Origin of the sequence: Dyella agri, assembly GCF_044904705.1 — a bacterium.
In the GTDB taxonomy this organism is placed as follows: domain Bacteria; phylum Pseudomonadota; class Gammaproteobacteria; order Xanthomonadales; family Rhodanobacteraceae; genus Rhodanobacter_A; species Rhodanobacter_A agri.
The window spans coordinates 1-57,160 of sequence record NZ_JADIKL010000001.1 but is presented as its reverse complement, the minus strand read 5'-3'; the positions used below and the strand labels follow the sequence as shown (position 1 = coordinate 57,160).

Annotated in this window: 48 protein-coding genes and 1 pseudogene (1 of these 49 cut by a window edge); 24 read left to right on the top strand and 25 right to left on the bottom strand. The window is 66.2% G+C overall.

What is annotated here, in order from left to right; translation table 11 throughout:
* The 5 genes from ISP14_RS00245 to ISP14_RS00225 all read right to left on the bottom strand — a co-directional run.
* Positions 1-276: the start of a peptidylprolyl isomerase gene (locus ISP14_RS00245; RefSeq protein WP_404534942.1), read on the bottom strand. The gene continues 657 nt to the left of window position 1, outside the view; 276 of the gene's 933 nt are visible here — the first part of the coding sequence; the start codon lies at positions 274-276; its stop codon lies off the left edge, out of view.
* 64 nt (positions 277-340) lie between these two features.
* Positions 341-1,267, bottom strand: coding sequence for a 2OG-Fe(II) oxygenase (locus ISP14_RS00240; protein WP_404534940.1), 927 nt, complete (start codon positions 1,265-1,267; stop codon positions 341-343).
* Positions 1,268-1,327: 60 nt separating this feature from the next.
* Entirely contained in the window at positions 1,328-2,722 is a 1,395-nt protein-coding gene (gene cycA / locus ISP14_RS00235) for a D-serine/D-alanine/glycine transporter (RefSeq protein WP_404534938.1), read from the bottom strand.
* Positions 2,723-2,961: 239 nt separating this feature from the next.
* Entirely contained in the window at positions 2,962-5,004 is a 2,043-nt protein-coding gene (locus tag ISP14_RS00230) for a choice-of-anchor tandem repeat GloVer-containing protein (RefSeq protein ID WP_404534935.1), read from the bottom strand.
* A gap of 357 nt (positions 5,005-5,361) precedes the next feature.
* Positions 5,362-5,544, bottom strand: coding sequence for a MazG-like family protein (locus ISP14_RS00225; RefSeq protein WP_404536088.1), 183 nt, complete (start codon positions 5,542-5,544; stop codon positions 5,362-5,364).
* An 85-nt stretch (positions 5,545-5,629) separates the two neighbouring features.
* Between ISP14_RS00225 and ISP14_RS00220 the strand changes: the two genes are divergently transcribed.
* From ISP14_RS00220 to ISP14_RS00210, 3 genes are read left to right on the top strand one after another with little or no spacing between them, the layout of a single operon-like run.
* Positions 5,630-6,034, top strand: a complete 405-nt coding sequence (locus tag ISP14_RS00220) for a PadR family transcriptional regulator (RefSeq protein WP_404534933.1) — start codon at positions 5,630-5,632, stop codon at positions 6,032-6,034.
* Entirely contained in the window at positions 6,031-6,978 is a 948-nt protein-coding gene (locus ISP14_RS00215) for a sensor domain-containing protein (protein ID WP_404534930.1), read from the top strand. The genes ISP14_RS00220 and ISP14_RS00215 overlap by 4 nt, the downstream gene beginning before the upstream one ends.
* A gap of 3 nt (positions 6,979-6,981) precedes the next feature.
* Positions 6,982-7,422 carry a DUF1579 family protein gene (locus ISP14_RS00210; protein WP_404534928.1) on the top strand — a complete coding sequence of 147 codons (441 nt, stop codon included), beginning with the start codon at positions 6,982-6,984 and terminating at the stop codon, positions 7,420-7,422.
* Positions 7,423-7,589: 167 nt separating this feature from the next.
* Here the strand turns inward: ISP14_RS00210 and ISP14_RS00205 are convergent, their stop codons facing one another.
* Entirely contained in the window at positions 7,590-8,492 is a 903-nt protein-coding gene (locus tag ISP14_RS00205; protein ID WP_404534926.1) for a LysR family transcriptional regulator, read from the bottom strand.
* A 146-nt stretch (positions 8,493-8,638) separates the two neighbouring features.
* On the opposite strand from ISP14_RS00205, the gene ISP14_RS00200 reads away from it, so the two are divergent.
* Positions 8,639-10,066, top strand: coding sequence for an aldehyde dehydrogenase family protein (locus tag ISP14_RS00200; RefSeq protein WP_404534924.1), 1,428 nt, complete (start codon positions 8,639-8,641; stop codon positions 10,064-10,066).
* 157 nt (positions 10,067-10,223) lie between these two features.
* On the opposite strand, the gene ISP14_RS00195 is transcribed toward ISP14_RS00200, so the two are convergent.
* Positions 10,224-11,264, bottom strand: coding sequence for a S1C family serine protease (locus ISP14_RS00195; protein ID WP_404534922.1), 1,041 nt, complete (start codon positions 11,262-11,264; stop codon positions 10,224-10,226).
* Positions 11,265-11,422: 158 nt separating this feature from the next.
* Here ISP14_RS00195 and ISP14_RS00190 point away from each other — a divergent pair, with 158 nt between their 5' ends.
* Together ISP14_RS00190 and ISP14_RS00185 are read left to right on the top strand one after the other, a co-directional pair.
* A complete protein-coding gene (locus tag ISP14_RS00190; protein WP_404534920.1) occupies positions 11,423-13,225 on the top strand; it encodes an amidohydrolase in 1,803 nt (600 codons plus the stop codon).
* Between the two features lie 54 nt (positions 13,226-13,279).
* Positions 13,280-14,134 carry a hypothetical protein gene (locus ISP14_RS00185; protein WP_404534917.1) on the top strand — a complete coding sequence of 285 codons (855 nt, stop codon included), beginning with the start codon at positions 13,280-13,282 and terminating at the stop codon, positions 14,132-14,134.
* Between the two features lie 74 nt (positions 14,135-14,208).
* Here the strand turns inward: ISP14_RS00185 and ISP14_RS00180 are convergent, their stop codons facing one another.
* The 5 genes from ISP14_RS00180 to ISP14_RS00160 all read right to left on the bottom strand — a co-directional run bounded on the left by ISP14_RS00180 (position 14,209) and on the right by ISP14_RS00160 (position 20,118).
* A complete protein-coding gene (locus ISP14_RS00180) occupies positions 14,209-15,795 on the bottom strand; it encodes a DUF1800 domain-containing protein (RefSeq protein ID WP_404534914.1) in 1,587 nt (528 codons plus the stop codon).
* Positions 15,796-16,005: 210 nt separating this feature from the next.
* Complete coding sequence (locus ISP14_RS00175; RefSeq protein WP_404534911.1) at positions 16,006-16,656, bottom strand: DUF6348 family protein; 651 nt, start codon at positions 16,654-16,656, stop codon at positions 16,006-16,008.
* A gap of 2 nt (positions 16,657-16,658) precedes the next feature.
* A complete protein-coding gene (locus ISP14_RS00170; RefSeq protein WP_404534909.1) occupies positions 16,659-17,177 on the bottom strand; it encodes a M48 metallopeptidase family protein in 519 nt (172 codons plus the stop codon).
* A 115-nt stretch (positions 17,178-17,292) separates the two neighbouring features.
* On the bottom strand, positions 17,293-18,492 hold the full coding sequence (locus ISP14_RS00165; RefSeq protein ID WP_404534907.1) for a DUF1501 domain-containing protein: 1,200 nt from the start codon (positions 18,490-18,492) through the stop codon (positions 17,293-17,295).
* Between the two features lie 9 nt (positions 18,493-18,501).
* Positions 18,502-20,118 carry a DUF1800 domain-containing protein gene (locus tag ISP14_RS00160; protein WP_404534904.1) on the bottom strand — a complete coding sequence of 539 codons (1,617 nt, stop codon included), beginning with the start codon at positions 20,116-20,118 and terminating at the stop codon, positions 18,502-18,504.
* 173 nt (positions 20,119-20,291) lie between these two features.
* Between ISP14_RS00160 and ISP14_RS00155 the strand changes: the two genes are divergently transcribed.
* Positions 20,292-20,900: a class I SAM-dependent DNA methyltransferase gene (locus ISP14_RS00155; protein WP_404534902.1), complete on the top strand. Its 609-nt coding sequence runs from the start codon at positions 20,292-20,294 to the stop codon at positions 20,898-20,900.
* A 38-nt stretch (positions 20,901-20,938) separates the two neighbouring features.
* Here the strand turns inward: ISP14_RS00155 and ISP14_RS00150 are convergent, their stop codons facing one another.
* The 8 genes from ISP14_RS00150 to typA form a co-directional block, all read right to left on the bottom strand.
* Positions 20,939-22,267 carry a carbohydrate porin gene (locus ISP14_RS00150; RefSeq protein ID WP_404534900.1) on the bottom strand — a complete coding sequence of 443 codons (1,329 nt, stop codon included), beginning with the start codon at positions 22,265-22,267 and terminating at the stop codon, positions 20,939-20,941.
* Positions 22,268-22,291: 24 nt separating this feature from the next.
* Entirely contained in the window at positions 22,292-23,764 is a 1,473-nt protein-coding gene (locus ISP14_RS00145; RefSeq protein ID WP_404534898.1) for an efflux transporter outer membrane subunit, read from the bottom strand.
* A 69-nt stretch (positions 23,765-23,833) separates the two neighbouring features.
* On the bottom strand, positions 23,834-26,947 hold the full coding sequence (locus ISP14_RS00140) for an efflux RND transporter permease subunit (protein WP_404534896.1): 3,114 nt from the start codon (positions 26,945-26,947) through the stop codon (positions 23,834-23,836).
* Positions 26,940-28,076, bottom strand: coding sequence for an efflux RND transporter periplasmic adaptor subunit (locus ISP14_RS00135; protein WP_404534894.1), 1,137 nt, complete (start codon positions 28,074-28,076; stop codon positions 26,940-26,942). The genes ISP14_RS00140 and ISP14_RS00135 overlap by 8 nt, the downstream gene beginning before the upstream one ends.
* Positions 28,077-28,840: 764 nt before the next feature.
* On the bottom strand, positions 28,841-29,611 hold the full coding sequence (locus ISP14_RS00130; protein ID WP_404534891.1) for a TIGR00266 family protein: 771 nt from the start codon (positions 29,609-29,611) through the stop codon (positions 28,841-28,843).
* Positions 29,612-29,795: 184 nt separating this feature from the next.
* Complete coding sequence (locus ISP14_RS00125; RefSeq protein ID WP_404534889.1) at positions 29,796-30,065, bottom strand: BrnA antitoxin family protein; 270 nt, start codon at positions 30,063-30,065, stop codon at positions 29,796-29,798.
* Positions 30,043-30,303 (bottom strand): BrnT family toxin, encoded by a 261-nt coding sequence (locus tag ISP14_RS00120; protein WP_404534887.1) that lies wholly within the window; start codon positions 30,301-30,303, stop codon positions 30,043-30,045. Before ISP14_RS00120 ends, ISP14_RS00125 begins: the two co-directional genes overlap by 23 nt.
* A 116-nt stretch (positions 30,304-30,419) precedes the next feature.
* A complete protein-coding gene (gene typA, locus ISP14_RS00115; RefSeq protein WP_404534885.1) occupies positions 30,420-32,264 on the bottom strand; it encodes a translational GTPase TypA in 1,845 nt (614 codons plus the stop codon).
* 184 nt (positions 32,265-32,448) lie between these two features.
* On the opposite strand from typA, the gene ISP14_RS00110 reads away from it, so the two are divergent.
* Positions 32,449-32,958: a peptidylprolyl isomerase gene (locus ISP14_RS00110; protein WP_404534882.1), complete on the top strand. Its 510-nt coding sequence runs from the start codon at positions 32,449-32,451 to the stop codon at positions 32,956-32,958.
* Between the two features lie 150 nt (positions 32,959-33,108).
* Positions 33,109-33,522, top strand: a complete 414-nt coding sequence (locus ISP14_RS00105) for a YidB family protein (RefSeq protein WP_404534880.1) — start codon at positions 33,109-33,111, stop codon at positions 33,520-33,522.
* 67 nt (positions 33,523-33,589) lie between these two features.
* Here ISP14_RS00105 and ISP14_RS00100 read toward each other — a convergent pair whose 3' ends face one another.
* Positions 33,590-33,844, bottom strand: a complete 255-nt coding sequence (locus tag ISP14_RS00100) for a GlsB/YeaQ/YmgE family stress response membrane protein (RefSeq protein ID WP_404534878.1) — start codon at positions 33,842-33,844, stop codon at positions 33,590-33,592.
* A gap of 246 nt (positions 33,845-34,090) precedes the next feature.
* Here ISP14_RS00100 and ISP14_RS00095 point away from each other — a divergent pair, with 246 nt between their 5' ends.
* The 3 genes from ISP14_RS00095 to prpE all read left to right on the top strand — a co-directional run bounded on the left by ISP14_RS00095 (position 34,091) and on the right by prpE (position 38,351).
* The gene (locus ISP14_RS00095; protein WP_404534876.1) at positions 34,091-35,290 is read left to right on the top strand and encodes an aminotransferase class I/II-fold pyridoxal phosphate-dependent enzyme; all 1,200 of its coding nucleotides are present in this window, start codon (positions 34,091-34,093) and stop codon (positions 35,288-35,290) included.
* Positions 35,291-35,340: 50 nt separating this feature from the next.
* Positions 35,341-36,324, top strand: coding sequence for a malate dehydrogenase (locus ISP14_RS00090; RefSeq protein WP_404534873.1), 984 nt, complete (start codon positions 35,341-35,343; stop codon positions 36,322-36,324).
* A 131-nt stretch (positions 36,325-36,455) separates the two neighbouring features.
* Positions 36,456-38,351, top strand: a complete 1,896-nt coding sequence (gene prpE / locus ISP14_RS00085; protein ID WP_404534871.1) for a propionate--CoA ligase — start codon at positions 36,456-36,458, stop codon at positions 38,349-38,351.
* Between the two features lie 154 nt (positions 38,352-38,505).
* Here the strand turns inward: prpE and ahpF are convergent, their stop codons facing one another.
* From ahpF to ISP14_RS00070, 3 genes are all read right to left on the bottom strand, one after another.
* A complete protein-coding gene (gene ahpF, locus ISP14_RS00080) occupies positions 38,506-40,092 on the bottom strand; it encodes an alkyl hydroperoxide reductase subunit F (RefSeq protein ID WP_404534868.1) in 1,587 nt (528 codons plus the stop codon).
* A gap of 174 nt (positions 40,093-40,266) precedes the next feature.
* Positions 40,267-40,830 (bottom strand): alkyl hydroperoxide reductase subunit C, encoded by a 564-nt coding sequence (ahpC, locus tag ISP14_RS00075; protein WP_404534865.1) that lies wholly within the window; start codon positions 40,828-40,830, stop codon positions 40,267-40,269.
* Between the two features lie 221 nt (positions 40,831-41,051).
* Positions 41,052-42,269: a citrate synthase family protein gene (locus ISP14_RS00070; protein ID WP_404534863.1), complete on the bottom strand. Its 1,218-nt coding sequence runs from the start codon at positions 42,267-42,269 to the stop codon at positions 41,052-41,054.
* Between the two features lie 175 nt (positions 42,270-42,444).
* Here ISP14_RS00070 and prpB point away from each other — a divergent pair, with 175 nt between their 5' ends.
* The 7 genes from prpB (at position 42,445) to ISP14_RS00035 (ending at position 49,460) form a co-directional block, all read left to right on the top strand.
* Positions 42,445-43,332, top strand: coding sequence for a methylisocitrate lyase (prpB, locus tag ISP14_RS00065; protein WP_404534861.1), 888 nt, complete (start codon positions 42,445-42,447; stop codon positions 43,330-43,332).
* 64 nt (positions 43,333-43,396) lie between these two features.
* The gene (prpC, locus tag ISP14_RS00060) at positions 43,397-44,542 is read left to right on the top strand and encodes a bifunctional 2-methylcitrate synthase/citrate synthase (RefSeq protein ID WP_404534859.1); all 1,146 of its coding nucleotides are present in this window, start codon (positions 43,397-43,399) and stop codon (positions 44,540-44,542) included.
* Between the two features lie 511 nt (positions 44,543-45,053).
* The gene (locus tag ISP14_RS00055) at positions 45,054-45,950 is read left to right on the top strand and encodes a hypothetical protein (protein WP_404534857.1); all 897 of its coding nucleotides are present in this window, start codon (positions 45,054-45,056) and stop codon (positions 45,948-45,950) included.
* A 161-nt stretch (positions 45,951-46,111) separates the two neighbouring features.
* On the top strand, positions 46,112-46,486 hold the full coding sequence (locus ISP14_RS00050) for a hypothetical protein (protein ID WP_404534855.1): 375 nt from the start codon (positions 46,112-46,114) through the stop codon (positions 46,484-46,486).
* Positions 46,483-47,172, top strand: a complete 690-nt coding sequence (locus tag ISP14_RS00045) for a C39 family peptidase (RefSeq protein ID WP_404534852.1) — start codon at positions 46,483-46,485, stop codon at positions 47,170-47,172. Before ISP14_RS00050 ends, ISP14_RS00045 begins: the two co-directional genes overlap by 4 nt.
* Before the next feature lie 4 nt (positions 47,173-47,176).
* Positions 47,177-47,971 (top strand): hypothetical protein, encoded by a 795-nt coding sequence (locus ISP14_RS00040; RefSeq protein ID WP_404534849.1) that lies wholly within the window; start codon positions 47,177-47,179, stop codon positions 47,969-47,971.
* Positions 47,972-48,047: 76 nt separating this feature from the next.
* The gene (locus tag ISP14_RS00035; protein WP_404534847.1) at positions 48,048-49,460 is read left to right on the top strand and encodes an acetate kinase; all 1,413 of its coding nucleotides are present in this window, start codon (positions 48,048-48,050) and stop codon (positions 49,458-49,460) included.
* Positions 49,461-49,478: 18 nt separating this feature from the next.
* Here the strand turns inward: ISP14_RS00035 and ISP14_RS00030 are convergent, their stop codons facing one another.
* Positions 49,479-50,156, bottom strand: coding sequence for a YjbE family putative metal transport protein (locus ISP14_RS00030; protein WP_404534845.1), 678 nt, complete (start codon positions 50,154-50,156; stop codon positions 49,479-49,481).
* Positions 50,157-50,468: 312 nt separating this feature from the next.
* Between ISP14_RS00030 and acnD the strand changes: the two genes are divergently transcribed.
* From acnD to ISP14_RS00005, 5 genes and pseudogenes are all read left to right on the top strand, one after another.
* A complete protein-coding gene (acnD, locus tag ISP14_RS00025; RefSeq protein ID WP_404534843.1) occupies positions 50,469-53,063 on the top strand; it encodes a Fe/S-dependent 2-methylisocitrate dehydratase AcnD in 2,595 nt (864 codons plus the stop codon).
* The gene (locus tag ISP14_RS00020) at positions 53,060-53,644 is read left to right on the top strand and encodes a 2'-5' RNA ligase family protein (RefSeq protein ID WP_404534841.1); all 585 of its coding nucleotides are present in this window, start codon (positions 53,060-53,062) and stop codon (positions 53,642-53,644) included. The genes acnD and ISP14_RS00020 overlap by 4 nt, the downstream gene beginning before the upstream one ends.
* A gap of 29 nt (positions 53,645-53,673) precedes the next feature.
* Complete coding sequence (gene prpF / locus ISP14_RS00015) at positions 53,674-54,858, top strand: 2-methylaconitate cis-trans isomerase PrpF (protein ID WP_404534839.1); 1,185 nt, start codon at positions 53,674-53,676, stop codon at positions 54,856-54,858.
* 133 nt (positions 54,859-54,991) lie between these two features.
* Positions 54,992-56,443: a bifunctional 2-methylcitrate dehydratase/aconitate hydratase gene (locus ISP14_RS00010; RefSeq protein ID WP_404534835.1), complete on the top strand. Its 1,452-nt coding sequence runs from the start codon at positions 54,992-54,994 to the stop codon at positions 56,441-56,443.
* A 190-nt stretch (positions 56,444-56,633) separates the two neighbouring features.
* Positions 56,634-57,160, top strand: a pseudogene (locus ISP14_RS00005) (OmpA family protein); the annotation flags it as partial.

The following is a 57,160-nucleotide window of genomic DNA, read 5'->3' as shown; positions in this document are numbered from 1 at the left end:
CACCACGGCGAGGCCGTCGAAATAGCCTTGGCGCACCAGGGTGCGGATGTTCTGCGCATGCAGCGGGGTGAAGTCCGGCGCCAGCTCGATCACTACGCGGCCGGCGGGCAGCTGCATGTAGAGCAGGTTGGCCGGGTCGGGTGTGCGCCATTCGGCGGGCCTCGAGGCCGCCAGCAGCTCCTGCGCGGTGGGCGTGGGCTTGTCCTGCGCAGCGAAGGCTGGTGCCGCGGCGAGAGCGAGCGCCATCGCGATGGCAGCGGCAGGATGAAGGCGCATGGTGATTTCCCCGGATGGTTGGCGTTGCGGCACGTTAGCAGGAGCCGGAGCCCTGCGTCGGATGCTATTTGCGGAAGCGCACGAAGGCGCGCTTGGCGAGGTACAGCAGATGCCCGGTGAAGCCGGCATCCTGGGCCTGGCGCAGCGCGGTGTTCTCGGCGTAGAGCATGCGGATGTGCCCGTCGCGCTGTTCGATCAATTGCTTGATCTCGGCCACGTCGCCGCGCGTCAGCGTGTGCCCTTCGTCCAGGTGCGTCGGCAGCTGGCGATTCACGTAATAAGTGGTGTGGCGCGGCGCCGTCTCCGCGGCGGGGCGATCCTTGGTGTAGAAGTACAACGCAACCGAACGGCGCGTGAGGCCGGCATGTTCCGGCGGCAGCCCGATCCGGTTGAAAGCGTGCCAGGAGCGTTCGGAGGTCTCGAAGATCACGCAACGGTTGAACGCTGGCGCGACCGAGCGCGCCGGGCGCGCATCGGCATGCGGGTCGCGGAACAACTCCAGGCAGCCGCCCCACGATGCGTCCCATTGCGGGTTGAGGTAGACGATGAGGTTGAGTCGCCGGTGCCAGCGTTCGCTGGGGTGGTAGTTGAAATCCACGTGCGGGTCGAGGCTCATCCCGTCGCGGTTCTCGTGAGTGCCGCCGCCGAGATACCACGGGTCGTAGATCAGGCCGTCGATGCCGGTGAGCTTGCCTACCGCTTCCAGGAACTCGGGGCTCTGGATCGCATCGTCGAGCTGCTGCCATACCGGGCCGAGCTGGCGAATTTTCGCCAGCGTGGACTTGCCGCCCGGCTTGCCGTCGTCACCCACCGCGTTGCCGCGTTCGAACGCGGGGAAGTGGTCCAGCAGCGCCGCGGCGAAGTCAGGCGCGAAGAAGTCGTCGATCACCACGTGGGGAAACGGCGCTGCCGAGGTGAACTCGGCCCTGCAGGTGTCCGCAGATTCCAATACGCGCGGATCGATGATTGAAGCTCCTGGCGAACCCTGCATGTGTCTTCCCGGCGGCGAATGGCGCGCCATTCTACTTGGCTTGCGGCGGCATGCCGGACGTCAGCTGCCCGCCTGGTCGGGTTTGCCGGCGCGCCGGCTCTTCAAGGCGTAGCCGATCCCCAGCAGCACGAACCACACCGGGCTGGCCAGCAGGGCAGCGCGGGTATCGGCTTGCAGGCAGAGCAGCACCAGCACGAACGCGAAGAACGCCAGGCACACCCAGCACATGAAGACGCCGCCGGGCATCTTGTAGGTCGAGTCCGCGTGCTGCTGCGGACGCTTGCGCCGGTAGGCCATATAGGCGCACAGGATCAGCGACCACACGAACATGAAGAGCACGGCGGACAGCGTGGTGACGAGGGTAAACGCAGTGAGCAGGTTGGGCACGAGGTAGATCAGCGCCGCGCCCAGCAGCAGGCAGAAGCAGGAGAACAGCAGCCCCAGCGAGGGCACCGCCGCCTTGGAGAGGCGCGCGAACGGCTTCGGCGCATGGTCTTCGTCGGCCAGGCCGTAGAGCATGCGGCTGGTGGAGAACATGCCACTGTTGGCCGAGGAGGTGGCCGAGGTCAGCACCACGAAGTTGATCAGGCTGGCCGCCGCCGGCACGCCGGCCAGCACGAACAGCTCGACGAACGGGCTCTTGTCCGCCTCGACCAGCCGCCACGGCGTCACCGCCATGATCGCCGCCAGCGCCAGCACGTAGAAGATGATGATGCGCACCGGGATCGAGTTGATCGCCTTCGGCAGATTGCGCCGCGGGTCCGCCGTCTCGGCGGCGGTGGTGCCGACCAGCTCGATGCCGACGAAGGCGAACACCGCGATCTGGAAGCCGGCGAAGAAACCCGACAGTCCGTGCGGGAAGAGGCCGCCGTCGTTCCACAGATTGGCCAGCGTGGCCTTGTTACCGGCCGGCGAATGGAAGCCCCATGCCACCAGCGCGAAGCCGACCACTACCAGCGCGACGATGGCGACGATCTTGATCAGCGCGAACCAGAACTCCAGCTCGCCGAACATCTTCACCGTCGCAAGGTTCAGGCTGAGCAGCAGCAGCACGCACAGCAGCGCCGGTATCCACGGAGCGAGATGCGGCAGCCAGAACTGCACGTAGGCGGCGATCGCGATCACCTCGGCGATTGCGGTGACGATCCAGCAGAACCAGTACGTCCAGCCGCAGAAGAAGCCGGCCCACGGCCCCAGCAGGTCGGTGGAGAAGTCGATGAACGACTTGTACTGCAGGTTCGACAGCAGCAGCTCGCCCATCGCGCGCATCACGAAGAACAGCATCACGCCGATGATGAGATACACCAGCAGGATCGACGGCCCGGCCAGGCTGATCGTCTTGCCCGAGCCCATGAACAGACCGGTGCCGATGGCGCCGCCCAGTGCGATCAATTGCAGGTGGCGGTTGGAGAGGCTGCGCCTCAGGTGCTCCGGTTGCTCGGTGGATGCGGACATGTGGGCGCCATGGTCGGAGACGGGCCGCCACGATAGAAGAAACCGCCGATCCGCTGGAAGTGCCGGCGAGGCCCGCGCAGCGTCCTCGTTTCTTCGAGCCATTCAGAAGTAGAGGTCAGGGTTGAGGATGCCCTGGCATAGCGGATGGGCGGTAGCCCATCCAGCGCGTAGTGCACATGCCCGGAACCCACCCTACGTGCGAGCACGTTATTGCGTAAGGGCAGCGTTGCCATGAACGCTTATGGGTGTGCGACATCCGTGTTCAGGAGCGTCTGACCCGCCGGCACAGTCATCGGCACGCTTGAGGTTATCCACGTGCAACCCGCCGCATTGCCGCAGTTGCCGGCGTTCTCTGACATCGACAGCTGCGAGCCATGCTGCCAGAGGATGTCTGCTCGCCCATCGCCGTTATAGTCCGCCGCGGCTACGAGTGAGTAACCTGTCACGGCGGCAGGTATTGCCAGCGACACGGCCGTGGGGGCCGTATTCGGATGCATCAGCCAGTAACCCCACTGAGATCCATCAGTGGTGCTCCAGACGAGGTCGTCCACCCCATCACCGTCAATGTCGGCAACAGCGGAGATCTTCCAGTTCGCCGGATAGGACGCGATGTAGCGGGAACTGAATCCACTGCCGGTACTCGACCATAGCCACAGGTCGTGACTGGCGCTCGTCCACAGTATATCGGCCCTTCCGTCACCATCGAAATCACCAATCGCCACCGGATAGTAGCCCGCCGTATACGAAACCGTGTGCGAGCCGATGCGTGTGTCGTTGCTCATCAGCCAGTAGGCAAATTGATGCGTAGTAGCATTGATCCAGAAGATGTCTTCTACACCATCGCCATCCATGTCGCCGGCACCAACGATGCTCCAGCCCGCCGGATAGGTGCCTACGTAGTAGGGCGAGAAGCCGCCGCCGGCTCGGCCGTTCCAGATGTAGAGATCGTTGTTGGGACTAGTCCAGAGGATGTCTGCGACGCCATCGCCGTTGAAGTCGCCGGTAGTCGCGGGGTAATAGCCCGCCGCCACGGACCTGTCTGTCTCCTGTACAGAGCCGTCGCCCGCCGGCAGGCCGATGGTCAAGGCTCCCGCACCATAGGAAACGATGTTCGCATTGCCCGTGCCGGCCAGATCGTTCTTTTTCGCCGTCAGCACCATCTTGAATACGGTGCCGCCACTTTGGTCACCTTGTGGACCACCGAGCAAGGTCGTGCCATAGAACGTACGAGGCTGCGGGCCGGCGATCAGGCTGATCGGCGCGTTGGCCCATTCGTTGTCGAAGTTGTGCAAAGTCGTATAGACGCCAGCCGTGGACAAACGAAATGCCGTGCCGGCGCTGTTTGTGCCGCCGTGGAAGGTCACGCCGTAGAGGTAGCCGTCGTTGCCCATTTGCAGCGAACGGGTCTGATAACCGCCGTCGGTACTGTTGCTATAGCCGGGCAGGAAGTCGAATGTGTGCAACACAGCGAATTGACCACCGGGCGACACACGGAAAATCGTGCCACCACCGGTGCTGCCGCCGAGCACGGTAGATCCGTAGAAATTGCCATCGGCCGCGTAGATCAGGTCGTTGGGCATCGAACCATCGTTGTTGTGGCCATTGGAGTCGAGCGCGTCGAAGGCGTATACGACGGAGAAGACACCCGTGGGTGTGACCTTGAAGATCACATCCGGAAGCTGGTTGAACCCACCATTGCCATTGGACGTGAGGCCGCCCGCCGGAAGGATGCCGTAAAAATTGCCGTCACCCCCAAGGACCAATCCCGTAGGCGGCGTGCCAATAAAGGTATAGATCAAGCTTTCCTGGCCATCGGGCGTGAGCTTGAAGATCCCACCTGCGGCAGCCGAATCAGCGCCAAACGTACCGCCAGAATTGGCGAGCCCGTAGAAATTGCCGTCCGGAGCCATGAACACTTCCGCTGGCGCGGTGCCGGTCGAGGGCGTGAAGTGGTAGATCGTCGATGGTGTGCCCCCCAACGTCACACTGAAGAGGCTTCCGCCATCGGCAACCGCACTGCGGTTGCCGTCATGGAAACTCCACGCATAGATGTTCGCATTGCCATCCAGCAGCAGGGTCGGCGCGGACATGGGATGCCACGTGTGGCTGACCTGCGCCATCACGCCAAGGCTCGCAGTGAGCGAGAAAAGTTCTGAATACGTGCCTACGTCGCCCTTTGGTACCACCATGAAAAGGCCGCCGGTACCGTTCGTACCGCCGTCGGATGCTGTGCCGATCAACACCCCGGACGGATGCCACATCAGGCCGGTTGGCTGGGCCATGGGTCCATTGGACTGCGCCCAACTACCCGGCATGTTGGCCAGAACGGTAACGTGTCCCGACGTTGCCGAAGCTGTGCCCGGCATGCTTAGACAGGCCAACGCGAGTACCAAGACACCTACGCCCGACACGGACGCACGCTGCCACCGCGCCGACTTCGGCGTCACTACGGATCCGCTCATCTTTTTCCCCAGGTTGACTTTCTAGTGTGGCGTCATGGCGTCACAAGTCACGATCCTGCAGATAGTGGCGAGGCGCTGCGGTCAGCACAAGTACTTGAAGGGCATCATCCTGCTAGGGGCTTGCATCGACGGTCTGGCCACAGTGCTCAGTTTTCGGCGGAAATCAACAGTCATGCCCTATTTACGAGCATCGCCTTTGGCTCTCGTTGCCGGATATTTCGACGCATTTATATTGAGCTTGTTCCGGACAGCGCTGGCTAGGTCGATTTCGAGCTTGTCGGCGAGCCGTAAGAGATAGATGAGGACGTCAGCCATTTCATGCTGGATGTTCTCGAGCTTCTTCGGAGTCAGTTTGTACATCGCGGACACGCATTGGTTTCATGCCCACCTCGACCGGCAATGCCGCCATGACTTCCGGCGCATGTACTAGTGTGAAGTAAACACTATGCTTCACTCCAAGCTATGGCGCAGTACGGGTGAGCACGTGGACGACATCGCCGGCCAACTGAAGAAATTCCAGAAGGAGCTGTCCACCGGCACCGTGTCGCTGGTGCTGCTGGCGGTGCTGGGGCAGTCGCGCCAGCCGTTGTACGGCTATCAGATCGCCAGGCAGCTGGAGCAGGCGGGCGAGGGCGTGCTGGCCGGCAAGCAGAGTGCGCTTTATCCGGTGCTGCGCAACCTGGAGGGCGCTGGCCTGCTGGCCAGCGAGGTGGAACCCTCGGTGAGCGGTCCGCCGCGCCGTTACTACCGCATCACAAAATTCGGCCGCGAGGTACTGCGCGAGTGGACCGCCGCGTGGAACGCCAGTCGCGACAGCGTCGACAAGGTATTACAGGGAGAATTGCGATGAATGCACCGTCCAGTAGGCCGCCGCGCACGATCGCGGAATATCTCGAACAGTTGCGCGCTGCCTTGCGCGGCGCCGATCCCGCGCTGATCCAGGACGCGCTGTACGACGCCGAGGAACATCTGCGCGCCGAGTTGTACGAGCGTCCCGGCCGCGACGAAGCGGCGATGCTCGAGCACGTGGTGGAGAGTTACGGCGCGCCGGACGAAGTGGCCGAGATCTACCGCGACCAGGAGATCAAGATCCAGCGCGCGATCCGACCGCCGCCGCCGCCGAAGCGGCGCTCGGCCGCCGGCCGCTTCTTCGGCGTGATCGCCGATCCGCGTGCCTGGGGCGCGCTGTTCTATCTGCTGTTCGGCCTGGTCACCGGCATCGCCTATTTCACCTGGGTAGTCGCCGGCCTCTCGATGTCGCTGGGCTTTTCGGTGCTTATCATCGGCCTGCCGTTCATCGTGCTGTTCTTCGGCAGCGTGCGCGGGCTGGCCTTGCTGGAGGGGCGCCTGGTGGAAACCATGTTGGGCGTGCGCATGCCGCGCCGGCCGCCGTATCCGCCCAGGGACATGACGCTGTTCCAGCGCATCGGCGCGATGTTCACCGACCCGCGCAGCTGGAGCTCGATGCTGTACGCGCTGCTGCTGCTGCCGCTGGGTATCTTCTACTTCACGCTGATCGTGACCTGGCTCGCCGTCTCGCTGAGTTTCATCGCCGCACCCGTCCTGAAACTGGTCGCCGCGACGCAGCACTGGGACGTCGGCACCTGTACCGGCGGACCCGATTGGCTCTGCAACGGCGTCGAATGGATGAACGGCTGGGGTGGCGTGACCGTGCTGTGCCTGCTCGGACTGCTGTTGTTCTTCACGATGTTGCACGTGGTGCGCGGCCTGGGTTACCTGCACGGCCAGCTTGCCAAGCTCCTGCTGGTGCGTGGCGTCGAGCAGAGGGCATAAGCGATGGCAAGCGCACTGGAAATGCTCGCCGGCGAATGGGAAGGCGAGGAGAGCATCGCCACCACGCGCTGGGGCGAAGGCGGCCCGGCCCGCGGGTACCTGTCCGCGCGGATGGACCTTGGTGGCCGCGCGCTGTTGATGGATTACCGCGAGGAGCGCGACGGCCAGCCCGCGCTGCAGGCACATGCCGTGTTCACCGCCGGACCCGGGCACGACGAATACGCGCTGCACTGGTTCGACAGCTACGGTTTCGTTCCTGCGCAACCGGCGCCGGGGCACTGGGACGGCGAGCGGTTGGTGTTCCTGCGCAGCTCGGCACGCGGGCAGACGCGACATGTGTATACCTTGCGCGACGGTACTTGCGAACTCGTGCTGGAAAGCTCGTTCGACAGTGGCGTGCATTGGGAGCCGGTGATGCAGGGCCGGTATCGGCGCGTGGTGTAGCCGGTCCGCGTCGCGACGACTGCGGCCGGTCTTTCCACGGCGCTTCCCGTTCCCCCGGTGCGGCGTTGCCGGACGCCCGATGTTGCCGTCCACACCAGTAATCGTGCGGAGCAGCTGGGCGGCTTTCGCAGCCGGATGGTGCGGTGGCGCCGGCGCGGGTATCTGGTTCAGTCCGCGGCGAGTCGCAGCTCGCGAACCAGTTCGATCAGCGCGCGCAGCCGGGCAGGCACGAGGCGGCGGCCCGGATAGTAAAGCCTCAGGCCGCCGAAGGGCGGGCACCACGGCAGCAGCACGGGCACCAGCGCACCGGCTTGCAGTTCCTCGGCGATAAGCCAATCGGAGATGAAGCCGATGCCCAGCCCGAGCAGCACGGCCTGCTTGATCGCGGCCAGCTCGTTGAGCGCCATGCGCACCGGCAGGTCCATCTGCAGCTTGCGGCCGTTCTTCTCCAGCTCCCAGTGGTAGATGCCGCCGTGCGACATATTCATGCCGATGCTCTGGTGCTTGAGCAGGTCGCGCGGGTGTTTGGGTGTGCCGTGGCGTTCCAGGTATTCGGGTGTCGCCACCACCAGCATGCGCAGGTCGCGCGACAGTGGCACAGCGATCATGTCCTGCGGCACCGACTCGGCGAGGCGGATGCCGGCGTCGAAGCCTTCGGCCACGATGTCGATGATGCGCGACTCGCTCACCAGGTCGATGCGCACTTCGGGGTAGCGTTGCGCGTAATGGCCGAACAGCGGTTCCAGCAGCAGCGACGCCGCGCCCTGCGGCGCGTTGATGCGCAGCGTGCCGCTGGGCGTGTCGGGCCCATGGCCGGCTTCCTCGCCGGCGCTGCGGATTTCGGCAAGCGCCGGGGCGATGCGCTCCACATAGCGTTGTCCAGCGTCGGTGAGTGCCACGCTGCGTGTCGAGCGGTTGAACAGGCGCACCTTCAGGCGAGTTTCCAGTCCCGCCACGGCGCCGCTCACCGCCGTGGTCGACATGCCCAGCTCCTGCGCCGCGCCGCGGAAGCTGCGGCGGCGCGCGACGGCCAGGATCACTTCGAGTTCGGTCATTCCCGTGCGGTGCATGGATTGTCCTGATATTCGGGATACATCATTCATGATAAGCCGGATTATCAGGATGATGATCTCTCCCTAGACTGCGTTGCGCAACGACCCCGTCGCCGGCTCTCCCGGCCTGGTGGGGCACTTTCACCTTTCCGGAGGAAATCGACATGCAACGCATCGAACACATCTATATCAACGGCGAATTCGTCGTCCCGCACGGCCAGGAATGGTTCGACCTGCACAACCCCAGCACCGAGGAAGTCATCGGCCAGGTGCGGCTCGGCGATGAGCAGGATGCGCAGCGTGCGATCGCGGCGGCCAGGGCGGCGTTTCCCGCATGGTCGCGCACCACGCGCGAGCAGCGCATCGACGCGCTGCAGCGCATGCACAAGGCCATTGCGGCGCGCGAGGATGCGTTGATGGAAGCCGTCGTCACCGAATATGGCGCGCCGCACGCGCGTGGTCGCTGGATGGCGACCTATCCTGCCGACGTCATCCTGCAGGCAATCGACGCGCTGCGATCCTTCGCGTTCGAGGAACAGGCCGGCAGCGCACGCGTGATCTTCACCCCGGTGGGCGTGGCGGGCCTGATCACGCCGTGGAACAGCGACGCGGGCTTCATCTGCAACAAGCTGGCGACGGCGCTGGCGGCCGGTTGCACCGCCGTCATCAAGCCCAGCGAGATGAGTGCGATGCAGACGCAGGTCGTCATCGAGGCGCTGCATGAGGCCGGCCTGCCCAAGGGCGTGTTCAACATCGTCAACGGGCGGGGCGACGTGATCGGCGAAACCATCGCGCGCCATCCCGACATCGCCAAGATCTCGTTTACAGGTTCGTCCACGGTGGGCCAGCACCTGGTCAGTGCCGGCGCCGAAACGATGAAGCGGGTGACGCTGGAGCTGGGCGGCAAGTCGCCCACCGTGGTGCTCGACGACGCCGACTTTGCCGCCATCATGCCGCTGGTGCTGCAGGCCGGATTCGCCAACAGCGGCCAGGCCTGCATCGCCGGCACGCGCATCCTGGTGCCGCGGCAGCGGCTGGCGGAATTCGAGCAGGTGGCGAAGGTCGCCGTCGCACAGATCAAGTCGGGCGATCCGCGCGATGCGGCGATCGACATCGGCCCGATGGTCAGCGCGAAGCAGTGGGAACGCGTGCAGGGCTACATCCGTCTCGGCATCGAGGAGGGCGCACAGCTGCTCGCCGGTGGCGAAGGCCGGCCCGATGGCCTGCATGCCGGCTGGTTTGTGAAGCCGACGATCTTCACCGGCGCCAACAACCAGATGCGCATTGCGCGCGAGGAAATCTTCGGCCCCGTGCTCACGATCATTCCCTACGAGGACGAAGCCGACGCCATCGCGATCGCCAACGACACGCGCTATGGCCTGAGTGCCGTCGTGTTCGGCAAGGATGTCGAACGTTGCGAGCGCGTGGCGCGCCAGATCGATTCCGGTCGCGTGCTCGTCAACACGCTGGCCAACGAACCGCGCGCGCCGTTCGGTGGCTTCAAACACTCCGGGCTCGGCCGCGAGATGGGCCGCTGGGGCATGGGGGCGTACCTTGAGCCCAAGACCTTGCTGATGGCGGCAGGCGGCTGAACCGGTGCGAACGCGAGCCGCTTGACAGCAAATCGAAGGAAACCGAAGAGCGCCCCAGTGATGGGGCGCTGTATTGCGACGATGGCGCACAAGCGTGGAAAGCGGGGGGCGGTGCCGGCAGGGAGCGAAGTGGGGTGCCGGCCGCCTGCGCTCAACGTTAGGCCAACTCGCCAGGCACGATGGGTAACTCCAGCCGCCGGTCGCGGCGCAACACCACGATCGGCGTGCTGCGGCCGATGTGTTCGGCATCTAGCAGACGGTGCAAGCGGTCGATGCCGTCCACCGCCTGGCCGTCGAAGGCGATCACGATGTCGCCGTCCTCCAGCCCTGCGCGTGTGGCCGGACCGTCCGGTGCGATTTCCATCAGCCGCACGGCGCTCTCGATCGGCAGATCGAAGTGGCGCACGTAACGGCGCAGCAGGCGCAGGTTCTGCGCGCTCACGCCCAGCGAGGCACGCCGTACCCGGCCGTGGCGCATCAGCTGTGGCACGACCTGCTGTGCGATGTCGATCGATGTCGCGAAACAGATGCCCTGCGCCGCGGCGATGATCGCCGTATTGACGCCGATCACGCGGCCGCTCGCGTCCAGCAGCGGGCCGCCGGAATTGCCCGGGTTCAGCGCGGCATCGGTCTGGATCACATCTTCGATCAGGCGTCCGCTTACCGCGCGCAGGCTGCGCCCCAGTGCGCTTACCACGCCAGCGGTGACGGTGGATTCGAAACCGTAGGGATTGCCGATCGCCACCACCAGCTGCCCGACCCGGATCGCGCGTGTCGAACCGAGCGCCAGCGCGGGCAGCGGCTGCGGCGCGGCCACGCGCAGCAGCGCGAGATCGGTATGCGGATCGGCGCCCAGCAAGTCGGCCGCGAGCGTGTGGCCGGTCGTGGTCAGCACCTCGATCCGGCGCGCCCCTTCCACCACGTGCGCGTTACTGAGGATCAGCCCGTCCGGCGTGAACAGGAAGCCGGAACCGCCGCCGCCCGGCAACTGGCGTCCGCGCGCATCGCGGCGGTCCGGCACGGTGATCGCGACCACCGCCGGCCCGGCGCGCTCCGCGACGCCGGTGACCACCCGAGAGTAGGCGTCGAGGGCGGTTTCGTCACTGCGTCCATCATCGTGGCTGCCGCTTGCCGGCGCATGGGCGGCTTGCGTCCCTTCGGAGGCATCGGCGATGCGATGGATTCTGGTGTCCAGCATGGACGCGATATGGGGATGGTCGCCCGCACGACAAGTGCCGCGGCTCGGGGGGGATCGCTGTCTGCGCGGCGCGGATTCCATGACCCATGGCGGTTGACCCCGTCGGGCCGCCTTCCTACGCTGCCCCGGCACACCTGTGCGCTCACCGGGGAAACAGCATGCGCTTGCGTCGTTCGTGCCTTCCGCTTTTCCTGCTGGTGTCGATGACGGCTTTTGCCGCCGATGCACCGGTCAAGGGCTTCCCGCCCACGCTTGCTTCCGCCGACCTGGTGCTGCGCGATGCCAACATCGCCACGCTGGACCCGCTGCAGCCGCAGGCGCAGGCGCTGGCAGTGAAGGACGGCAAGATCGCCGCGCTGGGCAACGACGAGGCCATCGCCCGCTACATCGGCCCACGCACCAAGGTGCTGGACCTGCACGGCGCTTTTGTCACGCCCGGTTTCATCGAGGGCCACGGCCATCTGATGGACACCGGCGATGCGCTGACCCAGCTCAATGCGGGCACGGCGCCGAACTGGGATGCCGTCGTGGCGATGGTGAAGGCCGCGGTGGCCAAGGCCAAGCCGGGCGAGTGGATCGTCGGCCAGGGTTGGCAGCAGAGCAAATGGGACAAGGTGCCGCAGCCCAATATCGACGGCCTGCCGCTGCCGGCCAGCCTCGACGCGGTATCGCCGAACAACCCCGTGCTGCTCGCACACGCCAGCGGCCACGCGATCTACGCCAACGCCATGGCGCTGAAGCTCGCCGGCATCGGCCACGACACGCCCGACCCGGTCGGCGGCAGCATCGTGCGCGACGCCCAGGGCAACGCCATCGGCGCGCTGCGCGACACCGCAGGTGACGCGGTGTACGCCGCCTACAACCGTTACCTCGCCAGCCTGCCGCCGCAGGAGCTGGCCGCGCGCAAGGAGCAGTCGCTGAAGCTCGCCATGCAGAACGAGGTGAGCAAGGGCATCACCGGCTTCGTCGACATGGGCCAGGACTTCGAGACCATCGATTGGCTCAAGCAGCAGGCGTCCAAGGGTTTCCCGCTGCGCCTGTACGTCAACGTCGGCGTGCTGGACGTCGCCAGCCTCGACAAGAATCTCGCCAAGTACCGCACGATTGGCTTCGCCGACGACCACTTCACCGTGCGCGGCGTGGGCGAGGATGTTTCCGATGGCGCGCTGGGCACGCACAGCGCGTGGTTCCTGCAGCCGTACAACGACGCGCCAGGCGTCACCGGCAAGAACGTCACGCTGATGAGCACGCTGGAGCAGATCGCGCGCATCGCCGCGCGCGACGGTTTCCAGGTGTCGATCCACGCGATCGGCGACCGCGCCAACCGCGAACTGCTCGACATGTACCAGAAGATCTTCGCGGAAGATCCGGCGGCGCACGCGCTGCGCTGGCGCATCGAGCACGCGCAACACCTGGCGCCTGCCGACATCCCGCGCTTCGCGCAGATGGGCGTGATCGCCTCGATGCAATCCATCCACGCCTGCTCGGACGCGCCCTACGTGGTGCCGCACCTGGGCGAGCAGCGAGCGAAAGAGGGCGCCTACGTGTGGCATACGCTGATCGAAAGCGGCGCGATGGTGCTGGACGGCAGCGACACCCCGGTGGAGGACACCAACCCCATCGCCGGCTTCTACTGCGCGGTGACGCGCGACAACGGCCGCGGCCAGCGCTTCTTCCCGGCCCAGGCCAAGACGCGCATGCAAGCGCTGCGTTCCTACACCTGGAACAACGCCTACGCGCTGTTCGAGGACCATCAGCTGGGCTCGCTGAGTCCCGGCAAGCTGGCTGACATGGTGGTGTTTTCCGGCAACCTGCTGACCATCCCGGACGACCAGATCCTGCGCACGCGGGTGCTGTACACGGTGGTGGGAGGCAAGGTGGTGTATCAGCGGCCGGATGCCGGCGCGTGGCGCAACGGGCAGCAGTTCAAGGCGATGCCGGAGTTCGATCACGTGAATTGATGGGTGCTGGACCTGACTCCGTTTCCTGGTCCAGTCCCGTCGCAGGAGCCATCGATGCCAAGCTCGTTGAAATGGAACGCGGTGGTGGTCGCGGCGCTTGCGATGATGTCGTGGTGCGCATTCATGTTCGCGAAGCATGACCCGGCGCTGCGGCCGATAATCCCCTTCGGCGGCGATCCTTATGATGCGGTCGGCTCCTTCGCCGTGCTCGGTGGAGCAGTGCTTGCACTGCTCTCTCTCGTCCGCGCCATCCGCCCGGGGCGAGCCGTGGTCCCAGCCGCGGCAGAGCTACACCTACTGCGCTGCGAGACTGCCGTTGTCCTCACCGTATACGCCATGCTCGCGAGTGACGTTATCGCGATGGCGCGTCATCCGTCCGCATGGCTGGGCCTGGCGGCGGGAAACCTGCTCGTCGCACTCATCATCACCATGAGCGCGCTTGCTACGGGCACGTTGCTGCTGATCAAGCGATCCGCTCGAAATCCCCACACCGCCGCACCACTCTCGTGGAGAAAGGCGGTCTTGGTCGCATCGGCGTGCGTCCTGGCGCTGTTCTTTTACCCTGAGGCATGGGTTTCGACACTCTTCCCTCATCTGCTGACGATTGTTTTCGGAGATGTGATCCTGTTCGCTCCGATCGGCCTTCTTCTCCCAGCGATGTTTCCGGAAAAACGGGGTGCGGTTTCGGCCGATGCGCTTGATCGGCATCCGATCGGCTGGGTGCGATGGGGCGTCGTCACGCTGGTCGGGATCGGGCTGGGTCTTGTTGTTTTCGCGGGCGAGATGAGCGGGGGCGGACCGCCTGCGGGCCGTCTAGTGCTCGTCGCGTCGGTTTATGTCGGCCTGATCATTGCCGCCATCCTCATTGCTTATGCGTTTTTGGCCAAGCCAATCGGCCTCGCATCGTAGAGCGCGTGCCGATCATCCTGGTGCACCGGCAAGGGTGGCTTGGCTACTAGGGCGGTCTCGCCCGAAGCGGTGTCTTAGCGATAGTTAAGGTCCGGCGAGGCGAGCAGGAAAGTGTTCCATTCCTGCTGCGATTGCGCTTTGGCCAGCGCGCCGCGCGCGGCACCGGAGAGGTGCGGCTCGATCGCGTCGTAGTACAACCGCGTGGCGAGCATCGGGAAGCCGGCCTGGCGCGTCTGGCTGCCAGGCGGCGTGAACAGCTGGGTATTGCCGTTGCCGATCGCGGCGGCGATGTCGAAGCGTGTGGACAGCTGGCCCGAGCTGGTCCAGCTCGCGCCGTCCAGCGGCCAGCCGTCGGGGGTGATGCGGCCGTACAGCGGCTCGCCCAGCTGATCCAGCCAGTACAGCAGCGGCAGCGCATTCGCGATCGGCTTGCCGTCGTAGGCCAGGCGCACCGACGACACCACGAAGCGGGTGGGGTCCATGAACTGGCGGCCGTTGGCCAGCAGCTCGGGTGCGTCGAACAGGGTGCGCAGCACGGCGGCGATGTCGCCGTCAGTGCGCTGGAAGGTCTGGGCCATGCGCGCCACCAGTGCGGGCGGCGGAGTGTCAGCCACGAAGTACTGCGCGAGCTGGCGGGAGATGAACCGCGCGCAGGCAGGTTGGTGCACGATGATGTCCACCGCCTCGCGCACCTCGGCATAGCCGCCGCCCTTGATGTGCCGGCCCAGCAGGACTTTGTCGCTGAAGTCGTGGCGGTACGGGTTGAACTGGAACAGGCCGCGCTGCACCACCAGCGGTGCCGCCTTCGCGTTGAAACGCTGCGGCTTGCCGTCCACCGGCGCGATGCCGACGCCGGTGAGGATCAGCGCCAGCTGCTGCACGTCCTGCTGGGTGTAGCCCGCGCCCACGCCCAGCGTGTGCAGCTCCATCAGCTCGCGCGCGTAGTTCTCGTTGACGTGGCCCTTGGCGTTCTGCGCGTTGTCCAGGTATTCCAGCATCGCCGGGCTTTCCAGCGTGGCCATCACCAGGTCGCGGAACTTGCCCAGCGCATGCGGGCGGATCACACGCTGCTCGTAGTCGGCCAGCTCCCAGCGGATGCGGCCCTTGGGTGCGTACACGCTGAAGTGGTTGAGCCAGAACCACACCAGCTGTTCCTTGAGCTGGTTCGGCCCGTACACCGCCTGCAGCAGCTCGGCCTGCCGCGCTTCCTGCATCAGCTGGTTGCCGTGCTGCTGCAGTGCCTTGTTGGCGGCGTCCTTGTCTGGCCCAGCGGGCATCGCGTTGATCTGCTGCTGGGTGCCGTAAAGCCCGGCGAGCAGCTGCGGCAGTGGCGTACGCACTGCCTCGTAGCCGTGGATCAGCGAGGCGACGGGTGGCGACAACGGCTCATGCACCTGGTCGGCGAGTTGCGCGTTCAGCAGGCCGTCGCGACCTTGCGTGCGATAACGCGCCACGTCCGCGCTGTCCACGCCGAAGCCGTCGCGGCGCAGCCAGGTGAGATCGTCGCGGCTGAGCGTCGCACCGGTGGTCGTCGTGTTCTGGCGCGGTGACGTGCCGGCACAAGCAGCAAGGAACAGAACGGCGCATGCCAGCAGGACTGATGGCGCAACTCGTAGGGGCAGCATAAGGATGGGACGGATGGCGGCAGTACGACTGCGCATGTGGTTATTCCAGGCCGGCTCGGTTGAATGCAATCAGTTGTCGACGGCTGCGTAAGCGGCACGATGGATACGTGTTCATGGCCTCTTGCCGTTCAGTCGACGCTTGCAAGCGGGTGAAAAGGTGGCAGGGACAATGCTGCGTCGGCAGCTGCGTGGGTGGTGGTCTTTTGCCCATGCACCGGCGCCTCCCGCCAAGTCCGCGCGAGCTACTCAGTAATCACGCACGTCCAGCAGGATGAAGCCGTGGGCGCTGTAGTGGCCGCTCTGCGGCCATGCCAGGACGGACAGGGCATCGGTGCCCGCGGCCCATGGTGCGTTGTCGAACAGGACTTCGCCGCGCGCCTCGCCTGTCGCCGTGCGACGGTACACCACGCGCAGCCAGTGCAGTTCGGGAGACAAGGTTTCGCGCTGCAGCACCGTCTCGATGGCCGCAGGTACTTGTTCCAGCATTTCCAGGTCGGTGATGTCCGCGCCGTGCACGGCGAAGGGGCCGGCGAACACGTCCCAGGTGCGGGCGCCGGTGTCCCACGTGGTGATCGTGAGCTTGCGGTCATCGGTGACGTACCAGCAGGCGGCCAGCAGCGGATGGAACGCGCTTTGCTCGAACGCGCGGAGGGCGGCCATGCAGCCGTCCGGGCCAGTGCCGTGGCCGGCAAAGCTTTCCTCGATGCAGCGTTCCTCGCTCAGCACGATGTCGATGTCGAGGTGCCCCGGCTCGCCGGCCATGCCTTCGTGCCACTGGGCGCGTACGGACGGAAAGTCGCCGTCGGTGGTCAGCCAGCCGTCCTCGTCGGCGTCGAGCACCACCTCGTGCTGCTCGAACAGTCGCAACAGATATTTCTGCAGTGCCGCGCCATCCATCGTCATTCCTGTGGGTCGGTGATGTTCGTCGAAGGTAACTCGCGCCAGGTCAGGTACAGGCGCAGGTCGAATTCCCGCTGGTGGTAGTCCGGTAGCATGTGCTGGCAGAGTTGGTAGAACGCCTTGTTGTGCTCGGCCTCCTTCAGGTGCGCCAGCTCGTGCACCACGATCGTCTGCAGGAACTCCGGCGCAGCGGCCTTGAACAGGCTGGCCACGCGGATCTCCTTTTTCGCCTTGAGCCGGCTGCCCTGCACGCGCGAAATCGCGGTGTGCAGGCCCAGCGCGCGCTGCACCACGTCGAGCTTGCTGTCGTACAGCACCTTGTCTATGCCCGGCGCGGTCTTCAAGTGCTGCTGTTTCAGCGCGGCCACGTAGGTGTACAGCGCCTTGTCGCTCTGCACGTCATGGCGATCCGGGTAGCGCGCGGCCAGGTGCTCGCCGAGGCGTTGCTGCGCGATCAGCTGGTGCACCTTGTCCTGCAGGGCGGGCGGATACGCCTGGAGATACTTCAGCGGGGTCATAGGCGCATTCTCGCATTGCGCCGGCACGCCGATGCGCATGGCAGCGCAGGTTCGCTCGATGCGTGCACGGAATCTCGCATGGCCCGCTTGCCGGCAAGGCGCCCTCGACAGGCGCCTACACCAGCCGCAGGTCCTTCGGCCGTACCTGCGGGAACACCGTCTGCAGCTGGCCGGGGCTCAGCCCCCACAGCCGCGCGAACAGTCCGCCCAGCACGTCGCGGTAGTCGTTGAGCACCTGGTAGTCGCGGTTCTGCAGCAGGTTTTGCGCATTCACCGCGAGCTGCTCGCCGGCAAGGCGGCCGCCGGCGACCTTGCCGCCCAGCACCCAGTGCACGGTGCCGTGGCCGTGGTCGGTGCCCTTGTCGCCATTCTCGCGGAAGGTGCGGCCGAACTCGGAGAGCACCACCACTGTGGTGTCGTTCCAGGTGGGGCCCAGTGCGTCGGCGTAGGCGACCAGGCCTTCGCCGAGGTTCTTCAAGTTGTTGGCGAGGCCGCCCTTGGTGCTGCCCTGATTGACGTGGGTGTCCCAGCCGCCCACGTCGACGAAGCCGAGCCGGTACTGGTCGCGCATCAAGGCGGCGATGCGCCGTGTTTCCTCGGCGAAGTTGTGTGCGCTCGGCGCGCCACGGCTGGCCGCCACCATCTCGTCGCGCAGGTCCACGGATACGGTCTTGGGCAGGGCGAGGCCGTCGGCGGAGGCCTGGGCCAGCGCCGTGCCTTTGTACATGCCGGACAGGATCGCCGCCTGCCGTTCATCGAAATGCGATTTGGGATCGCCTTTCAGCGAGATGTTGGGGATGTCATGCCCTGCGCCCTGGAAGGAGAGCGGCAGGTTGTTGGTAAAGGCGATCGCCGGCACGCCGGTGAGCACGCCCGACAGCCGCGCCAGGAAGCCGGAGCGGTAGTTGCCTGCGCCATCCGTCGCGGCGCCGCGTTCGATGTGGTCCTGCGTCTCGAAGTGGCTGCGGCTGAGATCGCTGGTGCCGGCGAACGGGATGAAGGCAAGCTGCTTCTTCTGCCATAGCGGGTAAAGCGAATCGCGCACCACGGGACTGAGGCCCCAGTCCGCATCCAGCGCTACGGCGCTGTCGGGGCTGTTCGGGTCGGGCTTCGCGATGGCGAGGCTGGGGCGCGACGCGTAGTAGAAGTCGCTGCCGCAGGGCACCAGCAGGTTGTTGCAGTCGTAGCCACCGCGCAGGAACACCAGCAGGAAGCGTGGGGAGCTCGCGGGTGCGGCGAACAGGCGGCCAGAGAACGACAGCGTGGACGCGGCGGCTGCGCCGGCGGCGGCAAGCAAGAATTCGCGGCGGTTCATGGCGGTACCTCAGCGATAGTTGAAGTCGGGCGAGGACAACAGGAAGGTATTCCACTCCATCGGCGACCTGGCCTGCGACAGCGCCTTGCGGGTGGCATCGGAGAGCTGCGGCGCAATCGCGTCACGATACAGCGCAGAGCCTTGCAGGTCCGGCGCGCCGGGCGGCGGATCGTTCGCGGCATCCGCGCTGCCGTTGTCGTCGACGAACAGCCGGTTGCGGCCGCTGCCGATCACGCGGGCGAAGTCGAAGCGCTTGCTCATCTGGCCCGAACCGGTCCAGCTTGCCGAATCCAGCGGCCAGCCGTCCGGGGTGATGCGGCCGTACAGCGGCTCGCCCATCTGGCGCAGCCAATTCACCAGCGGCACGGCATTGGGCACCGGCTGACCGTCGTAGGTCAGCCGCATCGCGGAAACCAGGAAGCGCGTCGGATCCTTGAACTTGTGCCCGCCCACGGCGGCGGCTTCCTTCGACAGCAGCATCGTGCGCAGTACCGCCGCGATATCACCGTCGGTGCGCTGGAAGGTATGCGCCATGGCATCCACCAGGGCGGGCGAAGGCTGGTCGTCGATGAAGTATTCGGCCAGCCGCTGCGAGACGAAATGCGCGCAGGCCGGCTGGCGCACGATCAGGTCCACCGCCTGCTCGATCTCCGCGTAGCCGCTGCCCTTGATGGTCTGCCCGAGGAAGTCCTTGTCGCCGAAGTCGTGCTTGTCCGGGTTGAAAACAAAGAAGCCGTTGCGCGCCGCAGGGAAGGCGTTGCGCAGCGGCATCGGACGTATCCACATGAAGCCGCCCCTGCGCCTTGCCTGGTTAGGCGGCAGCAGGCCGGAGCCGGTGAGCACGCGCATCAGCTGTTGCACGTCGGCCTGGGTATAGCCCGAACCGACGCCAAGCGTATGCAGTTCCATCAGCTCGCGCGCGTAGTTCTCGTTGGTCTTGTCCTTGACGTTGTGCACGTTGTCCAGGAACACCAGCATGGCCGGGCTCTGCAGCGTGGCCATCACCAGATCCTTGAACTTGCCCAGCGCATGCGGGCGGATCACCTTTTCCTCGTAGTCGGCGGCGAACACGCGCACCGGGCCTTTGTCCGCGTACACGCTGAAGTGGTTGAGCCAGAACCACACCAGTTGTTCCTTGAGCTGGTTGCTGCCGTAGACCGCATGCAGCAACTCGGCCTGCGCGGCCTGCTGGTAGAGGTCGCGGCGGTATTGCTGGATCGCCGTCTTCGCGGCGTCCTTGGCCGGGCCGGCGGGCGTGTCCTTGAACTGCTTGTTGTGCGACTGGAAATCCGCCCACAGTGCGGGCAGCGGCGTGTTCACCACGGGGAAGGCCTGGATTTGCGCGGCCACCTGCGGCGGCAGCGTGTCGTCGCCGCCGGCCAGCTGCTCGTCGAGAAAGCGCGTGCGCCCGAGCTGGCGGTAGTGTGCCAGCGTGGCGCTGTCCAGGCCGAAGCCGTCGCGGCGCAGCCAGGCGATGTCGGAGAGACTCAATCCGTCGACCGTTGCGGTGACGGTGGCGGTGGACATGCGCTGTGGCGAAGCCTGGCCGGCGCAGGCCAGGGCGGGCAGGCATCCCAGCAACAAACCCAGGGCGAGACTCCGGTGGTGTGTCGGTGCGGCGGGCATGCGTCCGTTCTCCGGCGGGTAGGGTGTCGGATGGGTTCAACGGCGAGGGTGCCGGAGCGGATGACCACGGTGTTGTGATGCGCCGGGCGGATTCGATGGCGATTCATCTTTCGCAGCCTCTTGCGCCGGTTACCATGCGCCTCCCGCCGGGATCGAACAGAGCCGCCTCCGCCATGCCCAAGACCTACGACCGCAGCTATTTCGACAAGTGGTACCGCAACCCCGCGCATGCGGTGGGCTCGCCGGCCGAGCTCAGGCGCAAGGTGGCGATGGCGGTGGCGCAGGCGGAGTATTACCTCGGCCGGCCCGTGCGCAACGTGCTGGACGTCGGGTGCGGCGAAGGTACGTGGCGAGCGCCGCTGCGCGCCTTGCGGCCCGGCATCGATTACCGCGGGCTGGACGCCAGCGAGTACGTGGTGGCGCGCTACGGCCGCAGCCGCAACATCGGTTGGGCTAGCTTCGGCCAGCTCGAACACCTGCGCTTCGACACGCGTTTCGACCTGATCGTGTGCACCGACGTGCTGCACTACCTCAAGCCGGCGGAGATCCGCGCGGGGCTCACCGGTATCGCGGAGATGGTCGAAGGCGTGGCTTTTCTGGAGGTGTTCACTAGCCGCGATGGTGTGGATGGCGACCTGGACGGCTTCCGCATGCGCTCGCCGGATTGGTACCTGCGCAGTTTCGCCGATGCGGGATTGCTGCCCTGCGGGTCGCATTGCTATCTGGCGCCGCGGCTGGGACGGCGGATCGCAGCGCTCGAGCTGGCGCGGCGCCCGGCGTAGCTTTCGCTCTCCTGCCAATGGGCGAGGGGAGCGAGGCGTCAGAACTCCACGTGCGCCCGCACCCCCGCAAACGCCGCCGGCCCGCGATCCCGGTTGTATCCGGGGTGGCGTACCCACTGCAGGTCGGGACTCAGCGTGAGGTGAGGGAAAGGCGCGTAGCTGTAGTAGACCTCGGCGATCTCCTCGTGTGCGTAGTCCAGCGCGCCATCGCCTAGCACGAAGCCTGATCCGCCCAGTTCCAGGTATTCGCGGTGCGGCCGCGACAGCGCGTTGAGCGCGAAGCCCATACCGATATGGTCGGCGCTGCGGCCCCAGTGCGCGCCCGAAAGCTGGAAGCCGCCGCTGAGGGTGCGGTCCACCTCGCTGAATACGAAGGATTCGGTGTGGCCGTCGTTCCAGCCCGCGCGGGCGAACAAGCCGGTGTCGCCGCCGTCGGCCAGCGGCAGCTCGCCGTTGATCGCCCAGCCGAACTTGTGCCGGCCGGGGTAGTCGTCGGCATGCACGTTCGGCGCCTGGCCGCTGGCCAGCGCCTGCGCGATGGCATCGCGGTAGCTGCCCATGCGGGCGATGTTGTGGAAGGCGAGCAGGCGCAGCACCCAGCCGTCGGGGTGCGGGTGCAGGCTCAGCTGCCATTGCTCGCCGCGCGCGTGGCGCAGCGAGCTTTCCAGCCGCTGGCCGTTGGCCTCGTACGGCATGCGGTAGACGCCGTAGCGCAGCGTCCAGGCGGGATTGACCCAGGCCAGCATCAAGCCCTCGGTGTAGCCGCGCGTGTCGGCGGCGAAGTCCCAGCTGGTGGCGTTGAACAGATCCCAGTTCATGAACTGGGTGCGCGTGCCGTTGGCGTAGCGGTTGCGGTCGAAATCGTCGTTTACCGCCATCTTGCCCAGCTTCGCCTCGATGCGTTGCGTGGCCTGCGTGCTGGGCAGGTGATCCTGGCTGCGCTCCACCGTTTCGCGCGCTTCGCCCAGCGGCAGCGACCATTGCAGGTAACGCCGCGCGACATAAGCGCCGCGGCCCAGCCCGGCCACGCCGGCGCGGATCACGTCGCCATTGGTGAGCCCGCCCAGCCCGGTGGCGCCGCTGACGCCCTCGCCGCGGAACATCTCCACGTCGAAATAGAACGCGAGGTGCGCGGGCAGCGCCATGCCGAAATAGGCGCCGAAGGTGTGCGAGCGCTCGGTGTCGCCCTGGGCATGCAGGCTGAGCGAACCGGCGTAAGGCGAATGCACACGGCCCTGATGCTGGTCGACGAAGGTGTATTGCGCGCCCAGCCATTGCGGGATGAACAGCGGCGCCTCGTCGGCGCGGGCGCTGCTTGCCAGCGCGAGTGCACCGGCAAGCAGCAGGGTCGGGAACGTGGGTCGCATCGTGTGGTGCCAAGCCTCAGGGCGTCAGGGCGTTTGCGCATTCTCGCGTTGCCACCAGCCGCCGCCCAGTGCCTGGAACAAGGCAGCGGTGTCGCTGTAGCGGTTCACCTGGGCCTGCACCAGCGTCACTTCAGCCTGCTGCCAGGTCTGTTCGGCCTGCAGCACGGCGAGATGACTCGCGTCGCCCAGTTCGAACTGGCGACGATTGATGGCAAGGCTGCGGGCGGCGGCTTGCTCGGCGGTTTGCGCGGCCTGCAGCGCGTCGGCGTCGGCCTTCAGCGCGTACAGCGTGTCGGCGACGTTCTGCAACGCAGCGATCACGGTGCCGCGGTATTGCGCCTTCGCCGCATCGTAGGCCGCTTCGGCGGCCCGCTGCTGGTGCTTCAGGCTGCCAGCGTCGAACAGCGGCTGGCTGACGTCGGCGGCGAGATTCCAGAACACGGTGCCGTGGCTGAACAGGTCGCTGATCTTCGTCGGCGAGCTGCCGGCGTTGGCGCTGAGCGTGAACTTCGGCAGGCGGTTGGCCTCGGCCACGCCCACCTGGGCGCCGGCTGCGTGCAGCTGGGCCTCGGCGGCGCGCACATCCGGCCGTTGTTCCACCAGTCGCGAGGGCAGGCTGAGCGGGAGCTGGTCGGGCAGGTGCAGGTCGGCGAGTTTGAAAGCCGTCGCCGGTGCGTCGGCCGGTACCAGGCCCAGCAAGGCGGCCAGTGCATCGTTCTGCTGATCGAGTTGTTTCTGTAGCGGCGGCAGCGTGGCCTGGGCTTGCGCCAGCGTGGCCTGTTGCGCAGCGATATCGGCCGGTGCGAGCTGGCCCAGCTGCTGCTGGCGCTGGAAGGAGTCTAGGGTTTGCTGCTGGTTGGCGATGATCTTGCGGGTGGCTTCGACCTGCGCACGCAGGCCGGCCTGGTTGATCGCCGCCACTACCACGTTTGACGTCAGGCTGAGCCGGGCTGCTTCCAGCTCGAAGCGCTGCACGTCGGTCTGCGCACGCAAGGCTTCCAGCTGGCGTCGGTTGCCGCCGAACAGGTCGGGCGCCCACGACACGCTGAGTTGCGCGGTGTGCAAGGTGTAGTAGTCGTAGCCCGAGGCGGCCGGACTGGCCAGCGTGCCGGCGACGCGTTGGCGCGCCACGCTGTAGTCGGCCGCCACGCTCGGGTACAGCACTCCCTTGCCGGCGGCCAGCCCCTCCTGCGCCTGGCGCAACGAGGCTTGCGCGGCCTCCAGTCCGGGATTGGCCTTGAGCGCCTGGCGGATCAGCGCATCCAGTTTCGGCGAACGGAACAGCGTCCACCATTGCGCGGGCACGTCCATGCCAGCGACGAAATGCTGCGCATCGCTGCCGTTGCCGATCGTGGCGGGAAGGGGCTGCGCGGTGTAATGGTCGGTCTGCGGCGCGGCAGGGCGATGGAAGTCGGGGCCGACCATGCAGCCGGCGAGCAGGGTGGCGCCGGCCAGCAAGGGCAGCGTGCGGTACTTGTTGATGATGAATGTCTTCATGCGGACACCTGATGGCGGCCCGCGCTATATAGCGGCGTGCCTTGGAGCCTGTTTAAGCAGGCTCCTGGATCAATGGGCAATGCCTTGCGTGGGTGCGGAGCTTTCCACGCGCGGCGGGTAGCGGCGCTCGATCCAGCTTTCCAGCGCGTAGTACAGCGCCGGCAGCAGATAGAGCGTGAGCAGGGTGGCGATGGCTAGGCCGCCCACCACCACGGTGGCGAGGCCGCGCTGCACGTCGGTGCCGATGCCGGTGGCGAGCGCGGCGGGCAGCATGCCCATGCTGGCCACGGTGGCGGTCATCAGCACCGGGCGGAAGCGCTCGGCGGCGCCTTCCACCACGGCCTGCGCCAATGCCATGCCCTGCATGCGCAGGCGGTTGATGTTGGCGACCATGATGATGCCGTTCTGCACCGCCACGCCGAACAGCGCGATGAAGCCTACAGCGGTGGCGATGTTCAGCGTCTCGCCGCGTACATGCAGAGCGATCAATCCGCCCAGCGTCGCCAGCGGCACCACGCCCAGCACCAGCAGCGCCTGCCTGAGTTTGCCGAATTCGCCGAACAGCAGCACCGCCATGATCGCCATCACCATGCCCAGCACCACGATCAAACGCGCCTGCGCGCGCTCGGCCTCCTGGAAGGTGCCGGCCCATTCGAGGCGGTACGCCTGCGGGTCGTATTGCAGCTTTTGCGCGATCAGCGACTGTGCCTGCGACACCAGCTTGGACAGCGCGAGCCTGGGGTTGTCCACGGTGATCGACAGCTCGCGCTTGCCGCCCTCGTGAGCGATGGTGCCTTCGCCGGTGCGGTAAGCGATGTGCGCCACCAGCGACAGCGGGATCTGCCCGCCGCTGGCGGTGGTCAGCGGCAACCTGCCGATGGCTTCCACGTTGTTCGCCACGTCGTTGCCCACACGCGCGGTGGCGTTGTAGATGCGGTCGCCCACGTACACTTGGGTGATCGGCGCACCGCCGATGGCGGTCTGGATCAGGCCGCTGATGTCGGACACGTTGACGCCGTAGCGCGCCGCGGCATCGCGATCCGCCTCGATCACCAGCTGCGGGATCGGCGGATCCTGGAAGATCGCCGCCTCGGTGCCGGGGATGGTCTTCAGCGTGTCCACGATCTTGTCGCCGAGCTTGCGCATCTGCTTGAAATCGTCGCCGTACACGTACAGCACCAACGCACTGTGTGCGCCGCTGACCATGTCGTTCTCGCCGTCGCTGATCGGCTGGCTGATGCCCACGCTCATGCCGGGCAACTCGCGATCCAGCTTCGCCTGGAAGCGTTGCACGAAGGCTTCCTTGCTCTCATTGCCCGGCCAGGTGTCGTAAGGCTTGAGCCCCACCGCCACTTCGACGTGCGAGGGCGTCCACGGGTCCGTGCCGGTGTCGTTGCGGCCCAGCTGGGTGACCACGTAGGACACCTCTGGGAAGGAGCGCACCACGCGGCGCAGGCCGCTGGCCATGTTGCTGGCCTGGTCCATCGACAGGCCGCTGGGCATCTGCACCTGCAGCCACAGCGAGCCCTCGTCCAGCGTGGGCAGGAAGGCGCGGCCCAGCGTGGCGCCCAGCACGAGCACGGCCACTACCGCGAGCGCGGTGGCGAGATAGGCCGCACGCAGGTGCTTCAGCAAGCGGTCGAGGCTGGACTTGAAGCCGGCGTGCAGGCGTTCCAGCGGCTTGTTGTGGAACGGCTTGCGCGGCTTGCGCAGCGCGAGGTACGCCAGTCCGGGGATCAGCGTGATCGTGCACAGCAGCGCGGCCAGCAGCGCGTAGCCCACGGTGAACGCCATCGGCCGGAACAGCTTGCCTTCGGCATGTTCGAACGCGAACAGCGGCAGGTAGGCAGTGACGATGATCAGCGTGGCGAAGAAGATCGGCTTGCCCACCTGCGCGGTGGCGGCCATCACGTCGGCACTGGCCAGTTCCTCGTTCGGCTTCGCTTCGCGGCGCAGCAGGATCGCCTCGGTCACCACGATGGCGCCGTCCACGATCACGCCGAAGTCGATGGCGCCAATGGAGAACAGGTTCACCGACATGCCGGTGAGGTGCATCAGGATGAACACCGTCACCAGCGACAGTGGGATCACCGTGGCCGTGACCAGTGCCGCGCGCGGGCTGCCCAGGAACAGGATCAGCACGAGGCAGACCAGGCCGACGCCTTCCATCACGGTGTGGAACACCTTGTCGGTGGTGGCGCGCACCAGGTCGTCGCGGTCGAGGTAGGGCACGATCTTCACGCCCTTCAGCGCGAGCTGCTTGTTGAGTGCGTCGACCTTGGCGTGCAGATCCACCAGCACCACGGACGGGTTCTGGTACTTCAGCAGGTCGACGATGCCTTCGACGGCGTCGGGGTTGCTGTCCTTGCCGAGGATGCCTTCGCGCACCTGATGGCCGTAGCGCAGCTGGCCGAGGTCGCGCACCTTCACCGGCGAACCGTTCGACTGGCTCACCACGATGTCGCCCATGTCCTTCAGCGAGTGCACCATGCCGATGCCGCGCACGATGTAACTCTGCTCGCCGCGGGTGATGCGGCCGCCGCCGGCGTTCGCGGTGTTCGCGGTGATCGCCTGTGTCACCTGGCTCACGCTCACGCCGTAGCGCAGCAAGCTGGCCGGGTCGAGCACCAGCTGGAACTCCTTGGTGTAGCCACCGAAGTTGTCCACGTTGGCGACGCCGGGCACGGCTTGCAGCGCGGGGATCACCACCCAGCTGTTGATCTCGGACAACTGCATCAGGTTTTGCGTGTCCGACGCCAGCGTGTAGCGGTAGATCTCGCCGGCCGGGCCGGAGACGGGGTCGAGGCCGGGCGTGATGCCGGGTGGCAGCTGCGCCTGGGCGATGCGTTCCATCACCCGCTGGCGCTCCCAGTAATCCTCGCTGCCGTCCTTGAACACCAGGGTGATCAGCGACAGGCCGAAGGTGCTGCTGGAGCGCATGTGTATCAGGCCCGGCGTGCCGGCCAGGGCGCGTTCCAGTGGGGTGGTGATCTGTTGCTCGATTTCCTCGGCGGCGAGGCCGGGCACTTGCGTGGTGACCTGCGCGGTGACGGCGCTGAGTTCGGGATAGGCTTCGATGGAAAGCTGCGTCCACGAGTAGTAGCCGAAGATCGCCACCAGCACGCTGACCACGAAGAACAACGTGCGTTTCTGGAAGCAGAACTCGATGATGCGGTTAATCATTGAGCAGCACTCCGCCGGCCACCACCACGCGGTCGCCTGCCTTGAGGCCCTTCAGCACGCGGGCGCCGGCGCTTTCGTCGTAGCTCAGTTCCACTGTGCGGCGCTCGAACGTCCACGGCGCCACTTCCACGAACACCGTGGTGCTGTCGTTGTTCATCAGCAGCGCCGACTCGGGCACGAACACCTGCGCCGGCTGCGCCACGGCGAGGCTGGCGCGGGCGTACATGCCGGGCTTGAGCGCGTGGTCGGCATTGGTCATGGCGATGCGCACCGGCTCGCGGCGGCTGGCGGGATCGAGCACGGCGCCCACCGAGGTCACGGTGCCGTGGAACGCCCGGCCCGGCCAGGCCGGTACGCTGGCGGTGGCGGCCTGGCCCTGCGCCACCTGGCCAAGCGCGTCTTCCGGCACTGCGGCGGTGACCCACAGCTTGTCGATGTTGGCGATGGTCATCATCGACGCGTTGGCGTCGTTGACGAAGGTGCCGGGCGCGATGGTCAGCGCGGTGATCGTGCCGGCCATGGGAGCGCGCACTTGCATCGGCCGCGATCCGGCCTTGGCGCCGGCATCACTGCCCAGCGCGGCCAGCCGCGTCTGCGCGCGCCGGTATTCCGCCTCGGCCTGCACGTAGCCGCTCTGCGCCGCTTCCAGATCCTTCACTGCCGCGCCGCCGGCCTGCTGCACGCCGTGGGCGCGATCCAGCGTCTTGCGTGCGAGGTTCAGCGCGTCGCGCGCCTTGTCCACGTCGGCATAGGCCTGGGCCAGATCGCCGGAGTCGATCACCGCCAGCAATTGGCCGCGCTGTACCTGCTGGCCCAGCTCGACATGCAGTTCGACCACGCGGCCGCCGAGCGCGGGCAGCACGTTGGCCATGTGCGCCGGGTCGGCTTCGACGGTGGCGGGGAAGTCCAGTTCGTGTGGTGCCTGATGCAGCTCGACCGGCGCGACCTTCAGCCGCTGGCGCAGCGGCGAAACGGCCGGCACCTCGATGCGCTGGTCGTGGCGCACGAAGGCGGGGGCGGCTTCCTGGGCCGGTTCGCCGTGCGAGCAGCCGCCGAGCAGGCAGGCAAGGGCGATGGCGAGCGCAGTGGCGGCAACACGTGCACGTGGGTGATGGGTGTTCGTAAACATGACTTGCATCCGTGGCGACCGGCCGGGCGGTGGCGGATGCAAGCCGGGCTCAGCCGTGCATCGCGCCGGACGCTGCGGTCCGGGGAAGGGAAATCGGTTGGGATGCGCCGGGACAGGGCGCAGAGGGAGGTCGACTGTCGCTGGGCATCAGTGGCCTCCGTGATCCATGGAGGGACGGGACACATCGTGCAGCATGCATGTGGCCGACAGGCGACAGGTGGATGCGTGCAGCCGATCCGTCAGCGCAGCAATACGAAGGGCAGGCGCGAACGTGCGACGCGTGCAGGCGCGGTCGGCCGTGTGGCGACGCAGACGCGCAGGAGTGATGAAGCGGTGGAGCAACATGGGCTCGCCTCTGTACATGCGCCCGCGGCGCATAGAGGCGGCCCGTATCCCTCAGTCGAGGAAGACGCGGGCCGACCGCAGGCGGTCGCAGGCGTTCACCGGGTTGTGGAACGCCGCCGTCCGCAAATGCTTGCGGTCGCCGGCGCATCGACTGGGATAACTGTCCATTTCTCGCTGGGAGTGGCCAAGGGTGCTTCAGCCGGGCTGAAGGCGGGCGCACTGTAGTTGTGGGGCGATGGGCTGTCAATGCAAAAGGATGGTCTGTTCGGAGGCTCCGACGCGAGGCGTGGTCCACGCAGACTGCATGAGTGAAAACCTGCGCAACTAATGCGTCTGCCGTGTTCAACAAATGCGGCTGGCGCAGGCGGGTCGCCGAACGGCACTTCCTGTGCACGCTTGCGGCGCAGTGGGCCAGACAGTTAGTTGTTGTCGCCACCCAGCATCGAACCGACGACGCCGCCGAGCAAGCCGGCGCCGATGCCGGTGGACGCCGACCGGTTGCCGTCGCGCGGGATGTATTCGGCGATCTGGTGGGCGAGGCGCGAAATCGGCAGGGTCTGCAGCCACACCGTGCCGGGGCCGGTGAGCGACGCCAGGAAAATGCCGTCGCCGCCGAAGATGGCGTTCTTGATGCCGGGCACGGTGGTGATCTGGAAGCTCACCGAGGCCTGGAAGGCGCCGACGTGGCCGGGATGCACACGCAGCGTCTCGCCGGGGGCCAGGTCTTTCTGGATGAGTTCGCCGGACAGTTCCAGCCAGGCCGTGCCGCTGCCGCTGACCCGCTGCAGCAGGAAGCCGGTGCCGCCGAAGATGCCGGCTCCCAGCGACTGCTGGAAACCCACGCCGATGGCGACTTGCGGCGTGGCGCAGAGGAAGCCGTGGCGATGCACCATGTATTCGCTGTTCGGCGCCACTGGCACGGGCACGATATGGCCGGGCACCTTGGTGGCGAAGGCCACCACGCCGGGGGATTGGACCGCGCGGTAGTCCGTCATGAACAGGCTGCCGCCGCCGACCACACGCTTGAACATGCCGAGCAGGCCGCCACCGCCGCCCATCTGGGTGTGGGTGGTCATCTGCACCGATGCGCTCATCCAGGACAGCTCGCCGCTTTCGGCGAAAACACTTTCGCCGGGATCAAGCTGCACTTCGAGCACGGGCATGGTCGTGCCCAGGATATGGGTCTGCATGGCGAGTTCTCCGGGTGGGAATGGGGCGAGGCGATCCGTCTGCGCGCACAACCGCGGTCGCAGGCTCCGATGAAGGCGCGTTGCATCCTACGCTCCCGCATCGCTGCCCGTAAGCACCTCCTATCAAGCGAAAGGCCGCCTTGCGGCGGCCTTCGGCTCCCGGTGTCTACCGTCGATACTGCGGTTATCGCGCCTTCGTGTGTGGCGCGTGACTGGCCAGCATGGCGGCCATGCGCGTCTGCCAGCCGGCGCCGGTGGCCTTCCACGCATCAAGCACATCGAGCGGTAAGCGCAGGCTGATCGCCACGCGTGGAGCTGCGGCCTTTGGGCGGCCGCGCAGTTTGGCTTGCAATGTTGTCGGCAACTTGGTGAACGGCTTGGCGCGGGCAACGTCGGCGTCCGTCCACTCGGGGTTTTCGTGATCGGTCATTTCAGGGTCGGGTCGCTTGCTCATACCGCTTTACCTCACGCTTGTTCGCCTTGCGAAAACTGATGGCCCGGATGCCGGTTGCGGTTTCCGCGAATACCAGCATGTGCAGCCGGCCATCCAGAAGACCCAGCGCCTGCCAGCGCACTTCGCCGTAGTCCTGACGGGTGTCTTCGATGAACAGCGCTGCCCGTTGCGAACTCCACCGCCCGCTCGTACGACAGGCCACGTTCGGCGATGTTCCGTTCGCTCTTGGCTGGGTCATAGCTGACATCCACTTGATTTAATGTATATACAAATAATCAAGGGCGCAAGTCGTGTGCAGAAAAACCAAAGGCCGCCTCGCGGCGGCCTTTGGTTTCGGTGCATCGGGCAGCTTGCTCAGCCGCGCGACGCCCGCTTGCGGTCGTTCTCGGTGAGGTGCTTCTTGCGCATGCGGATTTCCTTCGGCGTGACTTCGACCAGCTCGTCGTCGTCGATGAAGTCCAGCGCCTGCTCCAGCGAGAACTTGGTCGCCGGGGTCAGCTGGATCGCATCGTCCTTGCCGGAAGCGCGCATGTTGGTCAGCGGCTTGGGCTTGATCGCGTTGACGGTGAGGTCGTTGTCCTTGGCGTGGATGCCGACCAGCTGGCCTTCGTACACGTTGTCGCCCTCGGCGGCGAACAGCTTGCCGCGTTCCTGCAGCGGCCCCAGCGAGTAGGCAGGCGTGGTGCCGCCGGCGTTGGCGATCATCACGCCGTTGAGGCGCTTGGCGATCGCCACCGGCGTGTACGGACCGTAGTGGTCGAACACGTGGAACAGCAGGCCAGAACCCTGGGTAAGGGTCTTGAACTGGTTCTGGAAGCCGATCAGGCCACGCGCCGGGATCAGGTACTCGAGGCGCACGCGGCCCTTGCCGTCCGACACCATGTTCTTCAGCTCACCCTTGCGGATGCCGAGGCGCTCCATCACGCCACCCTGGTGCTGCTCTTCGATGTCGACCACCAGCTGCTCGATCGGCTCCATCTTCTGGCCGTCGATTTCCTTGATGATCACTTCCGGACGCGACACGGCCAGCTCGTAGCCTTCGCGACGCATGTTCTCGATCAGTACCGACAGGTGCAGTTCGCCACGGCCCGAGACCAGGAACTTGTCGGCATCGGAGCCGTCTTCCACGCGCAGCGCCACGTTGTGCACCTTCTCGCGGTCGAGGCGCTCGCGCAGCTGGCGGCTGGTCAGGAACTTGCCGCCGGACAGGTCCTTGTTGCCGACGAACGGCGAGTTGTTGACCTGGAAGGTCATGCTGATCATCGGCTCGTCGACGCTCAGCGCCGGCAGCGCTTCCGGCACGTCGATCGAGGTGACGGTGTCGGAAATGGTCAGCTCGGGGATGCCCGAGATGGCGACGATGTCGCCGGCTTCGGCGGAATCCTGCTCGATGCGCTCCAGGCCGAGGAAGCCGAGCACCTGGCCGATCTTGCCCTGGCGCTTCTTGCCGTGGCGGTCGATCACGGCGACCGGCATGCCCTTCTTCAGGGTGCCGCGCTGGATGCGGCCGATGCCGATGACGCCGACGAAGTTGTTGTGGTCCAGCTGGCTGATGCGCATCTGGAAGGGGCCTTCCGGGTCGACGTCCGGCTTCGGCGCGTGCTGCATGATCGCTTCGTACAACGGGGTCATGTCGCCTTCGCGGGCGTTCTCGTCCAGCGAGGCGTAACCGTTCAGTGCCGAGGCGTAGACGATCGGGAATTCCATCTGCTCGTCGGTGGCGCCGAGCTTCTCGAACAGGTCCCACACCTGCTCGACCACCCACTCCGGACGAGCGCCGGGGCGGTCGACCTTATTGACCACGACGATGGGCTTGAAGCCCATGGCGAAGGCCTTCTGGGTCACGAAGCGGGTCTGCGGCATCGGGCCGTCCATCGCGTCGACCAGGATCAGCACGGTGTCGACCATCGACAGCACGCGCTCCACCTCGCCGCCGAAGTCGGCGTGTCCGGGGGTGTCGACGATGTTGATGCGGTTCTTGGTGCCGGTCTTCTTGTCGGTCCAGGTGATGGCCGTGTTCTTGGCCAGGATCGTGATGCCACGCTCCTTTTCCTGGTCGTTCGAGTCCATCACGCGTTCGGCCAGCACGGTGCGCTCGTTGAGCGTGCCGGACTGCTTCAGCAGCTGATCGACGAGGGTGGTCTTGCCGTGGTCGACGTGGGCGACGATGGCGATATTGCGCAAGTTTTCGATGGACATAGGTCGGGCTCGGGCGATGCGGGGATCGTCGCGCAGGTTTCTGGAAGGCGAATCGGTCGATTATACGCGCTTGGATGACGGTTTGCCTGCGCTTTTTCGATCGGCCCGACGCGCTGCGCTATCCTTGGCGACCCACGCGCCGTGTCCGCGGCGTATCGACCCCGTCCAACGCCGAGGAATGCCCATGGCCATCCAAGTCACCCTCCACACCAACCGCGGCCCGATCCGCCTGCGCATGCACGACGACAAGGCGCCGCTGACCGTGGCGAACTTCGTGAACCTGGCCAAGCGCGGCTATTACGACGGCCTGTCGTTCCATCGCGTGATCGCCGACTTCATGGTCCAGGGCGGTTGCCCGGAAGGCAGCGGCCGCGGCGGCCCGGGCTACAAGTTCGAGGACGAGTTCCACGCCTCGCTGCGCCACGACAAGCCGGGCGTGCTGTCGATGGCGAACGCCGGCCCGCGCACCAACGGCAGCCAGTTCTTCATCACGCACGGCGCCACGCCGTGGCTGGACGGCAAGCACAGCGTGTTCGGCGAGGTGGTGGATGCGGACGACCAGCAGGTGGTCGACGCGATCCGCCAGGGCGACGTGATCGAGAAGGTCACCCTCGACGGCGACGTGGACGCGCTGCTGGCGGTCAAGGCCGATCGCGTCAAGGAGTGGAACGGCGTGCTCGACCAGCGCGGCTGATCGACGACCGGCACCATCCCCGCAAGCCACCGTCCCCGGGCGGTGGCTTTTTCACGCGCCAGTCACGGCAGTGACAGGGTGCAATCCCTAGAATCGACGGGCTGCGCGCGGTATCGGCGCGCGGCTTCCCTTATCCCAAGGAGAGCAGCCATGTCATTACTCGGTAGTTTGCTGGGCGGCGGCGGTCAGGCCGGCGGTTCGGATCTGGTGTCGGTGGCCGGTCAGTTGATCCAGCAAGCCGGTGGCGTGCAGGGCCTGGCGGGCATGCTGCACCAGGGCGGTCTCGGCGAAGCCGTGCAGTCGTGGGTGGGCAGTGGCGCCAACCAGGCCGTGTCGGGCGACCAGCTCAACCAGGCGTTGCAGAACGGTGGGTTGGGCTCGGTGCTGCAAGAGGCGGCGAGCAAGCTGGGCATGGACCAGGGGCAGCTGTCCGGTGCGCTGGCGCAGGTGTTGCCGCATGTGGTCGACCATCTCACCCCCGACGGCCAGGTGCCGGCGCAGGGGCAGGGCGGCGGTTTCGATCTCGGTTCGCTGGCGGGGCTGGCCGGCAAGCTGTTCGGCTGAAGGCAGGACGGCGATCCCGGCGTAGCCGTGCGGGCGGGCATTGCCCGTCCGCACGGCCGCGTCCCGCTTATGAGGCGCTGGGCTTGAACAGTACGTGGTAGACCGCGAGCAGGATGATCGCGCCCACGACCGATGCGATGAAATGCACGAATCCGGTGGCGGGCCACCAGCCGAGATGCTCGCCCACCCAGGTGGCGAGGATTGAGCCCACGATGCCGATGATGATGGTGACGATGAAGCCGACTGAATCCTTGCCGCCGCGGATGAACTTGGCGATGACGCCGACGATGAAGCCGATGATGATGACCCAGAGCCAATGCATATCCGTGTGTCCTCATGCGTGGTTGATGAAGTCCCCTGGATAGTGCGCGAGCCGCGCATCCCGGCGGCCCGTCGCGGCACGCGCCGGTGAGGGCGTGGCAGCGGCGGCATCATGCCATCCGCAGGCACGGATATGCATCCATGGATCGTGATGGCGCAAACTCTTGCGGAAGCCAGGGGTGCGGCAACGCCGCATGCTAAAATCGCCGGGTTTGCCGCTTCCGTCCCCCACCAACCCGAGGAAGTCATGCCCCAGCTCGCCCAGCGTGTCGGCCGCGCCAAGCCCAGCGCGATCATGCTCATCGCCGCCAAGGCGAAGCAGCTCAAGGCCGCCGGCCGCGACATCATCAGTTTTTCCATCGGCGTGCCGAACTTCCTGCCCGGCGAACACGTGTACGCGGCGGCCCGCGAGGCGCTCAGCCACGACAGCGGCCAGTACGGCAGCAACCGCGGTGCGGACGCGCTGCTGGACGCCTTCCTGAAGCACATCGAGGCGCTGGGTTTCCACGGCTACGGTCACGCCAACCTGTCGGTGGGCATCGGCGCCAAGCAGGTGTTGTACAACCTGGCCGAGGCCTTGCTGGACGAGGGTGACGAGATCGCCTTCGCCGCGCCGTACTGGACCACCTACCACGACATCGCCGACATCGTGGGCGCCAAGGCCAACGTGCTGCCTTGCGGACCTGCGCAGAACTACAAGCTCACGCCGTCGCAGCTCGACGCGGCGCTGGCGCGCAAGCCCAAGGTGTTCCTGTTCAACAACCCGTCCAACCCGACCGGCATGGTCTACACGCGCGAAGAAATCGCCGCGCTGGCCGAGGTGCTGGCGAAGCACCCGGACACTTGGATCATCACCGACGACATCTACAACTCGATGGTGTTCGACGGCATCGGCTACCACAACTTCGTGTTCGCGAAGCCGGAGCTGAAGGACCGGCTGATCTTCGTCGACTCGGTATCCAAGACCTACGGCATGCCGGGCTGGCGCGTGGGCTTGCTGGCCGGGCCGGAGTCGGTGGCCAAGGCGGTCACCACGCTCAACTCCAACCACATCACCAGCGTGCCGGAAGTGATCACCGCCGCCGCGGTGGCCGCGCTGTCCGGCCCGCAGGACATCCCGCAGGCGAAGTGCGTCGAGTTCGCGGCGCGGCGCGACACAGTCGTCGCCGCGCTCAACGCGATTCCCGGCGTGACCTGCCCGCGGCCGCAGGGCGCGTTCTACGCGTTCCCGGATATCTCGGTGGCGTTCGGCAAGAGCCACAACGGCACGAAGATTTCCAACGACGTGGAATTCTGTGCCGCGCTGCTGGAAGCCAAGGGCGTGGCCTGCGTGCCTGGCTCGGCGTTCGGCGAGCCGCGCGCCCTGCGCATTTCCTACACCTGTCCGCCGGCGCAATTGCAGCCCGGCCTGCAACGCATCCAAGAGTTCTTCGCCGAACTCGCTTGAGGCGTGGCACGTTTTACGAATCCCGCACGACCCATCCCGGAGATCCAACGATGAAAGCCCCCGTTCGAGTTGCCGTTACCGGTGCCGCTGGCCAGATCGGCTACGCCCTGCTGTTCCGCATTGCCGCCGGCGACATGCTGGGTCCGGACCAGCCGGTGATCCTGCACCTGCTGGAAATCACCCCGGCGCTGCCTGCGTTGCAGGGCGTGGTGATGGAGCTCAACGACTGCGCGTTCCCGACCCTGGCCGGCGTCGTCGCCACCGACGACGTCAACGTGGCCTTCAAGGACGTGGACTATGCCCTGCTGGTCGGCGCGCGTCCGCGCGGCCCGGGCATGGAGCGCAAGGACCTGCTGGAAGCCAACGGCGCGATCTTCGCCCCGCAGGGCAAGGCGCTGAACGACCACGCCAAGCGCGACGTGAAGGTGCTGGTGGTGGGCAACCCGGCCAACACCAATGCGTTGATCGCCCAGCAGAACGCGCCGAGCCTGGATCCGAAGTGCTTCACCGCGATGGTGCGCCTGGACCACAACCGCGCGATGAGCCAGCTGGCCGAGAAGACCGGCAAGCACAACACCGACGTCAAGAAGATGACCATCTGGGGCAACCACAGCTCCACCCAGTACCCCGACCTGCACCACGCCACCGTGGACGGCAAGCCGGCGCTGAGCCTGGTCGACCAGGCCTGGTACGAAAGCGACTTCATCCCCACCGTGCAGCAGCGCGGCGCGGCCATCATCAAGGCGCGCGGCGCTTCGTCCGCCGCTTCGGCCGCCTCCGCCGCGATCGACCACATGCGCACCTGGGCGCAGGGCACGGCCGAGGGTGACTGGGCGTCGATGGGCATCCCGTCCGACGGCTCCTACGGCATCGAGCCGGGCGTGATCTTCGGCTACCCGGTGACGGTGAAGGACGGCAAGTATGCCATCGTGCAGGGCCTGGAAATCAACACCTTCTCGCAGGCACGCATCGACGCCACCAACAAGGAACTGCGCGAGGAGCGCGCGGGCGTCGAGCATCTGTTCGCCAAGTAAGCAAACGCACGTGCGCGAAAGAAAAGGGCGGCTTCGGCCGCCCTTTTTCGTTGCCGCGTGCGACCATCGTCGCGATGCTGATGTGGCGGCGCCGGGGTTAGGCTTGATCCGTGTCGGTACGGGAGCTGGGCATGGACTACGAATCGTTCTACCGTCAGTCGGTCGAGCATCCTGAGCTGTTCTGGGCCGAACAGGCGCGGCGCATCCACTGGGAAACGCCGCCGCGGCAGATACTCGACCAGTCGAAGCCGCCGTTCCGCCGCTGGTTCGTGGGTGGCACCACCAATCTCTGCCACAACGCGCTGGATCGCCACCTCGCCGAGCGCGCGGAGCAGCGGGCGCTGGTGGTGGTGTCCAGCGAAACCGGCATCACCCGTGAGTTCAGTTACCGCGAACTGCATCGCGAGGTGAATACGTTCGCCGCGGCGATGCAGTCGCTGGGCGTGGGCAAGGGCGACCGCGTGGTGATCTATCTGCCGAACATCGCCGAGGCGGTGTTCGCGATGCTGGCCTGCACGCGCATCGGCGCGATCCACTCGGTGGTGTTCGGTGGCTTCGCGGCGCACAACCTGGCATTGCGCATCGACGATGCGCAGCCGAAGTTGTTGATCTGCGCCGACGCGGGCATGCGCTCGGGCAAGGTGATTCCGTACAAGCCGCTGGTGGACGCGGCCCTGAACGAAGCCTCCGCGCCGCCGGCCAAGGTGCTGGTGGTCGACCGCGGGCTGGATCCGCAGATGGACCGCGTGCCGGGCCGCGACGTGGATTACGCCGAACTGCGGGCGAAGCACGATGGCACCGAAGTGCCGGTGGCATGGCTGGAATCGAACGAACCCAGCTACCTGCTCTATACCTCCGGCACCACTGGCAAGCCCAAGGGCGTGCAGCGCGACACCGGCGGCTACGCGGTGGCGATGGCGATGTCGATCCGCTGCATCTTCGACGTCGCGCCGGGGCAGGTGATGTTCTCCACTTCCGACGTGGGCTGGGCGGTGGGGCATTCCTATAACGTCTACGGCCCGCTGATCGGCGGTGCCACCTCGCTGCTGTACGAAGGCTTGCCCACGCGGCCCGATCCGGACGTGTGGTGGCAGCTCTGCGAGCGCTACGGCGTGCGCACCATGTTTTCCTCGCCCACCGCGATCCGCGTGCTGAAGAAGCAGGACGCGGCATGGCTGCACAAACACGACTTGTCGAAGCTGAAGTGGTTGTTCCTCGCCGGCGAGCCGCTGGACGAGCCCACCTCGCAATGGATCAACGCCGAACTGGGCGTGCCGGTGATCGACAACTACTGGCAGACCGAGACCGGCTGGCCCGCGATCACCTTGATGCCCGGACTAGACCTGAAGCCGGCAAAGATCGGATCGCCCGGCCTGCCTGCGCCGGGCTACCGGATGAAGGTGATCGACGAGAACAGCGGCAAGGCAGTGCCTGCCGGCGCCAAGGGCGTACTGGTACTGGAACCGCCATTGCCGCCGGGCTGCCTCAGCACCATCTGGCGCGACGACGACCGTTACGTGCGCAGCTACTTCAGCCATTTCCACGAGCTGCTGTACAGCTCGCTGGACTGGGCGATCCGCGACGCCGACGGCTACACCTTCATCCTCGGCCGCACCGACGACGTGATCAACGTGGCCGGGCATCGCCTGGGCACGCGCGAGATCGAGGAATCCGTGGCCGGCCACCCGGCGGTGGCCGAGGCGGCGGTGATCGGCGTGCGCGACGAACTGAAAGGGCAGGTGCCGGTGGTGTTCGCCACGCTGAAACAGGATGCCGGCGCGGGCGCCGCCGAGGTGGCGCGCGGCATGCAGCAGTGCGTGGTGGATCAGCTCGGCAGCGTGGCGAAGCCGGCGCGGGTGTACGTGGTCAATGCGCTGCCCAAGACGCGCTCGGGCAAGTTGCTGCGCCGTTCGCTGCAGGCGTTGGCCGAGCAGCGCGATCCGGGCGATCTTTCGACGCTGGATGATCCGGCCGCGCTGGAGGAGATCCGCAAGGCGCTGGAGCGGGGACCGGATCAGGGGAGCTAGAAGCTGCGGAGAGGATGGCCCTTCGACTCCGCTTCGCTACGCTCAGGGCGAACGGATGAGGTGATTTCCATCCGTTCGCCCTGAGCGTAGGCCCGCAGGGCCGAAGTCGAAGGGCATTTGCGCAAGATGGGCACCGCCCGCCTTGTAGCAAGCCTCAAGCCGTGACTGTCTCGGCCGCCGGCGCCGAGGTGCGGATCAGATGGTCGAATGCACCCAGCGCTGCGGTGGAGCCGGCGCCCATTGCGATCACGATCTGCTTGTACGGCACCGTGGTGGCGTCGCCGGCGGCGAACACGCCGGGCAGCGAGGTCTGGCCGCGGGCGTCGATCACGATCTCGCCGCGCGGGGACAGCTCCAGCGCGCCCTTCAGCCACTCGGTGTTCGGCAGCAGGCCGATCTGCACGAAGATGCCTTCCAGCGTGAGGCTGTGCATGGTGCCGTCGGTACGGTCCTTGTAGACCAGGCCGTTGACCTTCTGGCCGTCGCCCAGCACCTCGGTGCTTTGCGCACTGACGATCACGTCCACGTTGGGCAGGCTGCGCAGCTTGCGCTGCAGCACCTCGTCGGCGCGCAGTTTGCCGTCGAACTCGATCAAGGTGACGTGGGCGACGATGCCGGCCAAGTCGATGGCTGCCTCGACGCCGGAGTTGCCGCCGCCGATCACCGCCACGCGCTTGCCCTTGAACAGCGGGCCGTCGCAGTGCGGGCAGTAGGCCACGCCCTTGTTGCGGTAGTCGTTCTCGCCGGGCACGCCCATCTGTCGCCAGCGCGCGCCGGTGGAAAGCACCACGGACTTCGCCTTCAGGCTGGCGCCGTTCTCCAGTTGCACCTCGACCAGGCCGTCGGCGGATTCGCTGGCGGGCACCAGCTTCGTGGCGCGCTGCAGGTTCATGATGTCCACGTCGTAGTTGCGGACGTGCTGCTCCAGCGCGGCACCCAGCCTGGGGCCTTCGGTGTAATCGACCGAGATGAAGTTCTCGATCGCCATGGTGTCCAGCACCTGGCCGCCGAAGCGCTCGGCCGCCACGCCGGTGCGGATGCCTTTGCGCGCGGCATAGATCGCCGCCGCGGCGCCGGCCGGGCCGCCGCCGACCACCAGCACGTCGAAGGCATCCTTGGTCTTGATCGTTTCGGCGGCGCGTGCGGCGGCGCTGGTGTCCAGCTTGGCCACGATCTGTTCCAGGCTCATGCGGCCCTGGTCGAAGACTTCGCCGTTGAGGTACACGGTGGGCACCGACATGATCTGCCGGCGCTCCACTTCGTCCTGGTACAGCGCGCCGTCGATGGCGACGTGCTTGATGTTGGGGTTCAGCACGCTCATCAGGTTGAGCGCCTGCACCACGTCCGGGCAGTTCTGGCAGGACAGCGAAAAGTAGGTCTCGAAGTGGAACTCACCCTCGAGGTTCTGCACCTGCGCAATGGTTTCGGCGGCGGCTTTGGACGGATGCCCGCCCACCTGCAGCAGCGCCAACACCAGCGAGGTGAATTCGTGGCCCAGCGGGATGCCGGCGAAGCGCACGCCGACGTCGGTGCCGACGCGGTTGATCGCGAACGAAGGCTTGCGCGCCTCACCGTCGTCGCGGCGCAGACCGATCTTGTCGCTCATCGCGGCGATGTCGTGCAGCAGCTCGTCCAGTTCGCGCGACTTCGCGCTGTCGTCCAGCGTGGCGACCAGTTCGATCGGCTGGGTGAGTTTTTCCAGGTAGCCCGCGAGCTGGGCCTTGATGGCTGCATCAAGCATGGTGACCACTCCGGTGGGATGGGAAAGGGGAGAGAGGCTTGTGGCAGCGGCCTGCGCCGTGGGGAGGACGGCTGCGGAGGGGGAGCGAAGCCGGGCACGGGCCGCTGGCACAAGCATCCTTGGGGAACCCGGGCGCGGCGCGCCCGGGTCCGGTGTTGCAGGTGTTGCCGTGGATCAGATCTTGCCGACCAGGTCCAGCGAGGGAGCCAGGGTCTTCTCGCCTTCCTTCCACTTGGCCGGGCACACTTCGCCCGGGTGGCTGGCGACGTACTGCGCGGCCTTCACCTTGCGCAGCAGCTCGCCGGCGTCGCGGCCGATGCCGCCGGCAGTGATCTCGACGATCTGGATCTTGCCCTGCGGGTCGATCACGAAGGTGCCGCGGTCGGCCAGGCCGGCGTCCTCGATCAGCACTTCGAAGTTGCGGCTGATCGCGTGGGTGGGGTCGCCCACCATGGTGTAGCCGATCTTCTTCACCGCATCGGAGGTGTCGTGCCACGCCTTGTGCGAGAAGTGGGTGTCGGTCGAGACGCTGTAGATTTCCACGCCCAGCTTCTGGAACTCGGCGTAATGGTCAGCCAGGTCTTCCAGCTCGGTCGGGCAGACGAAGGTGAAGTCGGCGGGGTAGAAGAACACCACGGACCACTTGCCCTTGAGGTCGGCCTCGGTCACTTCGATGAACTTGCCGGCCTTGAACGCCTGCGCCTTGAACGGCTTGATTTCGGTGTTGATCAAAGACACTTGTCAGTCTCCATTGGTGGGTGGATCGGTGAATCGATGGGCTCAATTGTAGGGACTGCTTACGATTGTTCCAATTGATTGTTGAGATTGGATGAATTGACGGCGCCTATGTAGCCGCCGCGTCGGCCAAGATCGGGGAGCCGGCGCAGCAAGCGCCGTCGATGGAGATCAGGGCGCCGGGCGAAGTGCGTATCAGCGCGGGTGGTATGAGGCGGTAGCCTTCAACGCTGGCGCGCCGGCATGGCGCCAGCGTAGTTCGCGCGCGGGCGGATCAGCCCACCGACTTCCTGCTGTTCCAGCGCATGCGCCAGCCAACCCACCATGCGGCCGGCGGCGAACAGCAGCAGCGCGGCATCCGCGTCCTGGCCATGCAGCAGGGCGATCGTGGCCAGCGCGAAATCCAGGCTAGGGGCGCGGCCGCAGCTTGCGGCAGCTGCGTCGACCAGTCGCTGCACGCGCGTCATCCCCGGCAACCGCGGGCGCGATTCGGCCAGCATGCGCAGCAGCAATGCAGCGCGCGGGTCGCCGTCCGGGTACAGCGGATGGCCGAAGCCCGGCAGCTCGTCGCCGTGGCGCAAGCGCTCGCGCACGCCATCGGCAGGATCGCGCTCGCGCAAGGCCTGGCGGATCAGCGCATAGGCGCGTGCGGCAGCGCCGCCATGCTGCGGGCCGGATAGCGCCGCAAGTCCTGCGCTGGCGGCTGCGTGCAGGCTTGCGCCGGTCGAGGCCGCCACACGTGTGGCGAAAGCGGAGGCGTTCAATTCGTGGTCCGCACACAACACCAGGGCACTGCACAGCAGGGGCGCGACATGGGTGCCTGGGCAGCGCCAGCTGGCGGCAAGCAGTTGATGGATAGGGAGCCGGCCCGGTTTCTTCGCGCAGAGCAGCGCGGCCGTTTCGCGCAACAAGCGGGCTGCACCCTCGCGACGTTGTAGCGGATCCGTGCTGTGTGCATGCGGTGCGGAGAGCGCGAGCAGCGGCAGTGCCGCGGCGGTGCGTTCCAGCGGCGGCACGCTGCGCTGGCGCAGTAGTGCCTGTACGGCCGTGGGCCAGGTTCGCGGCGGCGGTGCAGCGAATGGATCGCGGTCGCCGCATTCCCACAGCAGGCGGGCGACGTCCTCCAGGCTGGCGCCTTGCCGGGCCAGTTCGATGGCGGACTCGCCGCGGTAATAGTGCCCGTCCGGCCGGATCAGCGAGATCTGCGTCTCCAGCACAGGCAGCCCCCAGGTGAGGCTGTGCGCGGCACCCTGGGCTGCACCGCGCCCGGCCCGGCGCAGGTCGATCAGGCGCTCGATATCGCTGGTGCGATATTCGCGGCTGCGACCGTCCGGACCCGGCCGAGAATCGACCTTGCCGCGGCTGACATAGGCGTACAGCGTGGCGAGGCTCACGCCTAGCCGGGCGGCAGCGTCGCGGGCGGAAAGATAGTCGGCGGCCATGGCCGACATATTGATCGCTTGGATCAAGATTGATCAATATGTTTCGCGGGGGCAGAGTAGCGATATCCGTGATACGGAACGGTCCAGATCGAGGCACGCTGCGGTGTTCGGGTAGTGCGCCGCGACATGGCCGGACCGGCGCATCGCCTACAATATGCAGTTTCGGAGTATCGCCATGTCCCCACTCGAATCCGCCGGCGCCCGCTTCCGCGCCGCCCTCGACACCGAATCGCCGCTGCAGGTGATCGGCGCGATCACCGCCTACGCCGGCCTGATGGCCAAGCGCGTCGGCTACAAGGCGCTATACCTGTCCGGCGGCGGCGTGGCCGCCAATTCGCTGGGCATGCCGGACCTCGGCATCTCGACGATGGAAGACGTGCTGATCGATGCCCGCCGCATCGTCGACGCCACCGGCCTGCCGCTGCTGGTGGACATCGACACTGGCTGGGGCGGGGCGTTCAACATCGCGCGCACCATCCGAAATTTCGAGCGCATCGGCGTGGCTGCGGTGCACATGGAGGACCAGGTCGGCCAGAAGCGTTGCGGCCACCGCCCCGGCAAGGAAGTGGTGCCGAAGGAGGAAATGGTCGACCGCGTGAAGGCCGCAGTGGACGCGCGCACCGATCCGGGCTTCGTGATCATGGCGCGCACCGACGCGGCGGCGGTCGAAGGCATCGATGCCGCGATCGAGCGCGCGGTGGCCTATGTCGAGGCCGGCGCCGACATGATCTTCCCCGAGGCGATGAAGACGCTGGACGACTACCGCAAGTTCAAGGCGGCGGTGAAGGTGCCGATTCTGGCCAACCTCACCGAGTTCGGTTCCACGCCGTTCTTCACCACCGGGGAACTCAAGAGCGCCAACGTGGACATCGCGCTGTACTGCTGCGGTGCCTACCGCGCCATGAACAAGGCGGCGCTGAATTTCTACGAGACGGTGCGCCGCGAGGGCACCCAGAAGAACATCATCGACACCTTGCAGACGCGCGAGGCGCTGTACGACTTCCTCGGCTACCACGCCTACGAGGACAAGCTCGACGCACTGTTCGCCGACAAGAAAGCCTGATTCCGTTTCGCCGGCCGGCGTTCCGCACCGGCCGGTTCCGTTTGTACTCGAGGAGAAGCATCCGATGAGCGAGCAAGTCCTTCCCAAGGCCAAGAAATCCGTGGCGCTGTCCGGCGTGGCCGCCGGCAACACCGCGCTGTGCACGGTGGGCCGCAGCGGCAACGACCTGCATTACCGCGGCTACGACATCCACGATCTGGCGGCCAAGGGTTGCTTCGAGGAAGTGGCGCACCTGCTGGTCTACGGCGTACTGCCGAACTGGACCGAGCTGCAGAACTACAAGGCCCGCCTGAAGCGCCTGCGCGGCCTGCCGGCGCCGGTGAAGGCCGCGCTGGAGCTGCTGCCCGCCGCCACCCATCCGATGGACGTGCTGCGCACCGGCTGCTCGGTGCTGGGCACCGTGCTGCCGGAGAAGGACGACCACAACGTCACCGGTGCGCGCGACATCGCCGACCGCCTGATGGCCAGCTTCGGCTCGATGCTGCTGTACTGGTACCACTTCAGCCACAACGGCAAGCGCGTCGAGACCGAGACCGACGACGATTCCATCGCCGCGCACTTCCTGCACGTGCTGCACGGCAAGGCGCCCAGCGAACTGCACGCCAACGCGCTGGACAAGTCGCTGGTGCTGTACGCCGAACACGAGTTCAACGCCAGCACCTTCACCGCGCGCGTGATCGCTGGCACCGGCTCGGACATGTACTCGTCCATCACCGGCGCGATCGGCGCGCTGCGCGGTCCGAAGCACGGCGGCGCGAACGAGGTGGCGATGGAAATCATCGCGCGCTACCGCAGCGCCGACGAGGCCGAGGCCGACATCCGCGCCCGGGTGGAGCGCAAGGAGATCATCATCGGCTTCGGCCACCCGGTGTACACGGTGTCCGATCCGCGCAATGTGATCATCAAGGAGATCTCGCGCAAGCTTTGCACCGATGGCGGCAACCCGGTGCTGTTCGACGTCTCCGAGCGCATCGAGAAGGTGATGGGCGATATCAAGAAGATGTTCCCCAACCTCGACTGGTACTCGGCCAGCGCCTACCACATGATGGGCGTGCCCACCGCGATGTTCACGCCGCTGTTCGTGATCGCGCGCACCTCCGGCTGGAGCGCGCACGTGATCGAGCAGCGCGAGGACGGCAAGATCATCCGTCCCAGCGCCAACTACATCGGGCCGGAAGACCAGGTCTACGTGCCGATCGACAAGCGCTGAGCCGCTGCCGGAAAGCCGAAGCAACGAAGGGAGCCGCGAGGCTCCCTTTTTCGTGGGCATAGCGATGTGTTCGCGTTGCTGGCATCTATGCCTGTTACAGGTGTCGCAGCTCTGATACAGGCCTCGACATCGCACCTTCAAGGGCTGCAAGCCTTGCTCTGGCGCGCCGGCAGGGGACATCGGCAAATTCCGCCCGGTTCCAGCTGTAACGCTTTTGGCACAGTGCTCGCGGCGATTTGACCGTAGGTCGCCAACGAGATGTTCGCAAGTGCGTGATTTGTAAATAAATCATATGCACGCAATCGCTTGGCATTTCCCTTGCCAGTTCAGCTTGCTGCACACGCAAGACTAGGCGGGATGGCCCAAGTCAATCAGGGGATTCCCGAGCACAACCGCAATCCGGTGCAGACCGGAAGCGGCGGCGGTGTCTGGCGCTGCAGGCAACCGGTTCCGGCGTTCGCCGGAATCGACGATGCAAGTCCTGATCGGGTTTTTCCAAGGAGAACGAACCATGCGCAAGACACTTATCGCTACCGCCATCTGCCTGGGTCTGGGTCTCAGCTTCTCTGCCGTGGCGGGCAACCACAACCACCAGACCAACGCCGGCGGCAACAATGCCCAGGATGGCTCGGCGGCGTTGCAGAACGTGGCCAACCAGGCCAACTCCAACAACACCAGCGATTCCAACAACACCAGCAGTTCGAACAACACCACGACCACGCTCAACACCGTCGTGGCGAACAGCGTGCTCAACGGCACCGTGTCGAATGTCGGCGTCTCCGGCATCGGCAACAGCGCGATGAACTGGGGCGGTGCCAATGGCGGCGACGGTGGCGTCGGTCTGGGCGCCACCTCGGCGCCGGGCGGCAATGGCGGCAACGCACACAGCCATAGCGGTGATGGTGGGGCAGGGCTGGGCCTGAGCGCCGCGGTGGGCGGCTCCAACTCGGCCGATGGTGGCAGCAGCAACGGCAACGCGGGCGACGGCTCGAACAGCAGCGTGGCGGCGAACGACGGCCACCACCATGGCTCGGGCAATGGCGGCGATGGCGGTAACAACTCGAGTTCGGCCAGCGGTGGTGCCGGTTCGTGGGCCGGTGGCGCTGGCGGCAGCAACTCCGCCAATGCGAGCAGCGGCAACGGTTCGGGTACGGGCGGCAACAGTGGCAATAGTGCCAGCGAGGGCGGTGCTGGCGGTGCTGGCGGCGCGGGTGGTTCGGGCATGGGCGGCATGGGCGGCGCCGGCGGAATGGCCGCGGCGGATGCCGGCAGCTTCGACATGTCCAACCAGATGAACGGCACGGCGGTGGGCGCCGCCGGCATCGCGGTGATGGCGCAGAACAGCGGCGCAGCGGCACTGGTGCAGCAGAGCGTGAACGTCCAGGCCAACCTTACGGTTGGTCACTGAGTGGAACCTCCCGCGGTGGAGCGCTTGCGCTCCACCGCGGCTTTGCGGCGGCTGCATGCCACAAGGGCACCCGAGGTGACGCGATCAAGGGCGTCGTTCACGGCAGGCAGCCGCGGCGGGAGTACAGAACCATGCGAACGTTCCGATTCGGTTGCGGATGCGTGCTGTTGCTTTGCGTCGCGAGCCTCGATGTGCCGGCGGCGGATGCGCCGCGGTCGGCCATGCCGGCGTCCCGGACGGGTGTCGCCACGGCTGCCGCGACGGCATCGGCGCAGCCCGTCTACGTCGATGGCCTGGGCACCAGCGTCAGCGGTTCCACCCTGGCGCATTTGCGCGGCGGTATCCAGACGACCGAGACCATGACGCTCAACGGCTCGGTGGATCACAACACCGACAATCAGGTCGTGACCGGATCCAACCTGATCGACGGCGGCGCGTTCAGTGGCGCTGTCGGCTTGCCGACGGTGATCCAGAACTCCGGCAACAACGTGCTGATCCAGACGGGCGTCATCGTCAACGTGCAGTTCAAGCCATGAGCAGGACGCTTCCAGCGCTCGCGATCGTGCTGGCGCTGGCCTGGCCCGGCGGGCTGCTTGCCGGCTCGGTGGAGATCAACGGCGGTACGGGCTCGACCTATACGCTGCATCTGACCACTTTCAAGGAAGCGAAATTCCGGAACACCGTCCGGCAGAAATACGACTTCAGTTGCGGCTCTGCTGCGGTAGCCACCTTGCTGACCTACCAATACGGCTATGCGGTCACCGAGCAGGCGGCATTCGCGCAGATGTACGTGCACGGCGACCGCGCCAAGATCAGCAAGGAAGGCTTTTCCCTGCTGGACATCAAGAACTACCTGCAAACCCTCGGCTTCGAGGCGGACGGCTTCCGCCTGCCGCTGGACAAACTCGCCCAGGAGCACCTGCCTGCGATCGTGCTGATCGTGGTGAATCGCTACCACCACTTCGTGGTGGTCAAGGGTTTGCTGGACGGTCGCGTGCTAGTGGGCGATCCCGCGCTGGGTACGCGCTCGATCCCGCGCGAACGTTTCGAAAAAATGTGGCAGGACAAGCTGCTGTTCGTGATTCACAACCGGCGCGATGAAGCGCATTTCAACCTGGTCAGCGACTGGCGCGCGGCGCCTCTCGCACCGCTGGGCATGGGTATCGACCGACGCCTGATGGACTACACCACCATGCCGAAGTTCGGGCCCGGGCAGTACTGAGGTGATGGTGATGAAAGGCAAGAATCCAAATTCAAGAAGGGGCCTGCGAGTCGTGTTGCCCTTGTGCCTGCTAGGCAGTGTTGGCGTCGCCCATGCCATGCCCGGTGGTGAGGCGGGCAACGCCGGCCTCCAGCCAAAGCCGGCGACAGCGCCGACGGCGGATCAGGCACAACCCGATATTGCAGGCCTAGGGCAACCGGTCAGCGACGCCAGCCTCGATCATGCGCGTGGCGGTTTCGATCTCGGCGGCGGCCTGATGGCCTCGTTCGGTCTGAAGGAACAGACCTACATCAACGGTGTGCTGGCGATGTCCACGAGCATCAATATTCCGGACATCAGCAAGATCACACAGCAACAGGCCGCCGCTCTGGCATCGACGCTGGACGACCTGGACCTCGTGCAGAGCGGACCGGGCAACAGTGTCGCTTCCGGCAAGGCGGCTGCCGCGCCCATTGCCGGATCGGGCGCGTCGAATGGCGTCGTCGGCACGCATGCTCCGAACAAGCAGAGCACCAGTTCCCCCGCCATGGATGCGCCAGCAGCGTCGCTCGGCGTGCCTGCACTCGTCACAGGCGTCGTCTCGTCGGCAGTCAGCCAGAACACCCAGGGCACTGCCGCGGCGGCATCCGCGCTCGCCCAAGGCGGTGCGCTGGCGCAAGTCGTGCAGAACACCTTGAACAATCAATCCATCCAGACCTTCACCACGCTCAACATTTCCGTGAACACGCTGCAGATGCTGCGCCAGATGAATCTGCAGAGCACCTTGCAGTCGGCGCAATTGCTCTCGCTCTCGCACTGAGCGCGCCGCGCGGGCGCTGCATGCCCTCGTCTGGCGTTACCGAAGTCTTCCAAGATTGGTTTGACAAGGAGTTGAAATGGAACGCAAACGTCGGCAATGGGCATGCGCGGCCGGTTGCGCCGGGTTGATGGCGTTTGGCGGATGGGCGAGCGCGCAGGAGGCGTCGCCACCTGCGTCGCCCTCCGGGGCGGGGCAGGTGGTGCCCACCGCTGCGAAGCGTGGCGATCCCGCATCTTCCACGACGATACGCCAGCGCTTGCAGAAGCAGGACGCGCAAATCGACGCCATGCGCCACCAGATCGATGCGCAGGTGGCACAGCTCAAGCTGATGCGCCAGCAGCTGGCCCAACAGGCGGCCGACTATGCATCGCTGCGTCACGCGATCGGCGTGCGCGAGCTGGATCAGCAGCGCGGCGGCAACCTGCAGACGACCGGGGCCGGTTCGCCAACACAGCCCATGCCGTCTGCGTCTGCCACGCAGACGGTGGCCGCCGCCAATCCGCAGGAGGTCGGCCAGGCACCGCCGAAAGATACCCGTCCGCCCGAGGTCGCACCCATCTCCAACCAGCCCGGCGTGCTGACGCCGAAGAACAGCTTCGTGCTGGAGCCCTCGTACCAGTTCGGCTACTCCGCCGCCAACCAGGTCGATCTGGTGGGTTACACCATCATCCCGGCCATCCTGATCGGCCTGATCGACATCCGCACGGTGCGTACCACCAGTCATACCGTGACGCTCACCGGGCGCTATGGCATTACCGATCGTCTCGAGCTGGAGGTGCGCGTACCTTATGTGTGGGAGGGCAGCAACATCGTCAGCCGCGAAGTGTTCACCGGTACGGCGACGAACAATGTGCTCAGCTCCAGCGGTAGCGGTCTCGGCGACATCGAGGCCACCGCGCGCTATCAGTTCAACGACGGTGGTGCGGACAAGCCGTATTACATCGGCTGGCTACGCTTCAAATCCCGTACCGGCGAGGACCCCTTCGAAGTGCGCACCGACTGCCAGACGCGCTGCCTCGAGAATGTCACCGGCACGGGCCTGCCGCTGGAGTTGCCGACCGGCTCGGGCTTCTACTCCCTGCAGCCCGGAGTCACCTGGCTGCTACCGTCCGATCCGGTGGTGATCTTCGGCAACCTCAGCTACATGTACAACTTCGAACGGCACAACGTGTCCGAGAACCTCGTGGTCGGCAAACAGTTCATCGGCAACGTGAAAGTTGGCAATGTCGCCGATGCCAGCATCGGCGTCGGTTTTGCGATGAACGACAAGGTGTCGTTGAGCCTCGGTTACGACCAGAGCTTCATCGGCGTGACGCGCGAGGCCGGCTCCAAGGTGCCGGGTTCGACCAAGGTCTGGCTGGGCTCCCTGCTGGTGGGTGGCTCCTATCGCATCGATTCCAAGCGCACCTTGAACTTCACCTTGGGCGTTGGCGTGACCCGCGATACGCCAGACGTACTGATGACGGTGCGCGTGCCGATGGCGCTCTGAAGGGAGGCCATCCACCGGTCAGGTTGCTGCAGGTCGACGCCGGCGCCGCTGCAGCCAACCGCCGCCGCAGATACCCGCCACCAGCATCGCATCGAGCAGGTATCTGACCCAGGCGTGCGACGACAGCCAGCCCGACCACAGGTGGTCATGGGCGATCATGCGCGCCGCGGTCCAGGCGATCGCGCCGGCGCCGAGATAGACGACGACGGGGAAGCGCTCGATCAGTTTCAAGATCAGGGTCGAGCCCCAGACCACCAGCGGCACGCTGATCAGCAGGCCGAGCACCACCAGCAGCAGGTCGCCCCGCGACGCGCCGGCGATCGCCAGCACGTTGTCCAGGCCCATCAGCGCATCGGCGACGATGATGGTGCGCAGCGCGCCCCAGAAGCTGCCGGCGGCGGCGACCTCGTGCGGCGCGTCTTCCTGTTTCAGCAGCTTCCAGGCGATCGGCAGCAGCAACAGGCCGCCCACCAGCATCAGGCCCGGCAGTTTCAGCAGCCAGACCACCACCGCGGTGAGTGCGATGCGCACCGCGACCGCGCCGAAGCTGCCCCAGAAGATGGCGCGCTTCTGCACCGCAGCCGGCAGCCTGCGCGCGGCCAGCGCGATCACGATCGCGTTGTCGCCGGCCAGTACCAGGTCGAGCAGCACGATGGCCAGCAGGCCGGAAAAGAATTGGGGGGTGAGGAGGTCCACGCGGTTCGGTTCCTGCGTGCGGGACAAATGCAGCAACCACGGGCGCACGCTGCCCCGTGATTACCGCAAAAGTCTCGTTCGCGGCCGAACCGCTGCAGTGACCGGGGCGGTGCTCCGCCCGTGATGACGACCACTGCAAGGACACCGGGTGAAACGGCGTCCTGAACTACTCCCTTTTGGGATCAGTACCCGACTATGGTCGATGCTGCCATGCGCCTCAGTCAAGCCGAGCCTCTTAAGCAAGCGGCCCGCACAGGCTAAAATAGGCCGTTAACACGTCAGCCGGGCGTCCCAACCAAGGGTTCCTGATTCATGAATACCGTCTACCGCCAATCCCTTCCCGGCACGTCGCTGGATTATTTCGATGCGCGCGCCGCCGTGGAGGCGATCCAGCCGGGTGCCTACGACACGCTGCCGTACACCTCGCGCGTGCTCGCCGAGAACCTGGTGCGCCGTTGCGATCCGGCGATCCTCGCCGAGTCGCTCAAGCAGATCATCGAGCGCAGGCGCGATCGCGATTTCCCGTGGTTCCCGGCGCGCGTGGTGTGCCATGACATCCTCGGCCAGACGGCCCTGGTGGACCTGGCCGGCCTGCGCGATGCGATCGCCGATCGCGGCGGCGACCCGGCCAAGGTGAACCCGGTGGTGCCGGTGCAGCTGATCGTCGACCACTCGCTGGCGGTGGAATGCGGCGGCTTCGATCCGGACGCGTTCGCGAAGAACCGCGCGATCGAGGATCGCCGCAACGAGGATCGCTTCCACTTCATCGAGTGGACCAAGAAGGCGTTCGAGAACGTCGACGTGATCCCGCCGGGTAACGGCATCATGCACCAGATCAACCTGGAGAAGATGTCGCCGGTGGTCCAGGTGCAGGACGGTGTCGCGTATCCGGATACCTGCGTGGGCACCGACAGCCACACGCCACACGTGGACGCGCTCGGCGTGATTGCCATCGGCGTCGGTGGCCTGGAAGCCGAGAACGTGATGCTCGGCCGCGCGTCGTGGATGCGCCTGCCTGACATCGTCGGGGTCGAGCTCAGCGGCAGGCGCCAGCCTGGCATCACCGCCACCGACATCGTGCTGGCGCTCACCGAATTCCTGCGCAAGGAGAAGGTGGTCGGCGCCTACCTGGAATTCCGCGGCGAAGGCGCGGCCAGCCTCACGCTCGGCGATCGTGCGACGATCTCGAACATGGCGCCCGAATACGGCGCGACGGCTGCGATGTTCTTCATAGACGGGCAGACGACCGACTACCTGCGCCTCACGGGCCGCAGCGACGAGCAGGTGAAACTGGTCGAGACCTACGCGAAGGCGGCCGGCCTGTGGGCCGATACGCTGAGCAATGCGCAATACGAGCGCACGCTGACGTTCGATCTGTCTAGCGTTGTGCGCAACATGGCTGGCCCATCGAACCCGCACAAGCGGCTGCCGACGTCCGATCTCGCCGCGCGAGGGATCGCCGGCCAGTGGGAAGAGAAGGCGGGCGAGATGCCCGACGGTGCGGTGATCATCGCGGCGATCACCAGCTGTACGAACACCAGCAACCCGCGCAACGTGATCGCGGCGGGCCTGCTCGCGCGCAACGCGAATGCGAAGGGCCTCGCGCGCAAGCCGTGGGTGAAGAGCTCGCTCGCGCCTGGCTCGAAGGCGGTGCGGCTATATCTGGAAGAAGCGAACCTGCTGCCCGAACTCGAGAAGCTCGGCTTCGGCATCGTCGCGTTCGCGTGCACGACCTGCAACGGGATGTCGGGTGCGCTCGACCCGAAGATTCAACAGGAGATCGTCGAGCGCGACCTGTACGCGACAGCCGTGCTGTCCGGCAACCGCAACTTCGACGGCCGCATCCATCCGTATGCGAAGCAGGCGTTTCTCGCATCGCCACCGCTCGTCGTCGCGTATGCGATCGCCGGCACGATCCGCTTCGACATCGAGAAGGACGTGCTCGGTCACGACCAGGACGGCAAGCCCGTCACGCTGAAGGATATCTGGCCGACCGACGAGGAGATCGATGCGATCGTCGCGACTAGCGTGAAGCCCGAACAGTTCCGCAGGGTCTACGAACCGATGTTCGCTCGCCCCGCCGGCGCGGGCGAGCGCGCGGCGCCGCTGTACGACTGGCGAGCGCAGAGCACGTACATCCGCCGTCCGCCGTACTGGGAGGGTGCACTGGCTGGCGAGCGCACGCTGAAGGGCATGCGTCCGCTCGCGGTACTCGGCGACAACATCACGACTGACCATCTGTCGCCGTCGAACGCGATCCTCGCGAACAGCGCGGCCGGCGAATATCTGACGAAGATGGGCTTGCCGGAAGAAGACTTCAATTCGTATGCGACACACCGGGGAGACCACCTGACCGCGCAGCGCGCGACCTTCGCGAACCCGACGCTCATCAACGAGATGGCGGTCGTCGACGGCGCGGTGAAGAAGGGCTCGCTCGCGCGTGTCGAGCCGGAGGGCAAGGTCATGCGGATGTGGGAAGCGATCGAGACGTACATGGATCGCAAGCAGCCGCTGATCGTGATCGCCGGCGCCGACTACGGCCAGGGCTCGTCGCGCGACTGGGCCGCGAAGGGCGTGCGGCTCGCGGGCGTCGAGGCGATCGTTGCCGAAGGGTTCGAGCGGATTCATCGCACCAACCTGATCGGGATGGGCGTGCTGCCGCTCGAGTTCAAGCCGGGCACGAACCGCACGACGCTGGGCATCGACGGCACCGAGATCTTCGACGTCGTTGGCGAACCGACGCCGGGTGGTGAGCTCAACCTCGTCGTGCATCGGCGCAACGGTGAGACGTTAGAGGTTCCGGTGCGCTGCCGGCTCGACTCCGACGAGGAAGTCTCGATCTATGAAGCCGGCGGTGTGCTGCAACGCTTCGCGCAAGACTTTCTCGCATCGAACGTGGCGGCATGAGTCGGATTGCGGGGCCGCGTCTGTTCTTCTTGGCCATGCCTCCGCCGGCATGGGTGGATGACACGCTGGTCCGGCTGGCGCGGCTTGGGGTGGACAAACGTCTGCGAAGCGCCCTGTTTGCACCGGCGAATTGGCATCAGTCGTTTTCCGAGCGCATTTTTTCGCCGACCGAGGAAGAATGCGCTGCGCTGCTGCAGGTTGGCTCAGCCGTTTCCGCATCCGCGTGCACGCTGCATTTCAACCGCATCGACGGATCGGGCGACCTGCCAGGCCGGATCCATTGGACGATGCGCGCGCGTGGCGTGCCGAAACCGTTTGCCGCCTTGTTGCAAGAGGTTCGTGGCCGCCTTTGCGACGCTGGATTCGATCGCATCGCCACTGGCGTGACGCCGCACATGACCTTGAGCTATTGCGCGCGCGATACGCTGGACAAAATCGTGCTCGATCCGCCCATCGCATGGACCATCGACGAGTTGTGTCTCGTCATCGGTGGTGGCGATCCATACCGCTACGACGTCATCGGCCGCTGGCCATTGCTGCCTGAAATCGATCCGCCCGCCACGCAATCCGGCTTGTTTTGAGGCGGCGGCGAACACCTCCGGAGATTCCCATGTCGCATGCTGCACAAATCCGCATTCCCGCCACCTATATGCGCGGCGGCACCAGCAAAGGCGTGTTCTTCCGCCTCGAGGACTTGCCCGAAGCGGCACGGGTGCCGGGTGCCGCGCGCGACGCGCTTCTGCTGCGCGTGATAGGCAGCCCCGATCCCTACGGCAAGCAGATCGACGGCATGGGCGGCGCCACCTCCAGCACCAGCAAGACGGTGATCGTGTCCAAGAGCACGCGGCCGGATCACGACGTGGATTACCTGTTCGGACAGGTAGCGATCGACAAGGCCTTCGTCGACTGGAGCGGCAACTGCGGCAACCTGTCGGCGGCGGTCGGCCCGTTCGCCATCGCCGGCGGCCTGGTCGATCCCGCGCGCATGCCGCGCGATGGCGTCGCCATCGTGCGCATCTGGCAGGCGAACATCGGCAAGACCATCATCGCGCATGTGCCGATGACCAACGGCGCGGTGCAGGAAACCGGTGATTTCGAGCTGGACGGCGTGACTTTCCCTGCCGCCGAAGTGCAGCTGGAATTCATGGACCCGGCCGCCGAGGAAGATGGCGCGGGCGGGGCGATGTTCCCGACCGGCAAGCTGGTGGACGATCTGGAGGTGCCGGGCGTCGGCACGCTCAAGGCGACCATGATCAACGCCGGCATTCCCACGATCTTCGTTGAGGCCTCCGCGATCGGTTACACCGGCACGGAACTGCAGGAGGCTATCAACAGCGATGCCAAGGCGCTGGCGATGTTCGAGACCATCCGCGCGCACGGTGCGCTGCGCATGGGCCTGATCGCGTCGCTGGACGAGATCGCCACGCGCCAGCACACGCCCAAGGTGGCCTTCGTCGCCGGGCCGGCCGACTACGTCGCATCGAGCGGCAAGCCGGTGAAGGCCGGCGACGTCGACCTGCTGGTGCGCGCGATGTCGATGGGCAAGCTGCACCACGCCATGATGGGGACGGCCGCGGTGGCCATCGGTACCGCTGCCGCGATCCCGGGCACCCTGGTGAATCTCGCGGCCGGTGGCGGCGAGCGGCAGGCGGTGCGCTTCGGCCATCCGTCAGGCACGTTGCGGGTAGGCGCCGCGGCGGCGCTGGTCGACGGCGCGTGGACCGTCACCAAGGCGGTCATGAGCCGAAGCGCGCGCGTACTGATGGAAGGCTGGGTGCGCATCCCCGCAGGCTGAGCCTGCAGGGCAGGACTGACTCCCTGCTGCCACGGAGGCGGGAGTAGGCTGGTCCGGCAGGGTTTGCGTCAAACGACACGGGCAGGCCATCCCGTCGCAGGGATGGTTTCCGTGCGGCCAGGAGACGTGCCTCATGAGTACGCAGGACATCCGTTCCGCCAAACGGCCGGACCCCGACCTGCCGATGGTCGACGTAGCGGATTACGTCGTCGACTACCCGATCGATTCGACCGAGGCGTACGACACCGCACGCTACATGCTGCTGGATTCGCTCGCCACGGCCATGATGGCGATGAAATTCCCCGAGTGCGTCAAGCATCTCGGCCCCGTCGTGCCCGGCGCCACGCTGCCCGGGGGCGCCCGCGTACCGGGCACCAGCCACGAGCTGGATCCGGCCCAGGCCGCGTTCGCCATCGGCACGCAGATCCGCTGGCTGGACTTCAACGACACCTGGCTGGCCGCCGAGTGGGGCCACCCGTCGGACAACCTCGGCGCCATTCTCGCCGTGGCCGACTGGCTGGGTCGCAAGGCCGAGCGCGAAGGCGGCCAGGCGCCGAGCTTGCGCGACGTGCTGGGTCATGCCATCAAGGCCCACGAGATCCAGGGTTGCTACGCGCTGAGGAACAGCTTCAACCGCGTGGGCCAGGATCACGTGATCCTGGTCCGCCTGGCTTCTACCGCCGTGGCCACCGCCATGCTCGGCGGCAACAAGGAGCAGATCGTCACCGCCGTGTCGCACAGCTGGATCGACAACGGCGCATTGCGCACCTATCGCCACGCCCCCAACACCGGCCCGCGCAAGAGCTGGGCCGCGGGCGACGCCTGCCGCCGCGCGGTCATCCATGCCATCAACGCGGTGTACCGCGGCGTGGCCGGTTATCCGTCGGCCTTGTCGGCGAAGACCTGGGGCTATTACGACGTGGCCTTCAAGGGCAAGGCGTTCGAGTTCGAGCGCCCGTTCGGCAGCTATGTAATGGAGAACATACTGTTCAAGATCAGCTTCCCGGCCGAATTCCATGCGCAGACCGCGGTCGAGTGTGCGATGAAGCTGCACGCCGAGGTCGCCGGCAGGATCGAGCAGATCGATCGGGTGGCGATCGAGACCCAGGAGGCGGGCGCGCGCATCATCGACAAGACCGGCCCGCTGGCGAACTACGCCGACCGCGACCACTGCATCCAGTACATGGTGGCGGTGCCGCTGATCTTCGGTCGGCTGACGGCTGCCGACTACAACGACGACGTGGCCGCCGACCCGCGCATCGACGCGCTGCGCGAGAAGATGGTGGTGAGCGAGAACCCGCAGTTCACCCGCGACTACTACGACCCCGACAAGCGCTACATCGGCAACTCGGTGCAGGTGTTCTTCAAGGACGGTACGTCGACCGGAAAAGTCTCCGTCGACTACCCGATCGGCCATCGCAAGCGCCGTGCGGAGGGCATCCCGGCGCTGCTGGAGAAGTTCGAGGCGGCCATGCGCGGCCACCTGCCGAAGCACAAGGTCGAAGCCATACTCGAAGTCACCCGCGATCCGGCGAAGCTGGATGCCATGCCGATCCAACACTTCCTCGGCTTGTTCACGCTCTGAATACGCCCCGGCGGCAAACCTCGCCGAAGCTGTATGCTGCACAACAGCATCGACTGTCGCAAATTGTCACGATATTCGCCATGTGTTATTTTTGCGTAAAGCCGAATGGGTCGGCCGAGTGCATGCAAAGTCACCGCGCCCCGGAGAAATCGGGCGGGATTGTTTCGATAAACGAAAAGGGAGAGACCTGATGAAACACAAGGGCCTTTATTTCATGGTTGCCCTGGCCTTGGGCGGCGTGGGCGCTGTTCACGCGCAGGACAACACGGCGGCGACCACCGGCAGCAGCGAGAGCACTGCCGCTCCGGCATGGCCGAACGGCTTTGATGACCGCTGGTACATCGCGCCGACCATCGGCGGGTACTACAACGACTCGGACCGCAACACCAACAGCCGCCAGATCTACTACGGCCTGGCCGTGGGCAAGTTCATCTCGGCCAACACCTCGCTGGACCTGTTCGCCGATCGCACCAAGCGCAACATCGACGGCCACGCCGGTAAGTGGTCCAGCAACAACGTCGGCGTCGCCGCTCGCTACTACTTCGGCAGCACTGCGTGGCGCCCGTACCTGCTGGCGGCCGTGATGGGCAGCCACCACAAGAACCCGGTGGACAGCGACTGGGCACCGGCGGCCGAACTGGGCCTGGGTCTGTCCAAGGCGATCACCGACAGCTCCGACTTCCGCGTGGAAGGCGGTTACCGCTACGACTGGGACGA

Excerpts from the sequence above, each read along its gene's own strand:
- ISP14_RS00240 (WP_404534940.1), bottom strand. The coding sequence starts at position 1,267 with ATGCAGGGTTCGCCAGGAGCTTCAATCATCGATCCGCGCGTATTGGAA.
- cycA (WP_404534938.1), bottom strand. The coding sequence starts at position 2,722 with ATGTCCGCATCCACCGAGCAACCGGAGCACCTGAGGCGCAGCCTCTCC.
- ISP14_RS00230 (WP_404534935.1), bottom strand. The coding sequence starts at position 5,004 with ATGGCCCAGCCAACCGGCCTGATGTGGCATCCGTCCGGGGTGTTGATC.
- ISP14_RS00225 (WP_404536088.1), bottom strand. The coding sequence starts at position 5,544 with ATGTACAAACTGACTCCGAAGAAGCTCGAGAACATCCAGCATGAAATG.
- ISP14_RS00220 (WP_404534933.1), top strand. The coding sequence starts at position 5,630 with ATGCTTCACTCCAAGCTATGGCGCAGTACGGGTGAGCACGTGGACGAC.
- ISP14_RS00215 (WP_404534930.1), top strand. The coding sequence starts at position 6,031 with ATGAATGCACCGTCCAGTAGGCCGCCGCGCACGATCGCGGAATATCTC.
- ISP14_RS00210 (WP_404534928.1), top strand. The coding sequence starts at position 6,982 with ATGGCAAGCGCACTGGAAATGCTCGCCGGCGAATGGGAAGGCGAGGAG.
- ISP14_RS00205 (WP_404534926.1), bottom strand. The coding sequence starts at position 8,492 with ATGCACCGCACGGGAATGACCGAACTCGAAGTGATCCTGGCCGTCGCG.
- ISP14_RS00200 (WP_404534924.1), top strand. The coding sequence starts at position 8,639 with ATGCAACGCATCGAACACATCTATATCAACGGCGAATTCGTCGTCCCG.
- ISP14_RS00195 (WP_404534922.1), bottom strand. The coding sequence starts at position 11,264 with ATGCTGGACACCAGAATCCATCGCATCGCCGATGCCTCCGAAGGGACG.
- ISP14_RS00190 (WP_404534920.1), top strand. The coding sequence starts at position 11,423 with ATGCGCTTGCGTCGTTCGTGCCTTCCGCTTTTCCTGCTGGTGTCGATG.
- ISP14_RS00185 (WP_404534917.1), top strand. The coding sequence starts at position 13,280 with ATGCCAAGCTCGTTGAAATGGAACGCGGTGGTGGTCGCGGCGCTTGCG.
- ISP14_RS00180 (WP_404534914.1), bottom strand. The coding sequence starts at position 15,795 with ATGCGCAGTCGTACTGCCGCCATCCGTCCCATCCTTATGCTGCCCCTA.
- ISP14_RS00175 (WP_404534911.1), bottom strand. The coding sequence starts at position 16,656 with ATGGATGGCGCGGCACTGCAGAAATATCTGTTGCGACTGTTCGAGCAG.
- ISP14_RS00170 (WP_404534909.1), bottom strand. The coding sequence starts at position 17,177 with ATGACCCCGCTGAAGTATCTCCAGGCGTATCCGCCCGCCCTGCAGGAC.
- ISP14_RS00165 (WP_404534907.1), bottom strand. The coding sequence starts at position 18,492 with ATGAACCGCCGCGAATTCTTGCTTGCCGCCGCCGGCGCAGCCGCCGCG.
- ISP14_RS00160 (WP_404534904.1), bottom strand. The coding sequence starts at position 20,118 with ATGCCCGCCGCACCGACACACCACCGGAGTCTCGCCCTGGGTTTGTTG.
- ISP14_RS00155 (WP_404534902.1), top strand. The coding sequence starts at position 20,292 with ATGCCCAAGACCTACGACCGCAGCTATTTCGACAAGTGGTACCGCAAC.
- ISP14_RS00150 (WP_404534900.1), bottom strand. The coding sequence starts at position 22,267 with ATGCGACCCACGTTCCCGACCCTGCTGCTTGCCGGTGCACTCGCGCTG.
- ISP14_RS00145 (WP_404534898.1), bottom strand. The coding sequence starts at position 23,764 with ATGAAGACATTCATCATCAACAAGTACCGCACGCTGCCCTTGCTGGCC.
- ISP14_RS00140 (WP_404534896.1), bottom strand. The coding sequence starts at position 26,947 with ATGATTAACCGCATCATCGAGTTCTGCTTCCAGAAACGCACGTTGTTC.
- ISP14_RS00135 (WP_404534894.1), bottom strand. The coding sequence starts at position 28,076 with ATGTTTACGAACACCCATCACCCACGTGCACGTGTTGCCGCCACTGCG.
- ISP14_RS00130 (WP_404534891.1), bottom strand. The coding sequence starts at position 29,611 with ATGCAGACCCATATCCTGGGCACGACCATGCCCGTGCTCGAAGTGCAG.
- ISP14_RS00125 (WP_404534889.1), bottom strand. The coding sequence starts at position 30,065 with ATGAGCAAGCGACCCGACCCTGAAATGACCGATCACGAAAACCCCGAG.
- ISP14_RS00120 (WP_404534887.1), bottom strand. The coding sequence starts at position 30,303 with ATGACCCAGCCAAGAGCGAACGGAACATCGCCGAACGTGGCCTGTCGT.
- typA (WP_404534885.1), bottom strand. The coding sequence starts at position 32,264 with ATGTCCATCGAAAACTTGCGCAATATCGCCATCGTCGCCCACGTCGAC.
- ISP14_RS00110 (WP_404534882.1), top strand. The coding sequence starts at position 32,449 with ATGGCCATCCAAGTCACCCTCCACACCAACCGCGGCCCGATCCGCCTG.
- ISP14_RS00105 (WP_404534880.1), top strand. The coding sequence starts at position 33,109 with ATGTCATTACTCGGTAGTTTGCTGGGCGGCGGCGGTCAGGCCGGCGGT.
- ISP14_RS00100 (WP_404534878.1), bottom strand. The coding sequence starts at position 33,844 with ATGCATTGGCTCTGGGTCATCATCATCGGCTTCATCGTCGGCGTCATC.
- ISP14_RS00095 (WP_404534876.1), top strand. The coding sequence starts at position 34,091 with ATGCCCCAGCTCGCCCAGCGTGTCGGCCGCGCCAAGCCCAGCGCGATC.
- ISP14_RS00090 (WP_404534873.1), top strand. The coding sequence starts at position 35,341 with ATGAAAGCCCCCGTTCGAGTTGCCGTTACCGGTGCCGCTGGCCAGATC.
- prpE (WP_404534871.1), top strand. The coding sequence starts at position 36,456 with ATGGACTACGAATCGTTCTACCGTCAGTCGGTCGAGCATCCTGAGCTG.
- ahpF (WP_404534868.1), bottom strand. The coding sequence starts at position 40,092 with ATGCTTGATGCAGCCATCAAGGCCCAGCTCGCGGGCTACCTGGAAAAA.
- ISP14_RS00070 (WP_404534863.1), bottom strand. The coding sequence starts at position 42,269 with ATGGCCGCCGACTATCTTTCCGCCCGCGACGCTGCCGCCCGGCTAGGC.
- prpB (WP_404534861.1), top strand. The coding sequence starts at position 42,445 with ATGTCCCCACTCGAATCCGCCGGCGCCCGCTTCCGCGCCGCCCTCGAC.
- prpC (WP_404534859.1), top strand. The coding sequence starts at position 43,397 with ATGAGCGAGCAAGTCCTTCCCAAGGCCAAGAAATCCGTGGCGCTGTCC.
- ISP14_RS00055 (WP_404534857.1), top strand. The coding sequence starts at position 45,054 with ATGCGCAAGACACTTATCGCTACCGCCATCTGCCTGGGTCTGGGTCTC.
- ISP14_RS00045 (WP_404534852.1), top strand. The coding sequence starts at position 46,483 with ATGAGCAGGACGCTTCCAGCGCTCGCGATCGTGCTGGCGCTGGCCTGG.
- ISP14_RS00040 (WP_404534849.1), top strand. The coding sequence starts at position 47,177 with ATGGTGATGAAAGGCAAGAATCCAAATTCAAGAAGGGGCCTGCGAGTC.
- ISP14_RS00035 (WP_404534847.1), top strand. The coding sequence starts at position 48,048 with ATGGAACGCAAACGTCGGCAATGGGCATGCGCGGCCGGTTGCGCCGGG.
- acnD (WP_404534843.1), top strand. The coding sequence starts at position 50,469 with ATGAATACCGTCTACCGCCAATCCCTTCCCGGCACGTCGCTGGATTAT.
- ISP14_RS00020 (WP_404534841.1), top strand. The coding sequence starts at position 53,060 with ATGAGTCGGATTGCGGGGCCGCGTCTGTTCTTCTTGGCCATGCCTCCG.
- prpF (WP_404534839.1), top strand. The coding sequence starts at position 53,674 with ATGTCGCATGCTGCACAAATCCGCATTCCCGCCACCTATATGCGCGGC.
- ISP14_RS00010 (WP_404534835.1), top strand. The coding sequence starts at position 54,992 with ATGAGTACGCAGGACATCCGTTCCGCCAAACGGCCGGACCCCGACCTG.